Here is a 57,671-nt window from a genome sequence, read left to right as displayed (position 1 = left end):
CGTCATGCAACAAAAACGCGATCGTAACGAAATGTTGGAAGATTTCATTGCTGCCTATGATTATTTAAGCAAACATGAAAACTGCAACGGAAAAATAGGTGTCGTAGGCTTCTGTTTTGGAGGTTGGATTGCTAATATGATGGCGGTTAGACTTCCTGAACTATCTGGATCAGTACCTTTTTACGGAGGACAACCCACTGCCGAAGAAGCAGCAAAAATTAAAGCACCCTTATTACTGCAATATGCAGGATTGGATACCAGAGTAAACGAAGGATTGCCGGCATACGAAGCTGTTTTAAAAGCAAATAACGTAGAGTATACTGCTTACATCTACCCAAATGTAAATCACGGATTTCACAACAACTCGACTCCTCGATTTGATAAACCCGCCGCTGATCTAGCCTGGGAACGAACAATTACTTTTTTTAAATCGCATTTAAAATAAGATCTAAAAACAAAAACGGTAGCAAGTGTACACTTGCTACCGTTTTTTTTATGTTTGCTCTTTACAATCTTACCCAATCAGGAATTGATTCTGGCACTTATAGTTTACCCATATTCCCAGCCAATGTTTCGATAAATTTCCCAATAGGTCCTTTGATCATCATAGCCATCATTGGGTTAAAATCACCTTCGAAGTCTAATTTCACTGCACTAGACGCATCTGATACCGCCTCAATATTAGCAATTAATGTAAAAGGAAGTTTATCGCTAGCCGCTCCTAAAACTACTTTAGAGGGAGCTACTTTTTCTTTCATTTTAAGTTTGATTTCTGGCATACCCTTTAAACCAAAAATAAAGGCGTCATCACCAATAACCTCGAATTTTGCAATATTCTCAGGCATTAATTTTTCAAAACTATTTACATCGCTCAATAAATCAAATAATTCTTGTGCTGATTTTTCAACAGTAACTTTAGGACTTTCTAAGTTCATTTTTTTTTATTTTTCAATATTAACTCCCCAAGTCGATGGACTTTTACTCCATTCTCTCAAAGTTTCTTCTTCTTTCTCTGTTATATAACTTTTTGCTACTGCTAAGTTCAATAAGTTTTGGTAGTTACTTAATGTGTACAAATCTAATTTAGCAGCTTTAAAATTATCTTCAGCAACTGCAAAGCCATAGGTAAATATTGCAGCCATACCTTTAATGTTGGCACCTGCAGCACGCAAGGCTTCCACAGCCATCAAGCTGCTGTTTCCTGTGCTAATTAAATCTTCAACTACAACAACATTTTGTCCTTTTTGCAAAAAACCTTCTACTTGGTTCTGGCGACCATGTTTTTTAGGCTCTGGACGAACGTAAACGAAAGGTAATCCCAAGCTTTCGGCCACAAGAATACCTATTCCTATCGCTCCAGTCGCAACTCCAGCAATAACATCTGGCTTCCCAAATTGTTTTTCGATATTTTTTGCAAATTCATCTCTAACATAATTTCTTATGGCTGGAAATGAGAGAATTAACCTATTATCACAGTAAATAGGCGATTTCCATCCGGAAGCCCATGTAAAAGGATTTCCTGGATTCAATTTAATTGCATTTATTTGTAAAAGCAATTCGGCTGTTTTTTCGGCAGTATCTTTATTAAAAATCATAGTACAAATGTATAAAGTTTTTGTGAACGACAAACCACTTTTTTTGACAAATAAAATATCAAAAGAAACGGACTTTCAACTATTCTTATTAGAGAGTATTGATATCGAACAACTTATTATTAAAATTTTTCAAAATAAAATTCAGAAAGCTTATCTCTACCATCCGGACGAAAAAGAGATTATGAAAACCCTGAAGGCCAAAATTCCTGTTAACAAAGCGGGAGGCGGTCTTGTTTACAATAAAAAAGGAGAGGTTTTATTCATTTTTAGAAACGGAAAATGGGATTTACCCAAGGGCGGAACCGAAAAAGGCGAAGATATCGAAGGGACTTCTATGCGTGAAGTAGAGGAAGAAACAGGTGTCAACCAACTCCGCATAATTAAAAAACTACAAAAAACCTACCACATCTTTAAACGCAACGGCGTCTACAAACTAAAAATTACGCACTGGTTCGAAATGCATTCAGATTTTGAGGGAACACCGCAAGGACAATTAGAGGAAGGAATCGAGAAAGTTGCTTGGGTACATCCTAACGACATTCCAGAGCTGCTCAAAAACTCCTACGAGAACATCAAATTACTTTTCGAAGAAGAGCCAGTCACACAGTCTTAAAAAGATCATTTGGGCGTGCCACCCTACGCAATAGAGGCTACTAATTATCATAAATAGTAGCCTCTATCACGTAAGCTGTCGGGCTATCCGTGCTACTTCGGTAGCTTACTTCTATCCCTCACGCGAAAAAATCACGAGCAGCATCACAAACGGTAGCCAAAAAAGTGAAAACTTTTTAATTACCTTTGCGCCATGAATAGTAAACACCTCCCACAAAACATACTTAAGAACTTAGGTATAGCTCAGCTAAACGAAATGCAAGACAGGGCGCAAGATGCCATCTTACATGATAATAATATTTTACTGCTGTCGCCTACCGGTTCAGGGAAAACATTAGCCTTTTTATTACCCATTTTAGAATTATTACAACCCGAAATTTTATCGGTGCAATGTTTAATTTTGGTTCCCTCACGCGAGCTAGGACTTCAGATTGAGCAAGTTTGGAAAAAAATGGGAACCGATTATAAAGTTAATGTATGTTATGGTGGTCACGCTATTGACACTGAAATTAAAAACCTAAGCAATCCTCCCGCAGTTCTTATTGGAACTCCTGGACGTATTGCGGACCATATCGATCGTGGTACTTTTAGATTGGACAAAATCCAAACAATGGTGCTAGACGAATTTGATAAATCATTGCAATTGGGTTTCCACGAGCAAATGTCTTTTATCATTGGTAAATTATCAAAGCTAAACAAGCGTATTCTCGTTTCGGCAACCTCTGATATTGAGATTCCAAAATACACGAGAGTAGTCAATCCTACCATTCTTGATTTCATCCCGGAAAACGAGGAAGAATCGAACCTAGCCATGAAACTAGTCGTGTCTAAGGAAAAAGACAAAATAGGAAGTTTGTTTCAGTTGATTTGTTCTCTAAAATCAGAAGCCGCAATTGTATTCTGTAACCATAGAGATGCTGCAGAACGCATCAGCGATACTTTGAACGAAAAAGGAATTTATGCCACCTACTACCACGGAGGAATGGATCAAGACGAGCGCGAACGTGCCCTTATCCAATTCCGTAACGGAAGTGTAAGCTACTTAATCACTACTGATTTAGCAGCTCGTGGTTTAGATATACCCGAGATGAATCACGTAATTCATTACCATTTACCACTAAAGGAAGACGAATTCACGCACAGGAATGGTCGTACTGCACGTATGACAGCCTCGGGAACGGCTTACGTTATAGCTCATGACAGTGAGAAAAAAATGGAATACCTGGATTACGGCATGGATGTGTACCAACTTCCTACTAGCGTTGCTTTACCAAAACCTCCTCTATACCAAACCATTTATATTAGTGGTGGAAAGAAAAATAAACTAAACAAAATTGATATTGTTGGTTTCTTTTCTCAAAAAGGAAAATTAGAAAAAGGCGATCTAGGCCTAATCGAAGTAAAAGATTTCATTTCCTTCGCTGCGGTGAAATTCAATAAAGTAAAAGACCTATTGCACAACATTAGAGACGAAAAAATGAAAGGCAAAAAGTTTAAAATTGAAGTAGCGAGAAAGGTTATTAAGAAGGAAGAGGAGTGATTAGTGTTTAGTGAATAGTGATTAGTGATTAGTGAATAGTAATTAGTGAATAGTGATTGGTAATTAGTGTAGAGTAACTAGTGAATAGTGATTAGTGATTAGTGATTGGTAATTAGTTTAGATTAACTAGTGAATAGTGATTAGTAATTAGTGATTGGTAATTAGTGTAGAGTAACTAGTGAATAGTGATTAGTGAAAAGTGATTGGTAATTAGTGTAGAGTAACTAGTGAATAGTGATTAGTGAATAGTGATTGGTAATTAGTGTATAGTAACTAGTGATTCGATCAAAGTGAAGTAAAAGTAAAACCTAGAAATAAACAAAAAACGTTAGTAAGAACTCGATTCCTACTAACGTTTTTTTTTAGTTATCAAAATAAAACCACAATTAATAACTTCAAAGCTCTAAAACTCAAACTCAGCAACTTTGAAACTTTGCAGCTCTGAAACTTTGCAGCTCTGAAACTCTGAAGCTACGTCTTCTTAACATACTGCGTAATAATCACAATCATTTGACCATCTACTTTTCCTTCGATGTATTCAGCATTTTCATGATCCAAACGAATGTTACGCACAGCTGTTCCTTGTTTTGCGACCATGCTCGATCCTTTTACTTTTAAGTCTTTTATTAGTACTACGCTATCACCATGTTCTAAGATCACGCCGTTACTGTCTCTATGAATAATTTTGTTTTCATCCTCTTCACCCTCACCTGTTGCTTGCGCATAGGCAAGTAAATCCTCATCGAGATACATCATGTCTAATAATTCCTTTGGCCAACCAGCAGAACGCAAGCGACTAAGCATTCTCCAAGCAACCACTTGAACTGCACTGTTCTCATTCCACATACTATCGTTCAAGCATCTCCAGTGGTTCAAATCTTCGTTTCCGGGATTTTCAATTTGGTCTTTACAAATAGCACAAGTCATGACTGCTTCGTCTAAACCTCCTTTTTTAGTTGGTAGTACTTCGTATACTTTCAGGTTTTCTGTAGACCCACATAATTCACATTTTGACCCTGCACGTTTGCTCAACTCTCTTTCTATGCTCATTGTTTGTTTTGTTTGTGGTTGCTGGCTTAATTGCGCTGGCAACACCTTTATTTTTAATCTAGTGTAATTTTTTATCTAAGCTGTAAAACGCTACCAATACTTTTATTTTACTCGAACAGCTTTAGGAACTAATTTTTCATATTCGCCACCATTGCGAAGCACGTCTCTTACGATGCTGGAGCTAATGTAGGACGTTCGCGCTGCTGTCAATAAAAAGACGGTTTCTATTTGAGACAAATGCCTGTTCGTATGCGCAATGGCCTTCTCGAACTCAAAGTCGGCAGGGTTACGCAAACCACGCAAAATAAAATCGGCTTTTATTTTTTTGCACAAGTCAATCGTAAGTCCTTCATAGGTAATTACGGTTACTTTTGGTTCGTTTTTGAACGTCTCTTCGATAAAGCGCTTTCGTTCTTCAAGAGGAAACATGTATTTTTTATCGGCATTGATTCCTATAGCAATTACAATTTCATCAAATAAAGAAATCCCTCTTTTGATAATGTCTTCATGACCGAGTGTAATAGGATCAAATGACCCTGGAAAGATGGCTTTTCTCATTTAGTGTGGTTTTTTGACTTTGTGCATTTACCGTTTTGATAAGAGCAGAAAGTGCTATTTAATTTCTTAAAATGACAATTCGATAGCGTTGGTGAACAAATCCTCCAAAGATATTCCGGCTGCAGCTGCTTGTTGCGGAATCAAACTTTCGGTGGTTAATCCCGGAATTGTATTCATCTCTAACATATGTGGCTCACCATTTACCAAAATAAATTCAGATCGTGAGAATCCTTTCATTTTTAAAACCTCATAAGCACGCTTAGCAATAGCTGCAACTTTAGCAGTCATTTCATCAGAGATGCGTGCAGGCGTAATTTCTTGTGACTTTCCTTGGTATTTTGCTTCGTAGTCGAAGAAATCATTTTCGGAAACAATTTCGGTAATTGGTAATACAACTACCTCTCCTTTGTATTCAATAACTCCTACTGAAACCTCGGTACCATCAAGGAAACTTTCAATAATAATTTCGTCGTCTTCTTTATACGCCATTGCAATTGCGATTGGCAATTCATCTTCGGTTTTTACTTTCGAAATTCCGAAGCTTGATCCTGCTTTATTCGGCTTTACGAAACAAGGCATTCCAACTTTGGCAGCAATTTCAGCAGTATCGATAGCATCTCCTTTGTTCAAGTAATAGGATATGGCCGTTTTAATTCCGTATGGTTTTAAAACAGATAGTAAGTCTCGTTTATTGAAAGTCAAAGCCGCTTGGTAATAACCGCAAGAGGTATGCGGAATTTTAAGCAGTTCAAAATAGGCTTGCATGAGTCCGTCTTCGCCTGGAGTTCCATGAATCGCATTGAAAACGCAGTCAAAATTAATTTTAGTACCATTAACTGTAACTGAAAAATCATTTTTATCAATGGGAAATTCGGTTTCATTATCATCTACATACACCCATTTTTCCTCGAAAATATGAATACGAAAACCCTTGTATTTACTTTTATCAAGATTGTTGTAGACTACGTTTCCGCTGATGAGAGAGATCTTGTATTCGCTAGAATAACCGCCCATGATAATGGCAATATTTTTCATTTGTTTAAGTTATATGTTCTGAAAACAGTTCGTTTTTAGCCCCGATAGCAGCGGTATCGCCCACCATTTTTTTGGTGGGAATAAAGCGGATAGCGGGAATAGCTTCGAATAAAAACTAGTATTCTAAGCTTAAACAAAATTATCATTTTTTTTGAAACGAATAAGCTATATCTTTGCCCTATTATAAAAATAAATTTATGAGTTTACGTAAATACCTTACTAGCCGTGTGTTTTTTACACAAGTTTTTCTTGCTGCCTTAATAATTGCTGTGTTAGGCTACCTGTTTATGCACTGGTTGACCTTTACTACTAATCACGGAAATGAAATTACGGTTCCTGATTTGAGCAAATTGACTGAGGAGCAAGTGGAAGAGAAATTAGACGGTATCGATTTAGATTATGTCCTGCTAGATAGTTTAGATTACCGCAGCGATTATCCTAAATACAGTGTGGTTCAGCAAGATCCATTACCGGGAGCGAAGGTAAAAGAAGGACGTAAGGTTTATATTAAAATTAATAGCAGCGGATTTTCATCAGTGAAAGTGCCTGATTTAATTGAAAAAACATACCGAGAAGCTGTTCCAACACTGAGAGCGCTAGGTTTAGAAGAAGGTACGATTACCTATATTCCTAATCTAGGAAAAGACATGGTTCTTGACATGCGTTACAAAGGTAGAAGCATCAAAGCGGGAGATAAAGTTTTGAAATCGTCTAAAATTGATTTGGTTTTAGGAGACGGAAAAGCGAGTTATGAAGAAGATATTGCTAACGATAGCATCAGAAATACATCAGAAGAATTACCAAATGAACAATAATATAGAGCCGGTTGAATTAGAAGAAGAAGAATTATTTGAACATTTTAAATTTGAAGTTCCTAAAGGGCAAGCTCCTTTGCGAATTGACAAATATTTAATGGGACTGATTCAAAATGCGACCCGAAACAAAATCCAAAATGCCGCTACCGAAGGTAATATTTTTGTAAATGATGCGATTGTAAAATCGAATTATAAAGTAAAAGCATTTGATATTGTACGTGTAATGTTAACACATCCTCCGTATGAGAATCATATTATCGCTGAGAATATTCCGTTGAATATTGTTTACGAAGACGATGCCTTGTTGTTAATTAATAAGGAACCCGGTATGGTGGTTCACCCAGGACACGGAAATTATACTGGAACCTTAGTGCATGCCTTGGCATACCACTTTGACAACTTGCCTATGAACAGCAGCGAGCGTCCAGGATTAGTACACCGTATTGATAAGGACACCTCAGGCTTACTGGTTATTGCTAAAACAGAGGCGGCGATGACGCACCTAGCCAAGCAATTTGAAGCAAAAACATCCGAAAGGGAATACATTGCTTTAGTGTGGGGAAATGTCGAAGAAGAAAAAGGAACGATCGAAGGAAACTTAGCACGCCACTTGAAAGACCGCATGCAAATGGCCGTTTTTGCTGATCCTGAAATTGGGAAACCAGCGATTACCCATTACCAAGTTCTAGAGCGCTTTGGTTACGTTACTTTGATTTCGTGCCAGTTAGAAACCGGACGTACGCACCAAATTAGAGCGCATCTCAAACACATAGGACATCCTTTATTTAATGACGAGCGTTATGGTGGTCATTTGATTTTAAAGGGAACTACATTTACTAAATACAAGCAATTTATTGATAACTGCTTTAAAGCGTTGCCAAGACAAGCGCTGCATGCGAAAACATTAGGCTTCGTTCATCCTACCACTGGAGAAATGATGCGTTTTGATACCGAATTACCGCAAGATTTTCAAGATTGTATCGAGAAATGGAGGGGTTACTCAAAATCACACATGACGGAGGAGGAATAAAAAAGATGTACGATGCTATGCAAATTATAGTTAAAAAAATGCCTCTTGTAATCGCAAGAGGTATTTTTTTTGATTTTTAGTCCCGTCCTGATTACACGATTTAAAATCGTGTAATCCTTCCTACAGGGAAGAGTTGTTCTGAGTTGAACGCTAGTAATCTTATTTGCAACTTTATAAAAGATACACCTTTGCTTGACAAAGAAAAACAACAGAAAAGGTATTTAATTGCAACCCAATTGTTGTTTTTTTGACCTTTGTAACATTAGTCACTGTACAACCGCAATACAAGAATTATCTTTGTATCAAATATTTAAAATAAAACTACACTCATGCAAATCGAACAAATATATACCGGATGTTTAGCTCAAGGAGCTTATTATATTACTTCTAATGGTGAAGCCGCAATTATCGATCCCCTTCGTGAGGTACAACCTTACTTGGACCGCTTGGAAAGAGATGGGGTACAATTAAAATATATTTTTGAAACTCATTTCCATGCTGACTTCGTATCAGGACATATCGATTTGAGTAAAGCAACAGATGCGCCCATCGTTTACGGTCCTACGGCTAAACCGGAGTTTGAATCTATTATTGCGACAGACAATCAAGAGTTCCAAATTGGAAACATAAAAATAAAAGCGTTACATACTCCTGGGCATACTATGGAGAGTACAACGTACCTATTGTTAGATGAAGCAGGTAAGGAACACGCAATCTTTTCAGGAGACACCTTATTTATTGGTGACGTGGGAAGACCTGATTTAGCTCAAAAAGCAGCTGATATGACGCAAGATCAATTAGCCGCTACTTTGTACAAATCGTTACGTACTAAAATCATGACGCTTCCTGACGAGGTGATCGTTTATCCTGCGCATGGTGCGGGTAGTGCTTGTGGTAAAAACATGAGCAAAGAGACCGTATCGACTATAGGAAACCAAAAGAAAGAAAATTACGCGCTACGTGCTAACATGACTGAAGCGGAATTTATTAAAGAAGTGACCGATGGGTTACTACCTCCTCCTGCTTATTTTGGGATGAATGTAGCAATGAATAAAAAAGGGTACGAAAGCTTTGAATCGGTTTTAAATAATGGAATGCAAGCGATAAAAGTAGCCGACTTTGAAGCAGTGGTGGAAGAAACTGGAGCTTTGATTTTAGACACCCGTAAAAATGGTGTTTTTGCTGCAGGATTTATTCCGCAATCGATCAGTATTGGTATCGATGGAGATTTTGCTCCATGGGTTGGTGCCTTAATCGCTGATGTGAAACAACCTATTATATTGGTTACAGAACTAGGTCAAGAAGAAGAAACGGTTACAAGACTAAGCCGCGTAGGTTTTGATAATTTAGTAGGTCACTTAGAAGGTGGATTTGAAGCTTGGGAAAAAGCAGGTAAGGAAACTGATACTGTTAACAGAATTACTGCCGAAACATTCGCAAAAGAAATAAAAATAGGAGAAAGCAAAGTAATTGACGTTCGTAAAGAAAGTGAATACTCAGCAGAACACGTGGATGAAGCGTATAGCAGACCCTTATCTAACATCAACGACTGGATTAAAGATATTGATCCAAAAGAACCTTTCTTTTTGCATTGCCAAGGAGGGTACCGTAGCATGATGGCGGCATCGATCTTGCAAGCGCGTGGGTTTAGAAATTTCAAAGAAGTAGCCGGTGGTTTTAACGCCATTGCTCAAACAACAATACCTAAAACAGATTTTGTTTGTCAAAGTAAAGTGCTTTAGTACTGCTTATTTAAAATAAAAAGAAAAAAATTATGAGTACGGATCAATGTTGTGCAGTTTCATGTGACAAGCCTTTAGATGGCAACTATTGGGACACACAATACCAACATAATACCACAGGCTGGGATTTAGGGCAGGTTTCTCCTCCCCTAAAATCCTGTGTCGATACGCTATCCAATAAAGATAGTGCCATTTTAATTCCTGGTTGTGGCAATACGTACGAAGCAGCCTACTTATTAGAACAAGGTTTTACAAATATCACCGTAATAGATATCGCACCTACCTTAGTGGCTGCTTTACAAAATAAATTTGGTAACAATCCCAATATCAAAGTGATTTGCGGTGATTTTTTCGAACACCAAGGACAGTATGATATAATTATTGAGCAAACCTTTTTTTGTGCCTTACCTCCTCGCCTACGCCAAAAGTATGTTTGGAAAATGCATGAACTGTTAGCTCAAAACGGAATTTTAGCAGGTCTTTTATTCAATCGTTCTTTTGAAGTGAGTCCGCCTTTTGGAGGAAGCAAAGACGAATACGAAAAATTATTTCAGCAGGCATTTCATTTGCAACACATAGCAGTTGCCACCAATTCAATTGCGCCAAGAGCAGAATCTGAATTGTTTATCGAATTTAGAAAAAACAGTGATGTATTAGTTTCTCTTTATGAATTCGAAGGCATTACCTGCAGCGGTTGCATGGATACGGTTAGCGCTGCATTTATGAACATCCAAGAAGTTAAAAATGTGAGTATGAGTACTGATTTTTCTGAAGTATTGATAGTGAGTACAACCGAAATTCCCTTAACGCAACTGCAAGCCATCGTATCTTACGATGAAAAATATAAAATAAAAAAGTACTAACATGAAACAACTTCTTTTTACCAATTGGCACAGCATGCGCTGGATCCGACTCGTAATCGGTCTTTTTTTCATGCAACAAGCCATTCAGCATCGTGAAATAGTAGCTGCTATAATAGCGGTATTTTTTATCTTCCAATCTGTTTTTAACACCGGATGCGGTTTGAACGGATGCGAAGTACCAACCCTTAAAAAAAGCAAAAATGAATAGTTCCTTCGATACTTTAATACAATCTGACAAACCCGTTTTAATCGATTTTTTCGCTACTTGGTGCGGACCTTGCAAAATGCTAGGCCCAATCTTGAAAGACGTAAAAGACCAAATGGGTGATGGTGTTTCTATCATTAAAATTGATGTCGATAAAAACCAACAAATCGCTGCACAATACCAAGTGCGTGGTGTGCCAACCATGATTTTATTCCAAAACGGAAAACAATTGTGGCGACAATCAGGCGTTTTGGACAAAGGCGAAATCATTAAAACCATCCTAGAGAAAAGCAATAAATAATACCACTTTTACAATACCACAGTACTAAAAGGAAAAACCCTCGTTTATCACTAAACGAGGGTTTTATTATTTACAGCGCTACTACTGCTTATTCCTTTTCAGGAATGTTAGCTAAAATTTCGACTAAAAATTTCCAAAATTTCTGAGACGAACTAATACTCGCTCTTTCATCTGGAGAGTGTGCTCCGTGAATCGTAGGTCCAAAAGAAATCATATCCATATCCGGATAATTCGTTCCTAGGATTCCACATTCCAAACCAGCGTGGCAAGCCACAACTCTTGGTTTGTCTCCGTTTTGTTTTTCGTATATTGGTACCAACACATCTAAAATTTCTGACTGTGCATTAGGCGTCCATCCCGGATAAGCTCCTGAAAATTCAACCTCACAACCCATCAGTTCAAAAGCCGAACGCAAGGCGTTAGCCAAATCAAACTTAGACGTCTCTACTGACGAGCGTGTCAAACACTGCACGACTAGTTTACCTTCTTCCAAAATCACTTTGGCGATATTGTTAGACGTTTCCACCAAGTTATCAAAGTCGGCACTCATGCGGTACACCCCATTGTGCGCCGTGTACATCGCACGAACAAAATAAAACTGAGCAATCGATGGCATTACCTTAGCAGGCGCTTTCTCTAATTTTTCAAAAACCACTTCCAGTTTCGGCTCTGTCGTTTTAAACTCCGTTTTGATTTCGTTTACAATTTGCTGCATGTCAAAAACAAAAGCTTCATCGTAAACCGAAGCAATAATGACCTGTGCTACACTTTCTCTCGGAATCGCATTGCGCAAGCTACCTCCATGAATCGAAGCTATTTGCAATCCAAAATTATCAAAACCGTCAAACAATAGGCGGTTCATGATTTTGTTAGCATTCCCAAGACCTTTATGAATATCCATTCCAGAGTGTCCACCACTCAATCCTTTAACCGTAATTTTATATCCTACTGATCCATCAGGTGTATCCTCTTCATCAAACTCAGCCTGAGCCGTCACGTCAATTCCACCCGCACAACCAATGTCTATTTCATCATCCTCCTCCGTGTCTAAATTCAACAGAATCTCTCCTTTTAGGATTCCGCCTTTTAGGTTTAAAGCACCCGTCATTCCGGTTTCTTCGTCAATCGTAAACAAAGCCTCAATCGCGGGATGTGCAATCGTTTTGCTTTCTAAAACCGCCATAATTGCTGCTACACCTAAACCATTATCAGCACCAAGCGTCGTACCACGAGCACGCACCCAGTCCGCATCAACATACATATCAATCCCTTGTGCATCAAAATCAAAAGTGGTGTCTCCGTTTTTTTGATGCACCATATCCAGGTGACCTTGCATAACGATTGGCTTGCGGTTTTCCATTCCTGCCGTCGCCGGCTTGCGAATGATTACATTGCGAATTTCATCTTCAAACGTTTCTAAACCCAGGCTTTCCCCAAAGTTTTTCATAAAAGCAATCACGCGCTCTTCCTTTTTAGACGGACGCGGAACGGCATTTAAATCAGCAAATTTATTCCAAAGTTCTTTTGGTTCTAGATTTCTTACTTCTTGACTCATATATCGGTTTTTGACTTAAAATGTATTAAAATCCAAAGTTACAAAGTTTAAACAGCTTATAGCCCCAAGAAACTAATAAATCCGCAAAAAACGATAATTTTTAGGGCGTGCCAGCAATCTAAAAAGGGCTAACCAATAGTTGTAAATAAAAAGCCCTTTCTAGATTGCTGTCGGGCTATTCGCGCTACTTCGGTAGCTAGCTGCTATCCCTCACGCTAGCCACTGCCTACAACCACAGGTACAAAAGAAAGAAAAAACTGAGTTCAAACGGTGCATTTGTGGGAAAGATGTGTATATTTGGTGTTATTGATGAGTTATGTGTCAGGCTATAACGACACAAATAGAATAAAACAGACATAAATAATATAATCAAAATATAATGGCACTACAAGACGAAATTGAAATCAAGAAAAAAGACATAAGCACTGATGGTTATCCGATGTCAATTGGAGAACTTATAAACTTATATAAGGATGGAGAACTTGATATTCATCCTGAGTTTCAAAGATTTTTTAGATGGACACCGACTCAAAGGACGAAACTTATAGAAAGTATTTTACTAGGTATACCTATTCCATCAATTTTTGTTTCCCAAAGAAAGGACGGTGTTTGGGATGTTGTTGACGGACTGCAAAGACTTTCCACAATTTTTGAATTCATTGGCATACTTAAAGATGAAAACAAAGCAGCATTACCTGCAAGTACACTTGTAAAAACAGATTATCTTCCATCGTTAGAAGGAAAAGTTTGGGAGAATGATGCGGACTCCGCAAATTCTTTAGATCCTGCAATGCGAATTGCATTTAAGAGGGAAAAAATTGATGTGAAAATTGTAAAAAAAGAGAGTGATGATTCTATAAAATTTGAATTGTTTCAAAGATTAAATACTCTTGGTTCAAAATTGTCTGACCAGGAAGTAAGAAACTGCCTATTGGTTATGCTTGACAAATCCTTCTACGAATGGCTGAAAGCACTTGCTGATGATGAACATTTTCTAAATACAATTTCAATAACAGATAGACTCGTTAGAGAAAAATATAATATGGAGCTTGCACTTCGTTTTATAATTTTAAATATAATAGACCCAAATGAAGTAAAAAGCGTTACCGATTTTAGCGAGTTTGTTACAAATAAGATGGTTACTATTGCTGCTGACCCTCAATTTAATCGGGACGAAATGGAAATAAAATTCCGTCAGACATTTTTGTTACTTGACAATGTATTTGCTGACTCAACATTTCAAAAATACAGTGAAGCTAAAGGTAGGTTTGAAGGTAAATTTTTAGTTGCTGCATTTGAGGCAATTGCAATTGGACTTGGCAAGAACATCGAACAGTGGACAGCGATTGAATATAATGAAAATGTTAAGGCTTCATTGATTTCTAAAGTAAAGGAAATATGGGCAGATGGTAGTTTTCAGGCGCGATATGGTTCTGGTGTAAATGTTACATCAAGAGTTCCAACCCTTCTTCCATTGGGAGAAAATATTTTGCGTCCATGAAAGTACGAAGTAAGGAGGAATTAATTGATTATTTAACAGCAGACTTGGCTTGGAGAAAAAAGGAACTGACGACATTATACAACAATGTTAAAACAGCAAATTCAAAAAATCTACCAACTGCATTACGTTGTGCATCTGTATTGTTATATGCTCATTGGGAAGGCTTTGTGAAAAATTCAGCAGAGAGTTATTTAACTTATATTAAATTTCAAAAACTAAATCTCAATCAAGTTAATTCAAATATTTTGGCATTATCTCTTAAACAAAAAATAACCGAATTTTCAATGACAAATAAAGCAACAACACATGTTCAATTTGTTGACTTTTTTCAAAACAATCTTAATGAAAGAGCTTCGTTTTCAGAAACCGAATCTATTAAGACACAATCAAACTTAAACTCAATAATTTTAAAAGAAATATTTGCAACAATTGGGTTGGACATTACTAATTATGACCTTAAGTCAAATCTAATTGACAAACAATTATTAAAATATAGAAATGATATAGCACACGGAAATCAACCACCTTTAAACAAACAAGAATATGAAGTTTTGCATGTTGAAATAATATGTATGTTAGACAATATTTATACAGACATAAGTAATGCAGCAGTTCTCGATAAATACAAAAAGGCAATATAGAATATCAATGCAATTATCTGACATTCAAAAAGCCCGAAAGCATAACAGCAGTTTCATGAAATGGCGAGAAATGTGCATGCATGACAAATTTATTTCCCAATGATATTCTATCTTAGTGGAAAGAAATCGGTTACGAAGTTCGCCACTTCATGAAGCCGCAAAACGTCAGTCCGTGAAAAAACTAAGTCAAAAAAGAGAAGGTATTCGGATACCTCTCGGAGAAAAATTTCATACAACCGATTCTCAGGAGGTTTTTTTGAGTTTATTCACAGTCTGACGTTGGCAGACATTTTGAAAAACCGCATAAATTTAACAACTAAATGAAATACATAATATTTTTATTTATTATATCTACTACTCCTTCTTTTTCTCAAGATATAGTTCAAATGAGTAGCGAAAATGGAATTTACACAATGCCTTGTGAAGTAAACGGATTGCAATTAAGATTTATTTTTGACACTGGAGCAAGTGATGTTTCAATTTCATTAACCGAAGCAATATTTATGTTAAAGAACAATTACTTATCACAAACCGACATAAAAGGTTCAACTTACTATCAAATTGCAAACGGAGATATTGTAGAGGGTACTACAATTAATTTAAGAAAAATAAAAATTGGAAATAAATATTTATATAATGTTAATGCTTCCATTGTACATTCAACATCATCTCCATTACTATTGGGACAATCGGCTTTAAGTAAAATAGGAAAATTTTCATTTGATTATTCCAACAATACTTTAATTTTTGGAGGTGAACATAATATAAATAAAGAAAATTATGATTATGGTTCCAGTACTAACCGAGAAAGTTCTAATGACTATACAACTACTATGAAAGTAGACGGTAAATTAAGAAGCAGTGATAACCCTATGTCAAGTATTATTAAACATATTCCTGCTAATGCAACAATTAAAGTAATTGAACACAAAAATGACTATTGGAAAGTTTTTTACGATGGTGAAACTGGATATTTAAATGGAATGTATTTAAACATTACATTTAATATGTCCACAATGCAAAATGGAAATATCCAGTCAAATTCAAATTCAAAAAATTATGAAATTACCACAATGAAAATTGAAGGAAAATTGAGGAGTAGTGATAGTCCTATATCTGATTTTATTATAACCATTCCCGCTAATGCAACTATTAGGGTATTTGGAAACAAAAATGGATATTGGAAAGTTTTTTATAATGGTGAAACTGGATATTTAAATGAAATGTATCTGAATGTTACCTACAATATGTCATTAAAGAAAGAGTAAAAACGATCTGCCAACACCGGTGCTTGTTGCATAACTGGCTTTTTGATTAATTTTGATTAGTTTTAATAAATAGTGAATTTACAAAGTATTATAAATCAATTGAATATCATTTTTTTTAATTTTACACTTTTTGACTAGCATTACTGTTTTTTGGGTTGTGCAACAAGCACAGCGGTTTGCATAAATGGCGAGATATGTGGTAAATTCACGTTTACCTTTCGCATCAAGTTCCAGCCATAATTAAAACCATAAATATGAAAACACTCTTTCTACTTCTACTTGCTTTTGTTTCAATCGAATCCTTTTCTCAATCGATTACAGAGCAGTTATTAAAAGTAAATACGATTGAAGAGGCTCAGAATTTAGCGATAGAAAATCCACTTTTTGAAGCTGAACTATTAAGCATTCACCCGGAAATTGAAAATGATGCTTTCGCAAATAAAGTAGCTGAAGCAAAAGCAGGTGAAGTATTTTCAGATTTAAATTTTACTTACAAAATACTTTTTGAGAAAAACACAATGGCATTTCGAGTTAGTTATATTTTTCTAGACGCGAATAAAACACCATTAGCAAAAATTGAAGAATTAAGAACTACAATCTTGAAGGAATACAGCAATGGTATTCCGTTTTCGGATTTAGCGAATAAATATACAATGGACAGTAATAAAAATGGCGATTTAGGTTGGTTTACTGAAGGAATGATGGTTCCCGAGTTTGAAACAGCAGTAAAAAACCACAAACAAAATGCAGTATTTAAGGTAGATGTTACCAATGAAAAATGGTATTACATTGTCCTAAAAACAGATAATGACAAACCCATACGGGAACTCACAATATTGAAATTAAAGAGCAGCAGCTAGTACTGAACTAGATAGCGATGAAGCGCATTTTAATTAGCGTACAGGAACAAATTATCTTTAATCGTTAAATTAATAGATTACAAACTCACAACTAAATCACTGCAGCGAAGAGTAAATTATTCAAACCAAACACAAACACAGTTACCTATGAAAAAATTGATAATCCTAGTTCTAGTGCTTTTAGCAGGACAAAATTTCGTTAATGCACATACTTGTGAAAATGAAACCGTAAAATGTCCAATAGATAATCAAGAAGTTTCGTTTTGTGTAACAATGAGTATGTCTACTTTTGGTACAACTAAAGATTTTCAAAGTCAAGGTGCCATTGGAAGCCATTATGAAGAATTAATAAATAGCTGTCCTAAATGTCATTTTTCCGGATATATAGACGACTTTAAAGTAACATTAAATGAAGACGAAAAATCGATAATTAAAGATTATTTGGCAAAATTGGAAAAAATCAAAATTGATGATGCAAGAGAATGTTTAATTGCAGCAGAAATCAAGGAATTGCAAAAAAAGCCAAATAGAGAGATTGCTTTTTGTTATGTGACAGGATCTTACCTACTGCGCGAAAAAACCAAACAAGATGCATTTCGAAAAGAGCTTCAAACTAAAGCTTCTGAGAATTTAATTACTGCTTTAACAAAAAACGAATACGAGGACAAAACTGTCATAGCTAATATCAACTACTTGATCGCTGAAATGGCAAGAAGAAGTGGGAATTTTGATAAGGCAATCCAATTTTACGATTTAGCTATCAATGACCCAAATAAAAAAGAGTGGGTAGAAAAAGTAGCAAAAGAACAAAAGGAATTAGCTTCTAAAAAAGATGAAAACAATACGATCTAAAAAGCAATTAAAAATCTTAAAATGATACAGTTCATTAAAAATCTATTTAACCAATCTAAGCATACACAAAAAATGAAAACAGGTATTTTGCAGTCGATTTTGCAAAAATCGAAAGACAACAAGGAAATAATTTCGATTTGGCAATACAACAACGATAAAGGATCTATTGTTGGTTATATCACAGAGATCAATGACGAGTACATTGGATTTAGACATTTCACTAGATTTGGTAAACAAGATGGTATCATTTTTATAAGGGTTTCAAACATTAAAAACATCGACTTTAATGATGATTACACTAAAGTAATGGAATGCCTAATTCAATATTCTGACATAATTGACAAACCCTCTACCTTTCATATAGACTTAAATCAATCCGGATATTGGCAGTATAACGCATTACTGCAACTCTACAACGCTAAAACTGAAATGGCAAGCATTGAAATTAATGGAAATGAATTTTTTAGTGGTTTTGTAAAAGACATATCTGAGGACGATTTTATACTGAATTGTGTAGCGAAAAATGGCGAGGATTTAGGAACATCTATATTTAAAATCGAAGACGTAACCGAAATTAGAGTGAATGATATTGACGATCGAAGAAGATTACTACTTTACAAATGGAGAAAATCAAGTCTGTAAGTCTACTATGGAGCTATTAATTAGCATTTCGAATCATGTTATTATTCCGCTAAAAATTAAGCGGAGAAAAGCTTTTAGCCTTACTCAAACAGCAAAACATTATTATCAAAGACTTAAAACAAATAAAAAAATATACCTAACTTACTATAATAAAAGATGAAAAAAAACATTTTAGGATTAATCGTAGTACTAACTATGCTTACCTCTTGCAAAGAAAATCAAAACAAGGTCAATGATGAAGCAGCTGCAGTTGATAAAGTAATTGTTAAAGAAACTGACGATAAGCAGATACAATCTCCTGACAGTAAATTTGATATTAATAAAATTAAATTATCAGAAAATTTAGAAGGAACTTTTCCTTTTTTTAAACTGCCAGAAGGCTATGTTTTTAATGACCCAAGAAAATACCACGGACAAGGGGAAACCAAAGAAGTCGACAGAGAATATTTTTGTAACCGAGGTATCTATTTCCCAATGGATGGCAAAACTTATAAAGCAACAATAAGGGTTGATGACGAAAATTTTAAAGATAAAAAATTTTCAATATTAGAATTGCAAAAGAGTTTTGATGACCTTATTTTAAAAATGGGAGGTGAAAAAATCAATAACGCGGAACGATTACAACCTGGAGAAAATAACCGCCTAGACAGTATTGACAAGAATGCACTTGCAAATGAATATACGCACTCGAGCGTAAATATAGAAAATGTACATACCTATGTAATACGTACAAGAGATAAAAGCATTTTTATACAATGCAATATAGGCTCCGAAAGTGCGGCTATAACTATTTTGGAAGTTAAAGAATTTAAAAATCAAATGACTATTATTCCTGCTGCTGAAATTCAAAAACAGTTAGATCAAAAAGGGAAAGCTATCCTTTACATCAATTTCGATACCGATAAAGCAACTTTAAAAGCAGACGGTAAACAACTCGTGGAGCAAATTACAAAACTATTGGAGAACAATAAATTATTAAAACTTTCTATTGAAGGACACACGGATAATACTGGAGAAATCCAACATAACAAAGAACTTTCAAAGCAAAGAGCAACTACTGTATTTAATGTATTGACTACCGCTGGAATTCTATCTTCACGTTTACAAGTGAAAGGCTATGGAAGTGAAAAGCCATTGGTTTCTAACGATTCTGAAACCGACAAGGCAAAAAACAGAAGAGTAGAGCTAGTCAAAATATAAGGTGTATAGAAAAATAAGTCGTGAAAGCACGTTTTATTTTTAATGCAAATAAGTTAAAAACGTATAGTCTTAACGCAGCAAAACATTACAACCATTTATGAAAAACACGGTATTAATGATTGTACTATTTTTTTCTTGCAACTCAAATGCACAAAATATTTATGGGTACGAAAAGGAAATAAGTACTGTCGAAAATTACGACACGACAGAAATCAACACGATAAACCAAGATAACAATATCACCATTTCAGGTACGTTAATTGAACCAAAGTCAGATTATGGTAAAATTATTATCATTGTTCCAGGTAGCGGAAAAGATACACGACATTCTCATTATTATTTAGCGGAAGAAATCCTCAAAAACAATAGTGCTGTTTTTAGATTTGATGAACGCGGAATAGGTAAATCCGATGGAAAATATTCAGAACTGGCAGGAGATTTATCTAGTGATTTAAGTTTTGTTTTTCGAAAATTACAGAAAACGTATCCGGAGAAAAAAATTGGGATTATTGGACACAGTTTAGGAGGAATTGCCACTCTGGAAATGATTCAAAATAAAATAAACCCTGATTTTATCGTTTTAATAGAAACTCCAGTACTAAAAAATGGTTCATTCATCATTAATCAATTTAAAGCAGATTATGAAAACAGCTTACCAGCAGTTATGCGAAAAGGAAAGACCAAAGAAGAGGTTTTATTTTTTATCGATGGTTACATTGCCATAGCTAACAAGTTCAAGAACGAATTTTTAAAAAGTGAACTAAAAAAGTACATCAAACAAAGTAGCTTTGACAAAAGATTTATTGCCTTACTATACGATACGTTTTTTATTGAATCGATAACAACTAATCTTGAAGAGACTTTGAAGCAAACTTCTGTAAAAACTTTGTATTTAACGGGCACAAAAAATACTATTATCAACTATAAAGAGGAAACCAATCTGATAGAATCTTTTAGAAATCCAAATATTAAAATTGAAATATTTGAAGGTTTAAATCATTATTTGACAGATAGAAACGGAAAAGCTGGCTCTTCTTTATATAATATGGATAAACAACCACTTAATTTAGTAATTAATTGGATTAAAGAACAATAACAAATAGTTTCAGCAGTAGAGCTAAACGAAAAGAAATTAGCTACTTTCGCAATAATCCTTCACCAGCAATAAGATTTCAGAGGAAAATCAGCCTTTTTAGAACTACCAGCCAGCTCAAATGTGATACGACCTTGCTTCGAATCCAAAAAAAGCTCCAACGATAGACACCACAAACTAAAAAAATGAATAGAATAAAAATTATCTTTCTACTACTTTTAAGTATTAATACAGTTTTTGCACAAGAACTAATTTCATATGATGAAACTATTGAAATAGCTGAAGATTTTTTAGAATCAAGTAATTACAACGAAGCAAATCAATACTATAAAAAAGCTTTTAAAATAGTAAACGAAAATGTAATAACTCCAGACATACGTTTTGATGCAGCAATTGCATTCTCACTTTCCAATGATAAAAAATCTACTTACAAACAGTTATTAAAAATTTCTAAGAAAGGAATATTTGATACTTACACAAACTATAAAAACATAGCAGAGGAAGAAGGATTTAAAAATTTGCACGACGAGAAAAAATGGAGTAAACTTCTTGAAAAAATCAAGATTAGTGAAGATCTAGCAAACAATACAATTAATGAGAACTTAGTTTTATTACTAAAAGAAATAAGCAAAAAAGACCAAGAAGTGAGACAAGAATTTGCAGAAACGATGCAAAAATATGGAGATCAATCAGATGAATTTAGAAAATATGGAATCAAAGTAAGAGAAGTTGATTCAATAAATTTTATCGAATTTGAACATGTCATCAATAAATACGGATGGCTAGGACCTGAGGTAATTGGAGAAGATGGGGTAAACACCTTATTTACAATAGTCCAGCATAATAATTTAGAGATTCAGAAAAAATATTTACCCTTTATAAAAAAGGCAGTTGATGATGGTAAACAATACCCAAATGATTTGGCTTATTTAGAAGATCGAATTGCAGTGAACAGTAATAAAATGCAAACCTATGGCACTCAATTAAAAATTGATGAAAATAAAAAGTATTATGTTTGGCCAATCAAAAATCCAAAATCTATAAATAAAAGAAGACTCAAAATAGGGTTAGATACATTAGAAGCCTATATAGATAAGTATGGTATCATTTGGAATGCTACAAAGCACGAAGAAGATACATTAAGGATATTTCATGGGAGGAGGCAATAATATGTAGCAGCAGCCGCTTGAAAAGCTGGAAATTTAATAGAATGTTCTTTTAGTACCAAATTTTTTCAAGTAGTATCCGGACTAGTATTAGACTTTAAATCAGCTTCATACCCTTATTTAAACGTAAATAGTTTTTAAAAAAAAAGCAGTAATCAAAATAAAAAATCTATGATACACTGGACAAAAGAGTTAGCGGTTACGCTACAATCTAAAACAGCTAATTATACTGATCAGGAAAAACGAAATTTTCACACCGACTATTTGAAAAATCTACTTTCCAAGATAGAGCAAGATAATTTGATTATCGAACCTAGTCTTCAAACCACGATGGAAGCTATCATAAATGATATGCCCATCAAAATTAAAGACAGCAAATTAAACTATAAATCACAGCAGCTAAACAAAATAACTAATTTACAAACTACCATACAGCAGCAATTTAATTTGGTTAAAAAAAAGCATTTTTCCAACCAATACTTAGCTTTAGGAATTGGTCTAGGAATGTGTTTTGGATTGCCAATTGCAACCGCTTTAGGAAATATCGCTTTAGGTCCCGCACTTGGTTTACCATTCGGGTTGTGTGCCGGTTTATTAATTGGTCAACGATTAGATAACAAGGCTGCAGCGGAGAATAGAGTCTTGTAAGATATAATCTATATCTTTGAAATTTTAAAATCATTACTATTTAAGGCTGTTATTGTACTGTCGTAATTGTACAAGAAGAAAAAAATTTTACCATTTAAAAAGCATAACAATAATTCGACTGAACGAAACAATAAAAAAGACTAACTCAAAATTAAAATAAAACCAAATGACTTGTACAAATTGCAGCACAGAATTAAATACTAAATTCTGCCCTAATTGTGGACAACCCGCACAACTAAAAAGAATTGACGGTCATTACATCATGCATGAAATAGAACATGTTTTACATTTTGAACGTGGTATTTTATATACCATCAGAGAATTGCTTACAAGGCCTGGACAAAATATTCGTAAGTACTTAAGTGAAAATAGAAGCCGTCTCATAAAGCCTATTATTTTTATCATTCTGACTTCCCTAATTTATACCTTGATTAGTCATTTTTTTCATATCGAAGAAGAATTAATATCCGTTCATGATATAGGAGCTTCCTACGTAGGTAAAATGATCACCTGGATGCAAAACAATTACGGATATACCAGTATTTTAACGGCCGCATTCATTGCTCCTTGGCTAAAATTGTTTTTTAAAAAGTATGGATATAATTTTTATGAACTCATAATTATGTTGTGCTTCGTGCAAGGAATATCAATGCTAATCTTCGCTATTTTTGCTTTATTACAAGGCCTATTTCACATAAAACTAATAAGTGCAGCTGGTATTCTCGGATTTATTTACATGACTTGGGCGACAGGTAACTTTTTTGAAAAAAGAAAAATAGCAAATTATGCAAAAGCAATACTTGCAATTCTACTAGGGACAATATCCTTTTATGTAATCATTATTGCATTAGGCCTATCAATTGACGTACTAACACAATAAGAAAGAAAAACACATGGCGCTACTTGACTTAAAAGAAAAAGAACGACTATACGAAAACAATAAAGTGTATCTACAACATACGCAACTTGGCTCACTTTTGAACGAACTCGCTGAAAAGGATTTAACTCCTGAAATGATTGCATCTATTAATCAAGATATTGTAGCTGTAAACGAACATGATGTTACTGTTAATGGCTTATCAAAATTGATTAAAACCAAGCAAACTACAATTTTAAAACTAGTAGAAAAAGAGCTTAAAATTGTTCCAAAAGATTACTACCAAAAACTATGGCAAGTTACTGGAATGTCAGCCATTGGATTGCCTATTGGAGCTGCAATTGGGGCAATTGCTAAAAATATGGGATTACTAGCAATCGGTTTACCTATAGGAATGGGTATTGGCGTTCTAATTGGCGCTCGAATGGATAAAAAAGCAGTAGCAGAAGGCCGACAATTACAAACCGAAATAAAAGCTTAACACCTTAAAAGCAGTCCGTAATTTTGATTTCTACATTAATTTGAATCCGCAGGATTTCGTGCTAATGAACCTCCTCAGCAAAATTCAATATTGATTTTTCGTAAAACAGTTGCAACAAAATCAGCGTCTTTTACCATTTCACTCACTGCTTTTTGTACTTAATAATCTTAAAAAAACAGCAAACAGCTTAACTGCAGCACTTCAATTGAGTTCCATTAAAAAGTAGTGTTAAATTTGGTTAAAAGTAAGTTAAATTGTATAAACGGAAAGTTTTGGTATCGCAAAAAAGCATTCATTTGTACAAAATAACTTAAATTTTAACTTTATGAAAAAAATTTTATTGGTAGCTGTACTTACAGTTTTAGGATTTGCTAGCGGTCATGCGCAAGAGATTAAATTTGGTGCTAAGGCAGGATTGAACTTTGCTAACGTTAGGGGAGAAAATTCAGATGCTTACGATACCGTAACTTCTTTTAATTTTGGTGGTTTAGCTGAAATTCCGCTTTCCGAAAAAATTTCATTCCAACCTGAGGTGTTGTTTTCAGGTCAGGGATATAGTTTTGGTAACGATATAGCAGCGCTAAATTATCTTAACGTTCCACTAATGGGAAAATATTACGTAACAAAAGGACTGAGCCTTGAGGCAGGTCCACAAGTAGGATTCTTACTTTCTGCAAAAACGGACAATGCCGATGTAAAAAATTTATTTAAAAAAGTTGATTTTGGAGTTAATGCGGGCCTAGGCTACAAACTTGAGAACGGCCTTAATTTCAGTGCGAGATATAATTTCGGATTATCTAATATTAGTAGCGTTGCAAATACCACCAATAAAAACGGTGTTGTACAAGTATCAGTAGGGTATTTCTTTTTATAAAATAAACAGATTCTTGTTTTTAAGTCCCAAGTTAATGCTTGGGACTTTTTATTTTTATACCAATAGCAAGAACTAAAAGCTTCACAAATTTAGGAATCAAGGATCTAATTCGAGAAATAGATACTACTAAAATCAGGGCCATTATCAACTTAAGTAGCAATTTAATAAATAAAAAACACCTTAATTCTAGCTCCACTACAAGCACAAATTTTAAAGTAAAACAGTTATTTTGGTTCGTAATTTACTCTTAAGAAAACGATAAAAAACAGAATACATCACATTATCAGCTAGTTATTTAGGTTATTTTTTGTAACTTATTGGTCTAATTACAATCCTAAACCACTCTAAACACTGATAAATATGAAAACACAATCTAAAGAAACTCAAGAAAATCTTAGTCCAGAGGAAGTCCTACAAATGCTTAAAGAAGGAAATAAAAGGTTTGCTAAAAACTTAAAAGCAAATCGCAATTTACAACAACAAGTATTAGAAACTAGCGAAGGTCAGTTTCCTATAGCCACCATACTAAGTTGTATGGACTCCCGAACTTCAGCAGAACTTATTTTTGATAAAGGTTTAGGTGATATATTTAGTATTCGTATTGCTGGTAATGTTTTAAATGATGATATTTTGGGGAGTATGGAATTTGGCACCAAAGTAGTAGGTACTAAAATTATTTTAGTGCTAGGCCATACTAAATGCGGAGCAATAGTAGGTGCCTGCGATGCTGTAAAAATGGGTAATCTTACACAACTTTTAGATAAAATAAAACCAGCCATCGATGCCGAAAAAGTAATAGTAACAAATAGAACAGGAAGTAACGAACCATTTGTAAACAATGTAACAATAAACAACATACAAATTGTTATGGATCAAATACGGAAAGAAAGTAGCATTATAGCACAATTGGAAAGTAAAGGTAACGTACAAATTGTTGGAGGACTGTACGATGTAACCAGCGGCGAAGTGACTTTTTACTAAGCGCTACAACAAATCAACTAACCTTAATACATACTATATGACTAACAAATTTTACGACTTTAAAAACTTAAAAGGTGACTTATACGGAGGTATTGTAGCAGGGGTAGTCGCCTTACCACTTGCGCTTGCCTTTGGTGTACAATCAGGGCTTGGTGCTATTGCAGGACTGTATGGTGCAATTATATTGGGAATACTTGCTGCGCTATTAGGCGGAACAGCTACACAAGCCAGTGGTCCTACAGGACCAATGACTGTAGTATCTGCTTCAGTAGTCGCTCTTGCAATTAGTAAATTTGGCGATATCGACAGTGCGCTGCCCATTATTTTGCTTACCTTTTTTCTGAGTGGAATCTTTCAAATACTTTTTGGGGTTTTAAGGATTGGTACCTACATCAAATATTTTCCCTATCCCGTTATATCTGGCTTTATGACCGGAGTTGGACTCATTATAATCTTATTTCAGTTGTTTCCGTTTTTTGGGCTGTCTTCGCCTAAATCTACAGTGGCGGTGATAGAAAATTTACCCGATATTTTCATTAACACCAATGTAGCCGCGATTGGAATCGCCGCACTTACAATCTTAATTTATTACAGTTTCCCTAAAATCACTAAAAAGATCCCGAGTACATTGGTAGCTCTTGTAGTCGCTACGCTGGTTGCCTATTTATTTAAAATTGATGTACCACTTATTGGAGAAATACCTTCGGGTATGCCTGAACTTAAGATAAATGGTTTTTTCAGTATTCCAACTGAAGCCTATGCTATAATTGTCGAATATGCTATTGTTTTAGCTGCCTTAGGTTCAATAGACTCTTTATTAACTTCAGTCATCGCTGATAATATTACTAAAACCCGACACAATAGCAATAGAGAATTGATAGGACAAGGAATTGGAAATGCCATAGCAGCTTTGTTTGGAGGAATTCCTGGAGCTGGTGCAACTAAAGGGACCGTTATTAATATTAATTCAGGGGGTACCACACGTATTTCTGGTGCAATACACGGCTTTTTCCTTCTTGTGATATTACTTGGTGCGGGATCTTTAGCTGCTTACATTCCTATTCCGGTATTAGCAGGGATTCTGATTCCCGTAGGACTTAACATTATAGACTACAAAGCGTTAAAACACTTGCTAAAAGTACCCCGATCAGATTCGTTTGTACTGATTTTAGTTTTGCTTATTACCACATTTGGTAATTTAATCTATGCGGTTGGTATCGGAATCGTTCTTGCTTCTGTACTTTTTATGAAAAAAAGTGGCGATTTGGCCGAAAAATATTCCAGTATAAAATCTTTAGAAGATTCGCTTGGAGAAGAAATATGGGAAGATGAAAAAGCGCTTTATACCGAATTTAAAAATAGTGTGTATATAAAACATCTATATGGACCCTTATTTTTTGGTTTTGCCTCAGAGTTCTTATCCATGGCCGATAAACGCGATGCCAATACCAAAGCTTTAGTGATCAGAATGGATCGCGTTCCCTATATTGATCAATCGGGATTGTATGCACTAGAAAATGTCTTATTTGATTTAAAAAATAAAGAAATTCTAGTCATTTTAGTGGGGCTACAAGAGCAACCCAAAGACAAAATGAATGCCATAGGCATTATTCCTAATTTAGTTCAAGAAGACTATATTTGCATGAATATCAACATGGCTTACGATCTTTTGAAAAACAAATTAAAAAAGTAAGAAAGTGCCAAATGTCAAATATTATAGCTACTTTGGAACTTCTAAAAATTCACTTTAATGAATGCAGAAGAGCTAAGATATCCCATTGGTAAATTTGAGCTACCTTCGACCATTACCGCTACGCAAATAGCGGAATGGATTGAAGCAATAGCTACTTTTCCATCACGATTAGCACACGAAGTAAAGCAATTAACTGAGGAGCAACTAGATACGACATACCGCCCCGATGGCTGGACCATTAGGCAAGTCGTACATCATTGTGCCGATAGTCATATGAATAGTTTCATACGTTTAAAACTGACTTTAACAGAAAATGAACCCACAATCAAACCCTATGATGAAGCCAATTGGGCTACCCTATCCGACTCGATACATATGCCCATTTCCCCTTCTTTAAAAATGATTGAAGGGATACATGAGCGATGGACGGTTGTATTAAAAGGATTAACAGAAGCACAATATGATTTGCAATTTATTCACCCCGATCATACTCCTAAAATTAGAATAGCTGAATACATAGCGATGTATGCATGGCATTCTAATCATCATTTAGCACATATAACAACGACTATGGAAAGACATCAGTGGAAATAAACTATTTTTTAAATTCCCATTCAAATCAAAAGAAATTATCTTTACCGCTTTCGACAAGTACCTTCAACTTTAATCATCGATAAGTGAAATCAAAATATGTCTTACCGCTTTTTCTAGTACTTCAAATTATCTTTTTACAGATTATCGCAAATTTTCCTGAAACTGTAGAGCGCTATTACAGCACGGGTTTGTTTCCGCATGTTTCGCGATTATCAAGACTGGTTTTAGGACCTATTCCGTTTTCAGTGGGTGATTGTTTGTATTTTATTTTGATTGGACTACTCTTGCGCTGGTTTTGGACTACGAGAAAAACTTGGAAAGTTAATTGGAAAAATAATGGTTTACAGTTAGTTAGTTTTGTTTCCGTTTTTTATTTTTTCTTTCATTTTTTTTGGGCGCTCAATTATTACCGCCAACCCTTATTTGAGAAATTAAAAATCGAAAGAGAATACAGCGATCCTGATTTATTAGTATTCACTCAACGACTGATTCTAAAAACCAATGCAGTTCAACTGAAGCTTACAAATAATGATAGCTTAGCAGTCGTGTTTCCATATACTCCAGAAAAAGAATGGGATATCAATCTAAAAGGCTATCAAAATCTAGCAAAACAACATCCTTTTTTTGAGTACAAAGACCTAAGTGTTAAGAACTCCTTATTTAGTGTACCACTCACCTATATGGGTTTTGGAGGTTATTTAAATCCGTTTACGAATGAAGCTCAAGTGAATTACTTATTACCTCGCTACAGTTCACCTATGACCACCTCACATGAAATGGCACACCAAATAGGATTTGCAAGTGAAAGTGAATGCAATTTTATTGGTTTTTTAGCTACTATAAAAAATGATGATTTGTACATGAAATATTCCGGTTACAGTTTTGCGTTGCGCTATTGCTTGTACAACTGGCAAGGAAGAGATGAAGTAGTTTTTAATAGATTACTAAAAACAATTCATCCTGGTATTATAAAAAACTATAAAGAAACAGATGATTTTTGGAATCAATACGAAAGCTTTATCGACAAAGGGTTTCATGTATTTTACGATAATTTCTTGAAAATAAACCAACAAAAGGACGGCATCAATAGCTATAGCAAATTTGTTGACTTAATGGTGAATTATTACAAAACAGAGGAACTTTAACGTTTACAATCGCAATTTAGTATACAGGCCTAACTTATCTAACAATTAGATTTTCCTACGGAATAAAAATCTCAACTAAGCTTTTTTCTAGCCTTCTATATAATCCGCTTTTATCCAAAGTTTCGATTTGTATTTTCAATTATTTTTTCCATAAGATCTCGAAAAGTTTTCAGATCGGTAAGGACTAATTCTTGTTGTTCCATTTTAAAAGATTTCCAAAATCCCTTATTTGTTATTTCATTTTTTGTTTTCGTTTTGCTTATTTCTATTCCCTTCGCTCCCGTCAAAGTAATTTCCTCTAAGACAGGTGAAAAATATTTATTTAGGAACTCTGCTAAATTTGAAGATGGTTTTAGTTCTGAAACATCAACACCTTTTCTTTCTAAGTTTCTTTTTATTGTCAAAAACAGGCCTGCTTTAATACACGGAGTTCCAAAAAGTTTTTTTGCTTCGTAACTATCTTTAACAGCATAATTGCTAATTAGCGTGCAAACACCACTAAGCTTTTTAGCTTTAGCTGGTTCTAAAGCTTCAAACCATTTATTATCTGGTATATTAATGCGGAATTCCTGATTAAGAAATTCACTTAGATTTTTCCATTCTAATAAGTCGTTAGCCCATCTCCATTCTCTTATTGACATTTCGGCTGTTATTTCTGCCCACCGGTCTGCTTCTGGATCAAGTGGACTGCAAAGTCTATGTTGCTCTATGAAAATCTCAAGAACTTCTTCAGCCGAATATGTTTGTATTTTTTTAGTCATTTTCTACTTAAAGGTTTATCCCTTAAATTTCATCACTCGTAAAAGTGGTAAAACTACGTTTTCTAAAAGGCCTGATAATTAATCGACCTTCGCGGTCAAAACGAATGTAGTTGTATACCCAATTCAGAAAAACTACGGCTTTATTCTTGAATCCTATAAGCGAAAATAAGTGGACGAACATCCAAACAAACCAGGCAAAAACACCACTAAAATGATAGTTAGGCAAGTCGACTACTGCTTTATTACGACCAATGGTTGCCATAGATCCTTTATCGTTATAGGTAAACGGCTCTAGCTGTTTACCAGCGATTAAACGAATAATGTTTTTACCTAATAACGCTCCTTGTTGTAGTGCCGGTTGCGCCATCATAGGATGGCCTTGTGGGAAATCAGCAGTTTCCATTGAAGCGATGTCGCCAATTGCAAAAATATCAGTATATCCTTTTACTTGACTAAATTCATTCACCCGAATACGCTCCACACGTTCTACTAAGGCATCCCCATTTAAACCTGCAACAACGGCTCCTTGCACTCCTGCAGTCCAAATTACGGTTGCAGTATCAAAAACCAAATCAGAGTTGGTGGTGATCGTGCGCCCGTTGTAATTGGTAACCCGTACATTTTTCCAAACTTTGACTCCTAGATTTACTAAAAATTGTTCAGCTGCTGCTGATGATTTTTCAGTCATGGTATTGAGGATGCGATCACCACTTTGAATTAAATTAATTTGCATCTTCGATATATCGAGGTCGGGATAATCTTTTTGAAGGATCGCTTTTTTCATTTCGGCCAAAGCACCTGCCAGTTCTACACCTGTTGGTCCGCCACCTACGAGTACAAAATTGATCAAGCTATTTTGCTCTACTTTATCAGTAGTTAACACTGCTTGCTCAAAGTTTTCTAAAATAAAACTACGAATATTAAGCGCTTGCGGTATGGTTTTCATAGACATACTATTGCGCATGATTTCCTTGTTACCAAAGAAATTAGTTTTTGAACCCGTTGCAATAACAAGATAATCATAATAGAGTTCGCCAATTTCGGCAATTATTTTTTTGTTAGCAGTGTCAATTTCTTGAACAGTGGTTAACCTAAAATAAAAATCATCGTATTCCTGAATCACCTTACGAATAGGATATGCAATTGAACCCGCTTCTAAACCGCCTGTTGCCACTTGATACAATAAAGGCTGAAAATTATGGTAATTATGCTGGTCTAGCAATACAACTTGTACGTTTTTATTTTTGAGTTGTTTCGCTAAAGCGATACCGGCGAAACCGCCACCTATAATTACGATTCGGGGATTTTTAGACTGAGGAATATTCATAGTAGTTTCAATTGATCGTTCTGCGAACTCAAATATACAAGTTATACCGACTTTAACACAGGAAAAAATAGGAATTTGAATGGGATTAAATAGCGCCATTTTAAACAAATGGTCCATTCTCCATTAGTGAGGAACAAAACTCGTTCTATTCTAGCCCCGATCGCAATGAAAATCCTCCCGGTGGATTAGCGAGGAACGAAGCAATCCAGCGGGAGATTGCAATGTAGAGCGGGACCAATAGTGATTGAAATGCCTCTGTTGTGCTCCAAAAAAACATCTTACATTGTAACAAAAACTACTATCATGACACTAACGTATATATGAGTGAGAATTTAGAGCAATCGTTTGTACAGCAACTAAAGGACAATCAGAATATTATCCACAAGATTTGTAGATTATATACTGATGGTGAGGATGCGCACAAGGATTTGTTTCAGGAAATTACGATTCAGTTATGGAAGGCCTTTCCGAAATTTAGAGGTGACAGCAAGTTTTCGACTTGGGCGTATCGCGTTGCCTTGAACACTGCTATTACTTTGTATCGAAAGAGCAAACGCTCTATAGCAACCGTGGAATACGAAGGGGGACAACACTTTATTAAAGATGTTGATTACAATTATGAAGAAGAGGAACAAATTAAATTAATGTATAAAGCCGTTTATCAGCTGAATGATATTGAGAAAGCGCTGGTTTTTATGTACTTGGAAGACAAGGATTACCATGAAATATCAGAAACACTAGGAATTAGTGAAGTTAATGCGAGGGTGAAGATGAATAGAATTAAAGGGAAATTAAAAAAAATACTAAATCCTTAAGGAATATGGAAGAGCTGGATTTATTAAAAAAAGACTGGAAGAAGCGAACGGATTCTTTTGAACAGATATCAGAGATAGAACTATATAAAATGATTCATAAAAAATCGTCTTCGATTGTGAAGTGGATTTTAATCATCAGTATATTGGAGATTTTGGTTTGGAGTACGATTGGTTTGGTATTCAACAGCGATGATTATTTGGACAAAATAAGTAAATCAGGTTTGAGTACTGTTTTTCAAATAATGAACATTGCTGGCTATGGGATAACGCTCGTGTTTATTTATTTATTTTACCGCAATTATGTAAAAATATCCACTATTGCTTCGACTAAGCAACTGATGAAAGATATTTTAAGAACAAGAAAAACAGTGCAATACTATGTGTACTACAACCTAATCATGATTGCGTACAGTATGGTTGTTGGTTTTATTATTGCTTTTAGCTTTAGTCCTGAAATTGATGCACTAAAAGAAAAAGTAAGCAGTAACACAAGCGCAATGGCGATTACGATATGTTTATTGTCCTTAGTTACCTTGTTTATATTTGGAGCATTTTGGCTGTTTTACAGACTCCTTTACGGAAGACTGTTACGAAAATTACTAGCCAATTATAAAGAATTGAAGAAGATAGACTTGTAGTGTTTACCTTCAATTAGTGTTGAAAAAAGCCCGATAACTTTGTATAGTTATCGGGCTTTTTGATTTACTATGTGGTTCCTATAAAACTTAGTAATCCCACTTACGCAATTTATTTAATTTTTCTTGTTCTTCGATTTCCTCAACCGGAATGACTTTTAAAAAGGAAGCATGTTGCTCAATGGCGTATTCTACTTTCTCTACGATTGCCTCAATACTATCGTTTTCATAATCAATATCAAGAGGTTCTTTCACGATGAAGGATTGTAGTATCCCTTTCTTTTTCACTCGCAATCCTTTTTTATCAAAAGAACGTCTGAAGCCATCAATCACAATAGGAACAACGATGGGTTTATGCTCCATGATAATATGTGCTGTACCTTTACGAACTGGCTTAAATGATTTGGTTGTTCCTTGCGGAAACGTAATCACCCAACCGTCTTTTAATGCCGTTTTTATATTCTCAGTATCATTAGGATTAACATCTCTTTTCTCTGTGACATCAACTCCTTTAGAACGCCAGGTTCTTTCTACGGTTATCGCACCGGCATAAGCCATAATTCGCGGTAACAATCCCGCTGTCATTGTTTCTTTGGCCGCAACATAGTAGATATTTAATTTGGGTTGCCAAAGGTAACATACATTTTTAATGGTATCGTCACGACCATTTAAACTAGCGTTAAAGACATGAAACATAGCCACTACGTCAGCAAAATAGGTTTGATGATTGGATATAAAAAGAACATTGGTATCAGGTAAATTCCTAAGAATATCTGACCCTTCGATTTGTAATTCATTAAAACCACGGTAACGCCTGTGTGTAATAGCGCCAAATATTCGGATTAACCATTTCTTTAGAAAAAGAATATGACCAAAAGGATTTCTTTTTAACAAACCCATAAAATTATTCAATTTATCATTTTTGGAACGCAAACATACAAAATATTTTTAAAGTGAATCCTTTGAACCAAGCAAAACAAATTAGGGAAAAAATGCTTGTAAAAAAAACATTTACTATCTTTTAACTTCAAAGACCGCTTTTAACACTTCCTTGAGCTCACTTAACATCATAGCGGTGGCTCCCCACACTATCGTATCTTCGATATTGAAAGCGGGAACACTTATTTCTTGTGAATAAGAAGTAGCCAAACGCGTTTCAATAACAATAGATTCGTCTAAAAACAAAGTCAAAGGGAGCTCGATAATGCGAGCGACCTCAGATGGATCGGGAATAAACTGCAATTCCTCCTTAGCAACTGCTAAAAAGGGATGTACCATAAAGTTACTAGGCGGAATGTACATGGGAGTAAATGGCTTGAGCAGCTCTACATCTTGCGGATCTACCCCAACCTCTTCATAGGTTTCTCTCAAAGCTGTGTGAGACAAGTCATCGTCTGTGTATTCATACTTACCTCCTGGAAATGCAACTTGAGCCGAATGTACTCCTTCGTACGTATTGCGAACAATCAATACCAAATGAGTTTGGTCCTTTTTGGGATAAAAAAGCATTAAAACAGCTGCTTTTTTAGGTGGTGTTGCTGATTTTTCAGGACCGTCTATCGTTTCTAACCTTTCTACAGGAGCCATGATAGCATGCGCCTTCCTTGCGGGCAGAACCGTTGTAGCTATTAAAGGAACATGTTGTAAAAAATATTGGAAATCCATAATCAAAGTCTATTTTTGCACAAAGAGTTACTGTAAATATAGTTTAGAAATACGTTTGAAGCTGTTTATAAAATCCAAATTTAAAAAAAATGTATAGTAGAGAAGAAACTCAAAAATTAAAAAGAGAATTCTGGGTCACATTCGCTGAGAAATATCCTCGCAAATGGGTTTTGTACGACACCAAAATCAAGGATTTTTCTTTTAAATTTTATGTAGATAATAAAAAAGCACAAGTTTTAATTGACATCGAACACCGCAGTGATGAAAAGCGCATGGCCTATTTCGAAAAAATTGAAGCCCTAAAAAACATACTAGAAGAGGAATTTATAAAAGATCTGGTTTACGAACAGAATTATATTTTAGAAAACGGAAAAGCCATTTCGCGTATATGGGTCGAACGACTAGGTGTCGGTTTTAGCAATCGAAACTATTGGGATGAAATATTTGATTTTTACTTTGAAAAAATGGATGCTTTAGAGCGTTTCTATTTGGAATATGACGAATTCATCAAGGATATAGACTAACAATTCCTCGTAATTCCACTGTGACTACATATTAAATATATTGTACAAAATAATGTGATCGTCGTAGGTGATATAAAGTTGCTTTCGGTTTTCTTGCTTTTTTCTGGTTATAATTGAAATGGTGCAATCCAAACCATTGTTGTCTCTACAAGCAAAAGAATAAACAATATCAGTGTCGTTCTCTTGAACAGGAACGTAGTCTACAATCTCGAATAATTGGATGATTTGGGAATAAACCACAAACCTATTTTTGTTTGTATCTAATGTCACTAAAAGATTGACTAAGTTGAGCTCAGACCATTTACCCCATTTGGCCTTACTATTTTTTTCTAAAACACTAACACCCGAGGTTTTAAATTTATACGTTTGGCTATGGCCTTGTTGCATCCCAAAAGCGACAAAAAGTACTACCAAAAACAGTTTTAATTTATTCATTATTCATTAGTTAAAAAAGGATAGAATTTACTTCATTTTGAGCGGACCTCATTTCTGCTATCATTTCAATTACAATAGCTTCAGCCGATTTGATTTCGTTAATTAAACCAGCGATTTGACCAATCTCCAGCTCACCGTCTACCAAATTCCCTTCAAACATACCTCTTTTTGCTCTAGCACGACCTAAAAAAGCCACTAAATCTTCCTTAGACGGGCACTTACCATAGAGCTCTTGCAAATCGTCAAAGAATTTATTTTTGATTAAACGCACTGGCGCTAATTCTTTTAATGTTAGTTGTGTGCCTCCTTCTTTTACCGCAAGGATCGTTTCTTTAAAACTACTATGGGCCGAAGATTCGATTGATGCTGCAAAGCGACTACCCACTTGAACACCATCTGCACCCAAAACCATCGCAGCAAGCATACCGCGACCTGTAGCGATTCCTCCAGCAGCAATCACCGGAATTGTTAGTTGTTCTTTCACCATTGGTATTAAGGTAAGAGTTGTAGTTTCTTCCCTTCCATTGTGACCACCTGCTTCAAAGCCCTCAGCAACTATTGCGTCAACACCAGCAGCTTCCGCTTTTAAAGCAAAAGTACTACTACTCACCACATGCACTACGGTAATACCATTCTCTTTTAAATAGGCGGTCCATGTTTTAGGATTTCCAGCCGAAGTGAAAACAATTTTAACGCCTTCCTCAACAATGATTTTCATGATTTCTTCAATATTGGGATACAACATAGGAACATTCACTCCAAAGGGTTTTGTTGTGGCTTTTTTACATTTTTGAATGTGCTCCCTAAGTACTTCGGGGTACATCGAACCAGCACCTATAAGACCTAGACCACCAGCATTACTCACAGCACTAGCCAATTTATATCCACTAACCCAAATCATACCCCCTTGAATGATGGGATATTTTATATTAAAAAGAGAACAAATTTTATTCATTTGAAAAGTAACTGTTATTGTTTTATAATTTTTCCGGTTTTAACAAACGCATCTGATTGTATTTGATAAATATACAAACCTTTAGTTAGTGACTGTAGAGAAAAAGTTTCTTCTGCTTCATTTAGTTGTTTTTCGAATACTTTTTCGCCTCTGAGCGAATAAAAGATTACGGATCCTGTAGAAACACTTTCTGGAAAACTAACCCTCACTATATCAGTAACGGGATTAGGATAAATGCCAAAAAAAGGAGAATCGAATGCTACTACATTAAGTGTTTTAGCTGTACTGAAATTAGGAATTCCGTATCCGTACTGCGGTGTCGGACTGTTAAAACGATCTGCTGATTGAATGACTAAATCTCTTATTTCACGATTCGTTTTATTAGGAAGCGCTTGCCACAAACAAGCGATCATACCGGCCAATATGGGACTAGAAAACGAAGTACCGTTTGCTGTAATAATGTTCCCCTTTTCGTCAGATAGTACACTCGCTGCTCCTTGCGCCATAACCTCTGGTTTTACCCTATTGTCAAAACTAGGTCCAATAGAACTAAAACTAGCTTTTACTTTAGTTGCTGTCACTGCACCCACTGAGATTACATTGAATGCATCTGCAGGTGCTGCAATATGAGGTTCAGATGACCCGCCGGAGTTACCCGCTGAAGTCACCACAATCATTCCTCTGCTAAAAGCAATATCTGCTCCCCTAGAAATGAAAGTAGTATTTCCATTCATCTGACTGTAGGTATGGTTGTAAGCGCTGTTATCAAAATCAAAATAACCAAGAGAGGTATTGATAATATCCACACCTAGCCTATCTGCCTCCTCAGCCGCTTCAACCCACAATGATTCTTCTATTGGATTTTCATTGGCGCCGTCTTCGGTAATAAATAAATAATAAGACGCATCAGGAGCAGTTCCTACCAATTCGCCTTCCTTATACCCTCCCATAGTCGAAAGTACGTACGAGCCATGCGTGTCTCCTGTATAAAAATTAGGATCTCGACCTACATAGTTATAACCACCTAAAATTTGATTGTTGTTTCTTAGTCTTGCAAATGGTAAAACCGTATTGACACCTGGAAATCCACCATCTAGAACAGCAATTATTTTTCCCGATCCTGTAAAATTTTGCTGGTGCAAAACCGTCCCTTTTAGCATCTCGATTTGATTTTGAGAGGTACCATAGGCAAAGGTAATCTTGGCATCTTTGGTTTTATTAGCTACCTTAGTTTTAGATTGTTTAACTAGTTTATTTGCTTGGTTTAATGCCTTATTGGCAAAATCAATTTTATCGACAAACGACTTGGACTTCAATGCATTGATATCAGCGGCTGATCCACGAATGTGCAGTGCGTTAAGCCATTTAGATTGCGCTTTCACTTGTATGCCCAGCGAAGCTTTGACTTGATTTACATAATCGGACTCGATCGGTACATCTTTACTATCTAGTGCTATATTTTGGTTAGCTCTCCTGTCCAAAGCTCTTTGGGTCAACATTTCCAATGGCGCGTTTAGGTAGTAAGAAGCGCTAGGCTTGTCCTTAAAATAGACCCATGCATCTTCTTGAGCGAATGCTCCTGTTGCAACTAAAAAAATAAGAAATACATACAATTGCTTCATGGGATGGGTGGGATGTATTACACCATTTAGAATCGGTGGAGTAAAAAACTACCACCAATTCTCTTTTTAAGACACTAAGCTAAGAAATTACTCCCGAACCAACTAATTCTTCATCTAAATACCAAGCAGCAAACTGCCCTTCTGTAATGGCTGATTGTGGTTCTTCAAATGAAATGTACATTCCATGCTCAAATTGATGGAGCGTTGCTTTTTGTAAAGGCTGTCTATATCTAGTTCGAACACTATATTCCTTAGACTCGCCGACAGCAAGCTGCATATCAGTACGAACCCAATGTACTTCGGATTTTTCAATAAATAAAGCGGATCTAAACAAACCAGGATGCTGGCTAGTTAAACCCGTATAAATGGTATTGGTATCTACGTTTGTGCCAATGATAAACAAAGGATCAGTGGTTCCGCCAACATTTAAGCCTTTGCGTTGTCCCACAGTAAAATAATGCGCCCCTTGATGTTTACCTACTACTTTACCCATTGTTGGAGTGTACGCCAACTTGCGGGCTGCCAAGGCTAGCAACTCTTGTTCATCTAAACCTGCTGTACTTGGAACATTATAGATGGCGTCATTTTTATCAATTTGAATGATAATCCCCTCTTTGGGTTGTAATTTTTGTTGTAAAAATTCTGGTAAACGGACTTTTCCGATAAAGCATAAACCCTGAGAATCTTTTTTCTCAGCCGTTACCAATTCCATTTCAGCAGCAATTTCGCGAACTTGAGGTTTGGTTAATTCGCCTATAGGAAATAAAGATTTAGCCAATTGCTCTTGAGACAACTGACATAGAAAATACGATTGATCTTTATTGTTATCAGCACCAGCTAACAACTGATACATTTTTTCACCGTTAACTTCTGTTTCTGATTTTCGGCAATAATGTCCTGTAGCAACATAATCAGCACCTAAGCTCAAAGCAATCTTCATGAAAACATCAAACTTAATTTCACGGTTACAAAGCACATCAGGATTAGGAGTTCGTCCCATTTCATATTCTTTGAACATATAGTCTACAATTTTTTCTTTGTATTCTTCGCTCAAATCAACTGTTTGAAAAGGTATCCCTAATTTCTCTGCTACTAGCAAAGCATCATTACTATCTTCTAACCATGGGCAATCATTCGATATGGTAACCGAATCGTCATGCCAATTTTTCATAAAAAGACCTATCACCTCATACCCTTGTTGCTGCAATAAATAAGCTGCAACACTTGAATCAACACCGCCAGAAAGTCCTACTACAACACGTTTCATTCTAAAAACTTTAAAATTTTATAAGACGGCAAAGTTACAAAGATTATCGCACTAATTATCCCACCATAAAGTTAAATCCTATTAGCCTTAGAAGCCTCTTGGGGATTACTCATATTAAACTCATTTACTAATTTACCCTTTTTATAAAATTGCCAAATTCCCGACTTTTTACCATTCGAAAACTTCCCTTTTGAAACGATGCTGTCATCAGGATCTTTGAAAACAGCTAGACCATCGTATACGTTGTTTTTATAATTAGCTTCTTCCAGAACGACACCGTTTTCAGCATATTTTTTATAAAAACCATTTTTTAGGTTGTTCTTATACATTTGCTCCTCTGCAATTTTACCATTTGGATAATAAACAGAACGCAAACCTTCTAATTTACCTTTAGCGTAATTCTCTTTGGTCATAATAACGGTGGATCCTCGGTGGTAATATTTCCACTCTCCTTCAAATTGGCGATTAATAACTTTACCTTCGCTTACTTTGTTTTTAGATTGATCATAAAAAGTAGTATACGCCACCTCATCAGCAGGATTGAATTCTCGAGTCGCAATTAACGAACCAGCCTTCGTATCATCAAAAAATTTAAACAACCCCACCTCTTTACCGTGATTGAAGGTTCCTTCATAACGCGGTCTTTTCGATTCCGGATACGATCCTTTCCACAATCCGTCTTTTTTACCATTAGAATCTAATCCATTTACACCCGTTTGAGCGTGACTAGTTACTCCTAATAAAAAAAGAAGCACCACCAATGCAAAACTATAACATACTTTCATAACCTATTTATTGTACTAACGTATTAAGAATATTAAAATTACGATTTAAAACAAAAAAATCTCGAATTAACGAGATTTTTTTGTTTTGCTTATTTCTTTTTTTGTTGCTCTTTTAAAGCTTCTTGCTGCTCCATTACTTCCTGTAACTTCTTTTGAAATTTACCTTGTTTCTTAGGCTCTTTCAATTTGTTTTCTTGGATTTGAGCATGAATTTTATCCGAATCAATAATGTAGTTTTTAATCACTAACATAATTCCGATTGTAATTGTATTAGAAATAAAGTAATATAAACTCAATCCTGAAGCGTAACTATTAAAGAAAAGCAACATCATCAAAGGAGAAATATAAACCATTATTTTCATCATCTTAGCCATATCAGGCATTCCTTCTTGCTGTGGCGCCTGCATTTGCTGATCACCAGTTGTCATTTTCATATAGAAGAAAATTGCAATCGAAGCTAATATTGGAAATAAACTAATATGATTACCGTAAGCTGGGATATGAAATGGTAACTCATAAATCGAGTCAAAAGAAGATAAATCATCTGCCCATAAAAATCCTTTTTGTCTCAAACTCAATTCCGATGGAAAGAATTGGAATAAAGCATAAAACACAGGCATTTGCAGTAAACCCGGTACACATCCAGCCATTGGATTTACACCCGCTTTGCTGTATAACTTCATGGTTTCCTGCTGTTTTTTCATAGGCTCTTTTTTGAACTTTTCACCTAATTCAGCAATTTCAGGACGCAATACTTTCATTTTTGCTTGAGACAAGAATGACTTATACGTTATCGGAGACATCACTAGCTTAACTAAAATAGTAAACAATACAATCGCCCAACCTTGTTGAATAAACAAAGTCAAAAATCCAAACATAGGAATAAACGCGTGACGGTTGATCCAACCAAAGATTCCCCAACCTAAAGCCACAATATCCTCAAGATTTCTATCGTAAGTTTTTAATAACTTATAATCTGTTGGACCATAATACCAATTCATTTTTTCATCAATCTCTCCGTTTTTAAATGCTAATGGAACGATCGCTTTAAATTGTTTCGTGTATGTTGTGTCAATATTATCACCACCAACTAGGTTGTTGGTATACAATTCAGCCTTTGCAAAAGGTACATCAGTTAATAAAATACTTGAAAAGAAATGCTGCTTGTAGGCGATATAAGAAACCTTCTCTGCATTCTCCGTTTTATCTTTTGACTGTCCTAAATAATCACTTTTACCATCTTCATACTCATAATACATTTCAGAGTAACGGTTTTCAGTCGTTAAACTTTTTTCATTTGAATAGGCTTTCAAGTCCCATTCTAAGTTTAATGGCTTAGCAGCGTTCAGTACTTTATTTAAACCTTGTGATTGGATATCAAAATCCAACATGTAATCATTTGCTTTAAGCACATATCTATATTCTAAATAGGCATCAGCTCCAGCTTTCAAACGCATCGACAAAATTTGATCTTCACCATTTTTTGTTAATGTAGGCTCAAAAAACAAGTCTTTAGTGTTTAAAGTACGATTATCATTAGTGATCAATTGTACATTTAAATTAGCATTGTTGTCTTTAATTAAAGCCACTAACTCCCCTGATCCTTTCTTGAAACGCTCGTAGTTTTTTAATGTAGCTTCAACAATATAACCCCCTTTATTGGCAATTTTTAACGTTATCAGCTTGTTTTCAATAGTAGTATAAGCTTCTTTGGCAGAAGGTAAAGTAGCTGAATAAGCAAAATCTCCTAATGATTTTTTTAAGTTCGCAAGTTGTACAGTATCACCTGCTACAGCTGAAGCCACCACTTCTTTAGTAGTATTTGCGTTCTCTTTTGCTTTGGTTTCATTTGCAACGACCAATTCTTTTTTAGCTTTCTCAGCAGCAACTTCGGCTTCTGAAGGTTGATTTTGGTACATTATCCAAATAAAAATTCCAAAAATCAATACAAAACCAATTAACGAATTGGGGTCAAACTTTTTTTCTTCCATTATAACTTAAATTATTGTTTTTCTTTATTTGCTTATTGTATTTCAATAAACCTTTTCATTATGTAGTATGCTTCTTTTGCAGCGTACTATTTACTTCTTTTTGCTTTAACCGCTGCCGCCACAAAATTCACAAAAATTGGATGTGGGTTTGCAACTGTACTCTTATATTCAGGATGGTATTGTACACCTATAAAAAACGGATGCTCTTCAATTTCCACAATTTCTACTAAACCAGTATCCGGATTTACTCCTGATGCTTTTAATCCTGCTTTTTGCAACGCATCTACATAAGCACTGTTGTACTCATAGCGATGACGGTGACGCTCCGAAATCATAGTTTGACCGTAAATTTGGTGTGCCAATGATCCTTCTTTGATTTCACATTTCCAAGCACCTAAACGCATGGTTCCTCCTTTTTCAGTAACATTTTTTTGCTCTTCCATCAAATTGACAACAGGATGAGGAGTTCCCTCGTTCATTTCTGTTGAGTTGGCTTCACTATATCCTAAAACAGTTCTTGAATATTCGATTACCGCCATTTGCATCCCTAAACAAATTCCGAAAAACGGCATTTTGTTTTCACGAGCATAGCGAACTGCTTCAATTTTACCTTCGATACCACGTTCTCCAAATCCAGGAGCAACAAGTATAGCATCTAGTCCTACTAATTTTTCTTTTATAGTTGCCGCTGTGATAAATTCAGAATGAATTGAAACTACGTTTACCTTCGTTTCATTCGCTGCACCAGCATGTATAAATGCCTCTAAAATTGATTTATAGCAATCCTGCATTTCCACATACTTACCAATTAAACCAATGTTTACGGTATGTTTTGGATTTTTAATGCGTCGTAAAAAAGTATTCCAATTCTTTAAATCAGGAGCCGCTTTCTTAGGCAAATCTAATTTTTTCAAAGCAACAATATCAAGCCCTTCTTCTAACATTAAATTAGGCACTTCATAGATTGTTGAAGCATCGATAGACTGAATTACTGCTTCTTTTTTCACATTACAAAACAAGGCTAGCTTGTTGCGTATTTCTTGTGAAAGTTCGTGCTCCGTTCTACAAACAAGAATATCGGCTTTGATTCCGCTTTCCATTAATGTTTTAACCGAGTGCTGCGTTGGTTTTGTTTTCAATTCTCCTGCTGCAGCTAAATAAGGAACAAGTGTTAAATGAATAACAATTGCATTGCTTTCCCCTAAATCCCAAACTAACTGACGAACAGACTCAATATAAGGTAACGATTCAATATCTCCAACCGTACCACCAATTTCTGTAATCACTATATCATAATCACCAGAGTTACCCAGTAATTGCATTCTTTCTTTAATCTCATTTGTAATATGAGGAACAACCTGAACCGTTTTTCCTAAAAACTCTCCTCTTCTTTCCTTTTCAATTACCGACAAATAAATTCTACCAGTGGTAACATTATTGGCTTGTGAAGTAGGTACATTCAAAAAGCGTTCGTAGTGCCCTAAATCTAAATCCGTTTCTGCACCGTCATCTGTTACATAACATTCCCCATGTTCATAAGGATTTAAAGTTCCCGGATCTACGTTTAGATACGGATCAAATTTTTGAATTGTAGTTCGATACCCTCTTGCTTGTAACAATTTTGCTAAAGATGCTGCTATAATTCCTTTACCTAAGGAAGAAGTCACACCGCCTGTAACAAAAATATATTTCGTTTGATTCATTCTGTTGTTGTTTGTGTTGTAGTTGTGTAAAAAACTTGGCAAAAATACGATTATAAATTGAGAATATGCTAATTTGAAAATGAGATAATTGATAAAATTACTTTTTACAAAACCTGCCTACAATAAAGCAAAAACCTCACTGTGTAGCTACATCAATGAGGTTTTGGATATTTTTTTTTAATGTTCCGAATTAAATCTTCTAGACCATTCAATTTTAGTTCATAAACTAGTTTTAATTGATCGCCTAAAACTCCATTGGGGAAGCCTTTGTTATGATACCAAACTACATAGTACTCTGGTAAATCTATTAAAAAGCGTCCTTCGTATTTACCAAAAGGCATTTTAGTATGCGCTAATTTAACTAGTAATTCTTGATTTTTATCCATTTTTATTTTTGGCTTGACCAGCTAAATTTAGTTTTAGTTTCAAACCCAATTACTGGCAATTCCCTTCCTTAATTTTGTATACTTTTAATCTGATTACTAAGCTAGTACTACAAGGTTAATCGATTTTAAAAAACGATTGCAAGATAATTACTTAGCTTCCTTTATTGTTAAGTCTTCATCATAATACATAATAAACACCCCTTTATTGGTGTAACCACCATCTGGTTTTTTGTAATATTCAAATTTACTTTCCACCTGCTCTGTTGCCACAGCGTTTACAGTTTGTTCAAATTTAACTTCTTGAGCCATACGCATCATGGTATCAAAAGTGACATCAAAACCGCGTGTAGCATAATTGGATGGAAAAATCGCATTTGCTTTTTTGAACTTATTCTCAAAAACCACAGCCTCAGGCAAGATATTATCTCTAGAAACCGATGGATACATTAATTTCAATTTCGTAAGATTCAAGAATTTAATTTCATCTGAGTCTAGGGTATCATTTGATTCTAGAATGACCAACTGCACTTGATAATCAGCCATCGCACTTAGCATTGCTGCTATAGTGGATTTTATCATCATGGTATTTGCCGTTTCCATTACTACATAATTCATTCTTCCTTTAACCAACATACCCTTTAAACTTGCTGCCGAAATACTGCTACTACCGCTCAAGGCTACCAACGGAACAGTAGGCTGAAACTCCTTCAAATAGTTCAAGATCGATTCTTTTTTCTTGTCCACAACAGCCATTATATTTCCGTTTTTAGAGCGCATAAACTCAAACATTTTATTCTTTACCACCTCAGGAGCTGGAATTGTTTGAAACAAATTACCGTAAGGATTACCAACATCCTTAGATAAAGGCGAAATTACAGGCACATTGTTGGCACTTACTAATTGGGCAGTTGACTCTGCATTGCTTTGGTAAAAAGGGCCAACAATTGCATTAGCAGTTTTTAATTTATGTGCAGCAATTAACGATGCAATTGCCGATGAATTTTTAGTTTCTTGCGAATCATAAATCTCAACATCTATCGGTAAGCCTAGTGTTTTCGCAGAGTCTATTGCTATTAATGCACCCGCATAAAAATCCAATGTCATATTTAAAAACTTGTCCTTTTTTATACGTTCTACGGTGGTATTGGTAGAATCGTTTTCAATCCTTGCGATATTAAACGGCAACAATAACACCAATCGTTTGCGAGTATCAAAATTAACATTTGGAGTCAAAGCAGTATATTCTTTTTTAACTTGGTCCGCACTTATAACTTTGCCTGGTACTTTTAAAATCATCCCTATTTCGACTCCTTCTTTCAGGATTGGATTTAGAGCAATCAATTCCTCTTGCGTCAAACCAAAAGTCTTTGACAAACTGTATAAAGTTTCTTTAGGCTGCACTTCGTAGTTGGTATAATTCACTGCTGCTACTTTATTATTTTGAACCGTTGTCTCTTTTTTAGGTTGTGCATCAGTAGCAATCGATTTTGCTTTAGGAGCAGTTCCTTTGATAAGCAACTGATACCCTATAGGTAAATTCGCTACTACATCCGGATTCTTTTTTTCTAATTCTTCTATTGTGATTCCATATTGCTTAGCAATAGAATATTTAGTTTCCTTTGGCATAACCTCATGAAAAATTACTTTTTGAGTTGTAGGCGTACTTGTTGCGACAGCTTTTGAACCCTTTTGAGACGGAATTACTAAGGTTTGACCTATTTGTAAGCCGTCTTTCTCTAAAAATGGATTTGCTTTTTTTAATTCGACCTCCGTCACATCATACATTTTTTGGATGCCATACAGTGTTTCTTTTGCAGTAACAATATGAGAACGATCTGATGTATTTGATTTGTTCCCTACATTTGAAACAGCCGTTTTTAAAGAGGATTGCTTCGCAATAAGCAAAATACTATTTGGTTTTAAACCTGATTGCGCATCCGGGTTTAATTGATAGATATCGTAAGGAGTTACTTGATACTTTTGAGCAATTTGACTTATCGTCTCTCCTTTTTCTACTTTGTGAGTAACTGGTTTTGATTGAGAAAAAATAGAACTATTCCCAATTAGAAGTGTAATAAATAGGGTGAAAAAATATTTCATTGTTTTGTTTATGTAGATGTTTGCTCCAAAGATAACAAAAACGGTACCAAATTTTAGAGTTAAAATTAGGTACCGTCCTTAAAATATCTAGTTCTTTTCTAGTTTCATGATCAATTTAAAAAACGATCACTCTTATTCCCATTCGATAGTTGCTGGTGGTTTTGAGCTGATGTCATAAACAACTCTATTCACACCTTTTACTTTATTGATTATATCATTTGATACTTTCATCAAGAAATCATAAGGCAAATGTACCCAGTCAGCGGTCATTCCATCAGTTGATTCCACAGCTCTAAGCGCCACTACTTTTTCATAGGTTCTCTCGTCACCCATGACTCCAACGCTGTTCACAGGAAGCAAAATCGCTCCAGCTTGCCAAACTTTGTCGTATAATCCCCAAGATTTCAATCCGTCGATAAATACTTTGTCTACATCTTGTAAAATTTGTACTTTTTCTAAAGTGATATCACCTAAAATACGAATGGACAATCCTGGTCCAGGAAAAGGATGTCTTCCTAATAATTCAGGATCAATTCCTAATGAAGCTCCTACACGACGCACTTCATCTTTGAAAAGCATGCGCAAAGGTTCTACAATTTTTAATTTCATATAATCTGGTAATCCACCCACATTATGGTGTGATTTAATAGTAGCCGAAGGTCCTTTCACAGAAACCGATTCAATTACATCAGGATAAATTGTTCCTTGTGCCAACCAAGTTACATCTTCAATTAAATGAGACTCAGCATCAAAAACTTCTATAAAAGCATTTCCTATGGCTTTTCGTTTTAATTCGGGATCCGTTACTCCAGCCAAAGCATCATAAAAACGTTGCGAAGCATCAACTCCCTTAACATTTAAGCCCATTCCTTCGTATTGATCTAATACACTTTGAAATTCATTTTTACGTAGCAAACCGTTGTTTACAAAAATACAATACAGGTTTTTTCCGATAGCTTGGTGCAATAAAACAGCTGCTACAGTAGAATCTACACCTCCAGATAGTCCTAAAACTACTTTGTCATTTCCTACTTTTTCTTTCAACTCAGCCACCATTTCTTCAACAAAAGCAGTTGGAGTAAATGTTTGCGGAACTTCAGCAATTTTTACAAGAAAATTTTCCAGCATTTTTGATCCATCCGTAGAGTGAAAAACTTCGGGATGGTATTGAATAGCATAGGTCGTCTCTCCTTCAATTTTGTAGGCAGCAAATTCCACATCATGGGTACTTGCAAGCTTTACACCGTTAGTAGGCAACGCTTTAATACTATCACTATGGCTCATCCAAACTTGACTGTTTAGATCTACACCTTCAAAGAATATTTCGTCTTTTTTGATAAACGATAAATTGGCTCTACCGTATTCTCTCGTGTTCGACGCAGCTACTTCTCCTCCACTAAAGTGTGCCAAGTACTGAGCGCCATAACAAACAGCGAGTAAAGGCAATTTACCTCTTATTTGAGATAAATCAGGATGAGGAGCATCCTCTCCTCTAACAGAGAAAGGGCTACCACCTAAAATTACGGCTTTATAACTTGATAAATCACTCGGAAAATGATTGTATGGGAAAATTTCGCAGAATATATTTAATTCGCGAACTCTACGCGCAATAAGCTGTGTGTATTGCGATCCGAAATCTAAAATAAGTACGTTGTGTTGCATGCGCAAAAATACTTTTTATATTTTGAATTGAAAAATTGATTTTTGAAAAATATTAATTTTATTTCGGCACTGTATAGCAGCCATCCCACACACGCTAAAAAACCACAATAATTAAATTTACGTATCTTTAACCAAATCTCATTTTGTAAAAACAAAAAATTAATACTTACATGAAAACAAAAATTTATTTGCCTTTAATCCTTTTAACACTTTTTTTAAGCTCTTGTAATGTGATAGACGATCTACTGACCTTCTCTGTAGACAACCAAACCACTTTTAAAATCGCAAGTGGTTTTCCACTTGGGACTGCTTTTAGTGTAGTTACTCCCGAAGTAACAACTAACTCCAGTTCTACTTTTGAAAATAACAACACCAAAGCCGATTTAGTTAAAGACGTTGCCTTAACCTCTCTAAAACTGACAATCACCAATCCAACAGATAAGTCTTTCAGTTTTTTAAAATCGGTTACTTTATATATTTCAACTGATGCCAATGACGAAATCGAATTAGCCTATCTGGAAGACATCAATGCAACAACTAGCTCGATTGATTTAATCCCTAGTAAAGCTAAATTAGACAAGTACATCAAAGCATCTTCTTATAAAATCAGGACCAAAGCAGTAATAAAAGAAACCTTAGCCCAAGATATTAGCATAAAGGCTGACATGAAATTTAAAGTAACAGCCAATCCTTTTTAATTCATTGGCTGAAGGAAAAAAATGTACCGCAACTTTCCTTTTTGTGAAGTTGTACAGTAGAAAATACTAATCCACAAACAAATCTCCTGTTTTAGCCATCAAATCCCTATTGAAAAGGTTTACAAAAAGTAGATTTTATAGCATAAATTACTAGATTGAATCTGAAAAAAACCCGTTTTTTTTCAGATTCATCTATTTTCACTATTTTTACGATTCAAATACCACAAACCTATAATACAACCACTACTACTAAGCCCTTAGGCTAGCGTGGCGGTAATTCATGTAGGAAACCAAAACAAATAAATTCGTACTATGAAACTAGAAGAAATGAAACGAATAAGGATTTATCCTAACGAAGAATTTAGAGAAATTATAGTGGAGGACAAATTGAGACTGCGTTACGCGGTTTCGAATAAAGGACGACTCATGAGTTTTGTAGATGATATTACTTTTGGTCGAATACTTAGGGGAGGAAACAGCGACGGATATAAAATGTTTCGCTATACCCTAAACGTAGATGGCAAAATTAAAACGAAACACCGTTTCGTATCGAAACTTGTTGCAGAATTTTTTGTTCCAAAAACGAGCGAAGACCAAACTTACGTTTTACATTTAGATAGGGTTCGCGATAATGACGATTATAGAAATTTGAAATGGGCTACAAGAGCCGAAATGATTGAACACAGTAAAGCTAGTCCTTTTGTAAAACAAGCGAAATTAAATTTAATCGAACACAACCGTAAGGCAGATGGTCGTAAATTGACTGTTACTAAGGTAATGCTAATTAAAAAAATGTTAGCAAGACCCGGTCAAAAAACCAGAATGAAAATGATTGCGAAACAATTTGGCGTAAGCGAAATGCAAATCAGCAGAATAAAATCAGGTGAAAACTGGAGTCAAGTCAAAATCTAGACCCGGTTTACTCTTTTATAAATTTGAATTTAGATTTAACGCCGGTATCAAAATTATTCCATAAATCAGACAGTAATAAATTACCCTCTGCATCATATATGTAGAATGCACCTGTATTTCCTCCTAGCGTACCGCGATTTAAGGCTTGTAGTTCTAAATCATTGATTCCCTTTTGCAGTTCGACCTTTATTTCTTTAAAAGTACTATCTAAATATAAACTATGTGCTAAAACAGTGCTTTTGTAATTGTGGATCATGGTTGCCTTAATTAAGTCGCCATCTATAGCGCCATAATCACGCACTCTAATCACTAATCCTGCAGATTTAGTGGTAATTACGCCAAAATCCAAATCTTTTAAGTTTAAATAGGAAGTATCTTCTTTGAGGCCTTCTTTAACTAAAGCTTTATCAATACTTTTATTCATCTTGTCTCTAACGGCATCACCAGGATTTATGAAATCATTGGTACGTGTCATCGAAATAGGATCAGGATCTCCTATTTTAAAATCAGTACTTGGTAACTTTAATTCTGGTTTTTTAAACAAATCAGGTGCTAAAATATCGGGTTTGGTTGCCGGTAAGGGAGCTACTTTCTTAGTTTTAATCCCGATATCAACAGGAGGAATGGACTTGAATTTTTTGCCAAACTCCATTTGAGAATAGCCACTAGCTGCAACGCACATCATAAAAAGCAAAAAAACCTGTTTCATATACTAAATCTTTCTTCCTAAACTATATGCAACAAATATACCAAGCTTTAGTTTTAGAAACTAAAAGCACTCCAAACATTAAAAAAATTTTAACCTTATGCGCCCTATTGATTTATGGTAAATTAAAAATAGCTATTTTACATCTAATTATTATTATTTTTTTTTTAAAATGATGTAAAATAGCTATTATTCCAATTGAAATGTTCCGCTACTTAGGGCTTTTCAATAATTATAGTCGCGATATATCCTGTACCAATATTCCATTGATTAGACGAAATCAGCGCTCCTTTGTCGTCAAAAACTTGAAATTCGGCTGTATTAGGTGGTGCAAAGCCTTCATTTAGAGCTTCAAAAACAATTCTATTTACACCTTTTACCAATTTAACTTCAAATTCTTTATAGGTTCCATCTAATAGTGCATCATAGTCCACCACAATATCATTAAAAGTAACTCTTATTTTATCACCGTCTAAATAAGCTCCATCTCTAAATCGAACTTTAGCGGTGGATGAAGCCGACTTATAAATTCCTAAATCTTGATCTCTTCTGTACACTTCAGTGGCTACAATTGCTTCACTTTTGGGTATTTTAAAATCATTCTCCGGAATTGGATCAGCTACGTATTTTTTAATTTTTGGCGGATCCGGAATTGGTTTCCCCACCACTCTTGGTTTTACAGGTTTTTCTTTAGCAGGTACTACTTTCGATTTAGAATTAAATTCTTCCTGAGCATATCCACTTGACATAGCCCCAAGTAACAATCCACAAAGCAAAATTCGGTTTAGCGCTATCGTTGATCTGTACTTCATTGTATTTATTTTTAAAGTTATTAAAAGCAAACTATCTACTAGTTCGGACTAAAGTCCTTGCATTATTAACTGCGAAAGTTAAAAAAAAGTATCGTTAAGCGCAAAAATAATAGCTAATAGAGGCTACTTTTAGCAAATTTGTACCCTTTTTTCCCTCATGAATAGTATAATTTGCAAAATTCAATAGCAAACAATTTCAATTTTGATACATTTACTTTTTCTTAGCCGAACAAGCTTTTAATAACAATGAATTTAAAACTATTTAAAAAAACACTTTTGGTCTCGTTCAAATGGCTTCTAATTTGTACAGTAGTAGGAGTGCTTTCTGGCTCTGCATCAGCGCTTTTATTAGTCGCACTTGAATGGGCAGCTCATCTTAGGGAGGGAAATCCGTGGGTTCTAGGATTATTGCCTTTAGGCGGTTTACTTATTGGATTGGGATATTACTATTATGGTAAAGAAGTTGAAAAAGGAAATAATTTATTATTAGAAGAATATGCAAATCCCACGCAAATTATTCCACTAAAAATGGCTCCTCTGGTTTTGGCAGGAACTATAATTACACATCTTTTTGGCGGATCAGCCGGTCGTGAAGGCACTGCAGTACAAATGGGAGGCGCAATTTCGGATCAATTTACTAGGTTGTTCCACCTTGAGCCTTCTGATAGAAAAACGCTACTAATCATGGGAATTAGTGCAGGATTTGCCTCCGTTTTTGGTACACCTCTAGCGGGCGCTCTTTTTGCACTTGAACTTCTGTATTTTAGTAAATTTAATTTTAAAAGTATCATCTGCTCTTTTATCGTGGCTTATATTGCCTATTTTACTGTAGAAATATGGCAGGTACATCATACTCATTATAGTATCCCAACTGTCCCTTCCTTTCTCAGCCTAACTTCACTTTGGATACTACCGGTTAGTATACTTTTTGGTTTAGCCGCCTTAGTTTTTGCAAGAAGCACACACCTTTGGTCCACACTTTTTAAAAAACACATTACGTATCCACCTGCTAGGCCGTTCGTGGGGGGAGTAATTTTGGCCATTGCTCTATTTTTAATCGGTACTACCAAATTCATGGGATTAGGAGTGCCGGTAATTGTTGATGCTTTTTCAAATCCTAGTGATAGCGCTGACTTTTTACTTAAAATACTTTTTACGGGATTTACGTTAGGAGCTGGATTTAAAGGTGGCGAAGTAACTCCTTTATTTTTTGTGGGCGCGACATTAGGTAGTGCTCTGTCCCTTGTCGTACCGCTTCCCATTGGGCTACTGGCGGGAATGGGATTTGTGGCGGTTTTTTCAGGAGCTACGCATACCCCCATTGCCTGTACCGTTATGGGAATTGAATTGTTTGGTTTGGAAAGTGGTTTATTTATCGCGATTGCCTGTTTTATTGCCTATTTTGCTTCCGGACCCACCGGTATTTACCAATCACAAATAGTTAAAGGCCCCAAACATCTTTTCTATAAAAAACTTAAAATCCGAAAACTAGATCATTTTTAGTATTGTTTCTTCAAATAAATGTAATAGTATTGTAATACAATTCATTCTTAATATTTGAATCTATGTCATTTGGTCTACCTGCTTCTTTTTCACAGTACATTCCTCTAAATAATTTATCGAAAGCAGCGTTTCAGTATGCGGCCATTCGAACATTTGAAAAATTAAATTGGACAGTAATTGTAATGAATGAAGACTTACTCATTGCTGAGACAAATCAAATGAATTCTACTTGGAATGAAAAAATTACTGTTGATTTTAGTTTAGATGATCCCTTATTGATTAGTAGCAGTAATGGAAACCAAATCTATGACCGAGGTAGAAATAAAAAAAATACGGAAATTTTTTTTGATGAGTTCAATGAAGCCCGCAAGGAAGTTACTCAAACTGATGAAGGGAAGGATGCAATAGAAAAACTGCTAGCTCATACGAAAGAAAACTGTAAATCAAACAAAATAGAAGAGCGATCAGTAACCGAATTTTATTCTGTTTTTTCCATTTTCATTCCCACTTCCCAATATCTAATTACCCCGCTGTTGCTACTTGCAAACATTCTTGTGTTTTTTAGTATGTTTTTTTCAGGAGTACACTTTTTCTCACCTGCTATTCTAGATCTTATCCACTGGGGAGCAAACTATGGCCCTTTAACTACCGATGGAGATTGGTGGCGTTTAATCACTAGCGTTTTCGTGCATATTGGTTTTGTTCACCTAGTTGCCAATTGCTATGCTCTAGCCTATGTTGGTTTATTTTTAGAATCTCATTTAAAGAGAATTGGTTTTTTATCACTTTATCTATTTTGTGGAATTCTAGCGAGTCTATGTAGTTTATATTGGAATGAAGACTTAGTATGTGCGGGTGCCTCGGGTGCTATTTTTGGAATGTATGGCATCTTGTTAGTATTACTTATTACCAAAGAAATTCGTCAAAAACTAAGTACCAATACCAAATTTTTTATAGTTTTCTTTATCGCCATTAACTTATTGTATAGCTTCGAAGAAGGAACAGATGGTGCAGCACATTTTGGTGGTTTTTTTACCGGAATTGTTTTTGGAAATTTGTATGCTTTTTTCAAAACAAAAAGAAATAACGCCTTAGTTTTTGCTACACTATTGACTTTTATTCTGGCGCCCGCGATTAGTATTTACTGTAAATCTAAAAAAATCTACATCTACCAAATAATAGAATATGAAACTAAAATGCAAGAATTTGTTGATATGGAAAAAATGGCACTAGAAGCATACAGTATCGATTACAACTCTACGAAGGAAGATGTATTGTACATGATTAAGGAACGAGGAATTTATTATTGGGAAGAAGATATCAAACTAATAAAAGAGCTAGATAAATTGTATCTCCCTAAAAAAATCCATGATATAAATAAACAGCTTGCTCTATACTGCGAATTAAGGAAACAAGTTTACGAGTTAGCATATAAAAAAATAAATGAAAACACCTCTATGTATGACGGTCCAATCGGATCATTAAACAATAAGATAACCGACTTACTTGAAGAAATAGCAAAAAGTCAAAAAGAATAAAATCCTGTTAATCACCTACTATTTTACAGTAAAAAAATGTATTTTCGCAACCTATGAAAATACAAGATATTCAATCGATACAAGCATTATTGGCTACGCCAAAAAAAATTGCAATAATCCCACACCGCAGTCCTGATGGAGACGCTATGGGCTCAACACTAGGACTATATCACTTTTTGTTAAAACACAATCACCAAGCAGTTGTGATTGCACCAAATGAGTTTCCTGACTTTTTGAGTTGGTTACCCGGTTCAGAAACAGTGCAAATATTTGAAAAAAATAAAGAGAAGTGCACAAAAATATTAGAAGAAGCTGAAATTATTTTCACTCTTGATTTTAATGCTTTTCACCGAGTAGGAGAAATGGAAAAAGTACTTGAAGTACTCAACACAACCTATATAATGATTGATCATCATCAAAAACCTGATGATTACGCGACTTACATGTACTCGGATACTTCTTTTGGTTCAACCTGTGAAATGCTTTATAATTTTATTGGATTTTTAGGAGAAAAAGAAGCTATTGATAAAACTATTGGGACTTGTATTTACACCGGAATCTTAACTGATTCAGGTTCCTTTAAATTCCCTGGAACAACTGGTAACACGCACCGAATTGTAGCAGACTTAATTGATTTAGGTGTCGAAAATACTACCATACCTACCTTACTTTTTGAAAACAGCTCGTACAACAGATTACAGTTGTTAGGTAGAGCGTTACAAAACATGAAGGTCATTCCTGAATTTAAAACTTCTTACATTACGTTGACTCAGGAGGAATTAAATTCATTCGATTATGTAAAAGGAGATACCGAAGGAATCGTAAATTATGGTTTAAGCATCAAAGGAATCCATTTTACTGCTATCTTTATCGAAAATAGAGAAGAAAACATAATCAAAATATCGTTCCGCTCACAAGGTGGTTTTGACGTAAATCAATTTGCTAGAGACCATTTTAATGGTGGAGGACATCGCAATGCTGCCGGAGGGAAATCAACCGTTTCGATGGCTGAAACGATTCAAAAATTTGAAGATCTGGTAACGAAAATAACACTATAACTCAGATGAAATTAATTCACATCGCATTACCCCTACTCCTCGTTACACTCTTCGCAAGTTGTAAGCAACCACAAGAGGCACGCCGACCTATATCGCAAACCTCGGGTAGTTTCATGAAAAAATCAGTGGCTAGAAATAAAAAACTAGTAGCTTCTGAAGAAGATCAAATCAAAGCAGTTATCAAAAAGAATCCAACTGAAAATTATATTGCTTCGACCAAAGGCTATTGGTATACCTATATCACTAAAAATGACATAGACACATTGAATCCTAAAAAAGGAGACGTCGCTTTTTTTGATTATGAAATAAAAGACTTGGACGAAAACATAATATACTCTGAATTGGAACTTAGACCACAACTATATCGTGTAGACAAACAAGAGATTATGATGGGACTTCGAGACGGAATCAAATTAATGCACCGAAACGAGAAAGTAACCTTTCTTTTCCCATCACACATGGGATTTGGCTATCACGGCGACAATAAAAAAATAGGTATCAACCAACCTCTATGGTGTACGGTGACCTTACGGGACTTTATGCCTGAAACAGAATATAAAAAACAGTTAGCTGCTAAAGCTTCCGTAGCTACATCAGCAGTTAGCTTGCCGCTTTCGACGGATAAACCTGTAAAAGCAACACCTAAGAAACCCACTATAGTACCAAAAAAATCAAAAGACAGTTTAAATTAAATTAATTATTCTAATGAAAAAAAGATTCTTATTACTATGCCTTGTTATTGCCTCTCTATACTCATGTAAAGAGGAAAATAGTGATTTAGCAGATGGATTATATGCGAAAATTGAAACCAATCAAGGAGACATAATTGTAGCACTTGATTACACTAAATCGCCAATAACTGTGGCCAACTTTGTTTCTCTTGCCGAGGGTCAAAATGATTTTGTTACTAATAAAAACCTAAAAAGCCGACCTTTTTTTGACGGATTAAAATTCCACCGCGTAATCAAAGATTTTATGATCCAAACTGGTGACCCAATGGGAACAGGATCTGGAGATGCTGGTTATAAGTTCAAAGATGAATTTAGTGACTTGCGTTTTGATAATGGTGGTGTTTTAGCAATGGCTAATAATGGACCGTCAACTAATAGTAGTCAATTTTTTATTACTCACGTAGCAACTCCATGGTTAGATGGTAAGCACACTATTTTTGGACATGTGGTGGGCAAAGGTATGGAAGTGGTTAATTTAATTGACCAAAATGATACCATGAAAAAAGTGACAATCATCCGAAAAGGAGAAGCTGCTAAAAAATTCGACGCCGTTAAGGTATTTTACGATTATTTTTCAGTAGAAGCTGAAAAACAATTGAAACAAGCCGAAATGGAAGAACGTGGTAAAAAAGAGTATGAAGCTAAATACGGTCAAGTGATCCAAGATAAAGTGAATTATTTTGAAGCTTTAAAATCTAAAGCTACCAAAACAACCACTGGACTAAAATACGTAATCACTACCAAAGGAAACGGAAAAAAACCAACCGCTGGAACACCGCTACGCATAGCATACGCTGGATTTCTAAAAGATGGAACATTATTTGATACTAGTATCGAAAATGTAGCAACAACATTTGGAAAATACGACCAACAAAGAGCTGTGCAAGGTGGTTATGAACCAATCCCTTTTACAGCAGGTAAAAAAGATGGAATGATTCCTGGATTCATAGAAGGAATTGAGCAAATGTCTTTTGGCGATAAAGCCATCTTATTTATCCCTTCGCATTTGGCTTATGGAGCTGGAGGTGCAGGAAATGTAATCCCTCCCTATGCTGATATCATTTTTGAGGTAGAGTTGCTACAAAGTAAATAAACGATAATAAAACAATACTTTAATTAACTGAAGAAATGAAAATTAAACTTTTATGCATTGCCCTTTTGACTTTTTTGAGCAGTCAGGCTCAAGAGACATCTAAAAAACCAGTAAAAAAACCGGCTCCCACTGTAGCTAAAGCAGCGGCGACTGAAGAAGGTATTTTTGCTACCATAACTACTACTAAAGGAGACATTACACTTAAACTAGAATATGTAAAAGCGCCAGTAACAGTAGCTAATTTCATTTCGATTGCCGAAGGAAAAAATACTTTCGTTACAGATCCTAAACTAAAAGGGAAACCATTTTATGATGGACTAAAATTTCATCGCGTAATCGATAATTTTATGATTCAAACAGGTGACCCAACGGGCACTGGTGCAGGAGGAACAGGATATGCGTTTAAAGATGAGTTCGTTCCTGATCTAAAGTTTGATCAAGGTGGAATTCTAGCAATGGCTAACTCTGGACCTGCAACAAATGCGAGTCAGTTTTTTATAACACATAAAGACACACCTTGGTTAAATGGTAAACATACTATTTTTGGTCATGTGACTTCAGGAATGAATG

59 protein-coding genes (2 of these 59 running past the window's edge) are annotated in these 57,671 nt (G+C 35.2%); 37 read left to right on the top strand and 22 right to left on the bottom strand.

From position 1 onward, the window contains the following. A protein-coding gene (locus ACZ2G0_RS08745; protein ID WP_470307292.1) for a dienelactone hydrolase family protein crosses the window boundary here: on the top strand, positions 1 to 445 show its 3' portion. Its footprint begins 443 nt before the window's first position; only the last 445 of its 888 coding nucleotides appear in the window; the start codon falls outside the window, past its left edge; the stop codon is at positions 443 to 445. Positions 446 to 542: 97 nt separating this feature from the next. Here the strand turns inward: ACZ2G0_RS08745 and ACZ2G0_RS08740 are convergent, their stop codons facing one another. Next, positions 543 to 935 carry an SRPBCC family protein gene (locus ACZ2G0_RS08740; protein ID WP_470307291.1) on the bottom strand — a complete coding sequence of 131 codons (393 nt, stop codon included), beginning with the start codon at positions 933 to 935 and terminating at the stop codon, positions 543 to 545. Between the two features lie 6 nt (positions 936 to 941). Further along, positions 942 to 1,595, bottom strand: a complete 654-nt coding sequence (pyrE, locus tag ACZ2G0_RS08735; RefSeq protein WP_470307290.1) for an orotate phosphoribosyltransferase — start codon at positions 1,593 to 1,595, stop codon at positions 942 to 944. Positions 1,596 to 1,602: 7 nt separating this feature from the next. Between pyrE and ACZ2G0_RS08730 the strand changes: the two genes are divergently transcribed. Together ACZ2G0_RS08730 and ACZ2G0_RS08725 are read left to right on the top strand one after the other, a co-directional pair. Then, the gene (locus tag ACZ2G0_RS08730; RefSeq protein WP_470307288.1) at positions 1,603 to 2,208 is read left to right on the top strand and encodes an NUDIX hydrolase; all 606 of its coding nucleotides are present in this window, start codon (positions 1,603 to 1,605) and stop codon (positions 2,206 to 2,208) included. A 192-nt stretch (positions 2,209 to 2,400) separates the two neighbouring features. Then, positions 2,401 to 3,747, top strand: coding sequence for a DEAD/DEAH box helicase (locus tag ACZ2G0_RS08725; RefSeq protein ID WP_470307287.1), 1,347 nt, complete (start codon positions 2,401 to 2,403; stop codon positions 3,745 to 3,747). A 471-nt stretch (positions 3,748 to 4,218) separates the two neighbouring features. Here ACZ2G0_RS08725 and ACZ2G0_RS08720 read toward each other — a convergent pair whose 3' ends face one another. The 3 genes from ACZ2G0_RS08720 to ACZ2G0_RS08710 all read right to left on the bottom strand — a co-directional run bounded on the left by ACZ2G0_RS08720 (position 4,219) and on the right by ACZ2G0_RS08710 (position 6,390). Then, positions 4,219 to 4,797 (bottom strand): PhnA domain-containing protein, encoded by a 579-nt coding sequence (locus ACZ2G0_RS08720; RefSeq protein ID WP_470307286.1) that lies wholly within the window; start codon positions 4,795 to 4,797, stop codon positions 4,219 to 4,221. A gap of 102 nt (positions 4,798 to 4,899) precedes the next feature. Further along, a complete protein-coding gene (gene coaD / locus ACZ2G0_RS08715; protein ID WP_470307284.1) occupies positions 4,900 to 5,355 on the bottom strand; it encodes a pantetheine-phosphate adenylyltransferase in 456 nt (151 codons plus the stop codon). A gap of 66 nt (positions 5,356 to 5,421) precedes the next feature. After that, positions 5,422 to 6,390 (bottom strand): D-alanine--D-alanine ligase, encoded by a 969-nt coding sequence (locus ACZ2G0_RS08710; RefSeq protein ID WP_470307283.1) that lies wholly within the window; start codon positions 6,388 to 6,390, stop codon positions 5,422 to 5,424. Between the two features lie 197 nt (positions 6,391 to 6,587). Between ACZ2G0_RS08710 and ACZ2G0_RS08705 the strand changes: the two genes are divergently transcribed. From ACZ2G0_RS08705 to trxA, 6 genes are all read left to right on the top strand, one after another. Next, on the top strand, positions 6,588 to 7,205 hold the full coding sequence (locus tag ACZ2G0_RS08705; protein WP_470307282.1) for a PASTA domain-containing protein: 618 nt from the start codon (positions 6,588 to 6,590) through the stop codon (positions 7,203 to 7,205). Further along, positions 7,195 to 8,235: an RluA family pseudouridine synthase gene (locus tag ACZ2G0_RS08700; protein ID WP_470307281.1), complete on the top strand. Its 1,041-nt coding sequence runs from the start codon at positions 7,195 to 7,197 to the stop codon at positions 8,233 to 8,235. Before ACZ2G0_RS08705 ends, ACZ2G0_RS08700 begins: the two co-directional genes overlap by 11 nt. A 329-nt stretch (positions 8,236 to 8,564) precedes the next feature. After that, a complete protein-coding gene (locus ACZ2G0_RS08695) occupies positions 8,565 to 9,977 on the top strand; it encodes an MBL fold metallo-hydrolase (RefSeq protein WP_470307279.1) in 1,413 nt (470 codons plus the stop codon). Positions 9,978 to 10,009: 32 nt separating this feature from the next. After that, positions 10,010 to 10,840, top strand: coding sequence for a methyltransferase domain-containing protein (locus ACZ2G0_RS08690; protein WP_470307278.1), 831 nt, complete (start codon positions 10,010 to 10,012; stop codon positions 10,838 to 10,840). A 1-nt stretch (position 10,841) separates the two neighbouring features. Continuing rightward, the gene (locus ACZ2G0_RS08685) at positions 10,842 to 11,048 is read left to right on the top strand and encodes a hypothetical protein (RefSeq protein ID WP_470307277.1); all 207 of its coding nucleotides are present in this window, start codon (positions 10,842 to 10,844) and stop codon (positions 11,046 to 11,048) included. Beyond that, a complete protein-coding gene (gene trxA, locus ACZ2G0_RS08680; RefSeq protein WP_470307276.1) occupies positions 11,041 to 11,346 on the top strand; it encodes a thioredoxin in 306 nt (101 codons plus the stop codon). Before ACZ2G0_RS08685 ends, trxA begins: the two co-directional genes overlap by 8 nt. An 88-nt stretch (positions 11,347 to 11,434) precedes the next feature. Here trxA and ACZ2G0_RS08675 read toward each other — a convergent pair whose 3' ends face one another. Next, positions 11,435 to 12,901 (bottom strand): aminoacyl-histidine dipeptidase, encoded by a 1,467-nt coding sequence (locus ACZ2G0_RS08675; RefSeq protein ID WP_470307275.1) that lies wholly within the window; start codon positions 12,899 to 12,901, stop codon positions 11,435 to 11,437. Between the two features lie 379 nt (positions 12,902 to 13,280). Between ACZ2G0_RS08675 and ACZ2G0_RS08670 the strand changes: the two genes are divergently transcribed. From ACZ2G0_RS08670 to ACZ2G0_RS08590, 17 genes are all read left to right on the top strand, one after another. After that, a complete protein-coding gene (locus ACZ2G0_RS08670) occupies positions 13,281 to 14,402 on the top strand; it encodes a GmrSD restriction endonuclease domain-containing protein (protein WP_470307274.1) in 1,122 nt (373 codons plus the stop codon). Beyond that, entirely contained in the window at positions 14,399 to 15,043 is a 645-nt protein-coding gene (locus tag ACZ2G0_RS08665) for an MAE_28990/MAE_18760 family HEPN-like nuclease (protein WP_470307273.1), read from the top strand. The genes ACZ2G0_RS08670 and ACZ2G0_RS08665 overlap by 4 nt, the downstream gene beginning before the upstream one ends. Positions 15,044 to 15,429: 386 nt before the next feature. Continuing rightward, positions 15,430 to 16,311, top strand: coding sequence for an SH3 domain-containing protein (locus ACZ2G0_RS08660; RefSeq protein WP_470307272.1), 882 nt, complete (start codon positions 15,430 to 15,432; stop codon positions 16,309 to 16,311). 254 nt (positions 16,312 to 16,565) lie between these two features. Then, positions 16,566 to 17,171: a peptidylprolyl isomerase gene (locus ACZ2G0_RS08655; protein WP_470307271.1), complete on the top strand. Its 606-nt coding sequence runs from the start codon at positions 16,566 to 16,568 to the stop codon at positions 17,169 to 17,171. 147 nt (positions 17,172 to 17,318) lie between these two features. Beyond that, entirely contained in the window at positions 17,319 to 18,023 is a 705-nt protein-coding gene (locus ACZ2G0_RS08650; protein WP_470307270.1) for a DUF2225 domain-containing protein, read from the top strand. A 72-nt stretch (positions 18,024 to 18,095) separates the two neighbouring features. Next, complete coding sequence (locus ACZ2G0_RS08645; protein WP_470307269.1) at positions 18,096 to 18,665, top strand: hypothetical protein; 570 nt, start codon at positions 18,096 to 18,098, stop codon at positions 18,663 to 18,665. Between the two features lie 156 nt (positions 18,666 to 18,821). Then, on the top strand, positions 18,822 to 19,865 hold the full coding sequence (locus ACZ2G0_RS08640) for an OmpA family protein (protein ID WP_470307268.1): 1,044 nt from the start codon (positions 18,822 to 18,824) through the stop codon (positions 19,863 to 19,865). A gap of 115 nt (positions 19,866 to 19,980) precedes the next feature. Further along, positions 19,981 to 20,961 carry an alpha/beta hydrolase gene (locus ACZ2G0_RS08635; RefSeq protein ID WP_470307267.1) on the top strand — a complete coding sequence of 327 codons (981 nt, stop codon included), beginning with the start codon at positions 19,981 to 19,983 and terminating at the stop codon, positions 20,959 to 20,961. A gap of 182 nt (positions 20,962 to 21,143) precedes the next feature. Next, on the top strand, positions 21,144 to 22,127 hold the full coding sequence (locus ACZ2G0_RS08630; protein WP_470307266.1) for a DUF6624 domain-containing protein: 984 nt from the start codon (positions 21,144 to 21,146) through the stop codon (positions 22,125 to 22,127). 168 nt (positions 22,128 to 22,295) lie between these two features. After that, a complete protein-coding gene (locus ACZ2G0_RS08625; RefSeq protein ID WP_470307265.1) occupies positions 22,296 to 22,772 on the top strand; it encodes a hypothetical protein in 477 nt (158 codons plus the stop codon). 166 nt (positions 22,773 to 22,938) lie between these two features. Further along, positions 22,939 to 23,652 (top strand): DUF3667 domain-containing protein, encoded by a 714-nt coding sequence (locus ACZ2G0_RS08620; RefSeq protein WP_470307264.1) that lies wholly within the window; start codon positions 22,939 to 22,941, stop codon positions 23,650 to 23,652. Positions 23,653 to 23,665: 13 nt separating this feature from the next. Next, on the top strand, positions 23,666 to 24,130 hold the full coding sequence (locus tag ACZ2G0_RS08615; RefSeq protein WP_470307263.1) for a hypothetical protein: 465 nt from the start codon (positions 23,666 to 23,668) through the stop codon (positions 24,128 to 24,130). Between the two features lie 325 nt (positions 24,131 to 24,455). Further along, on the top strand, positions 24,456 to 25,004 hold the full coding sequence (locus ACZ2G0_RS08610) for a porin family protein (protein ID WP_470307262.1): 549 nt from the start codon (positions 24,456 to 24,458) through the stop codon (positions 25,002 to 25,004). A gap of 360 nt (positions 25,005 to 25,364) precedes the next feature. Then, a complete protein-coding gene (locus tag ACZ2G0_RS08605; RefSeq protein ID WP_470307261.1) occupies positions 25,365 to 25,985 on the top strand; it encodes a carbonic anhydrase family protein in 621 nt (206 codons plus the stop codon). A 37-nt stretch (positions 25,986 to 26,022) separates the two neighbouring features. After that, positions 26,023 to 27,678, top strand: a complete 1,656-nt coding sequence (locus ACZ2G0_RS08600) for a SulP family inorganic anion transporter (RefSeq protein ID WP_470307260.1) — start codon at positions 26,023 to 26,025, stop codon at positions 27,676 to 27,678. A 57-nt stretch (positions 27,679 to 27,735) separates the two neighbouring features. After that, positions 27,736 to 28,272, top strand: a complete 537-nt coding sequence (locus ACZ2G0_RS08595; RefSeq protein ID WP_470307259.1) for a YfiT family bacillithiol transferase — start codon at positions 27,736 to 27,738, stop codon at positions 28,270 to 28,272. Between the two features lie 83 nt (positions 28,273 to 28,355). Continuing rightward, complete coding sequence (locus ACZ2G0_RS08590; RefSeq protein ID WP_470307258.1) at positions 28,356 to 29,417, top strand: DUF3810 domain-containing protein; 1,062 nt, start codon at positions 28,356 to 28,358, stop codon at positions 29,415 to 29,417. A 110-nt stretch (positions 29,418 to 29,527) separates the two neighbouring features. Here the strand turns inward: ACZ2G0_RS08590 and ACZ2G0_RS08585 are convergent, their stop codons facing one another. Both ACZ2G0_RS08585 and ACZ2G0_RS08580 read right to left on the bottom strand, forming a co-directional pair. Further along, positions 29,528 to 30,178, bottom strand: coding sequence for a hypothetical protein (locus tag ACZ2G0_RS08585; protein WP_470307257.1), 651 nt, complete (start codon positions 30,176 to 30,178; stop codon positions 29,528 to 29,530). 22 nt (positions 30,179 to 30,200) lie between these two features. Then, entirely contained in the window at positions 30,201 to 31,505 is a 1,305-nt protein-coding gene (locus ACZ2G0_RS08580; protein ID WP_470309838.1) for an NAD(P)/FAD-dependent oxidoreductase, read from the bottom strand. 320 nt (positions 31,506 to 31,825) lie between these two features. Between ACZ2G0_RS08580 and ACZ2G0_RS08575 the strand changes: the two genes are divergently transcribed. Continuing rightward, positions 31,826 to 32,320, top strand: coding sequence for an RNA polymerase sigma factor (locus ACZ2G0_RS08575; RefSeq protein ID WP_300288866.1), 495 nt, complete (start codon positions 31,826 to 31,828; stop codon positions 32,318 to 32,320). A 5-nt stretch (positions 32,321 to 32,325) separates the two neighbouring features. Further along, positions 32,326 to 32,958 carry a hypothetical protein gene (locus ACZ2G0_RS08570; RefSeq protein ID WP_470307256.1) on the top strand — a complete coding sequence of 211 codons (633 nt, stop codon included), beginning with the start codon at positions 32,326 to 32,328 and terminating at the stop codon, positions 32,956 to 32,958. A gap of 87 nt (positions 32,959 to 33,045) precedes the next feature. Here the strand turns inward: ACZ2G0_RS08570 and ACZ2G0_RS08565 are convergent, their stop codons facing one another. Together ACZ2G0_RS08565 and ACZ2G0_RS08560 are read right to left on the bottom strand one after the other, a co-directional pair. Then, positions 33,046 to 33,855 carry a lysophospholipid acyltransferase family protein gene (locus tag ACZ2G0_RS08565; RefSeq protein ID WP_470309837.1) on the bottom strand — a complete coding sequence of 270 codons (810 nt, stop codon included), beginning with the start codon at positions 33,853 to 33,855 and terminating at the stop codon, positions 33,046 to 33,048. A gap of 114 nt (positions 33,856 to 33,969) precedes the next feature. Further along, positions 33,970 to 34,620 (bottom strand): NUDIX hydrolase, encoded by a 651-nt coding sequence (locus ACZ2G0_RS08560; protein WP_470307255.1) that lies wholly within the window; start codon positions 34,618 to 34,620, stop codon positions 33,970 to 33,972. A gap of 89 nt (positions 34,621 to 34,709) precedes the next feature. Between ACZ2G0_RS08560 and ACZ2G0_RS08555 the strand changes: the two genes are divergently transcribed. Beyond that, positions 34,710 to 35,144 carry a DUF4268 domain-containing protein gene (locus ACZ2G0_RS08555; protein ID WP_470307254.1) on the top strand — a complete coding sequence of 145 codons (435 nt, stop codon included), beginning with the start codon at positions 34,710 to 34,712 and terminating at the stop codon, positions 35,142 to 35,144. A 24-nt stretch (positions 35,145 to 35,168) separates the two neighbouring features. Here the strand turns inward: ACZ2G0_RS08555 and ACZ2G0_RS08550 are convergent, their stop codons facing one another. The 10 genes from ACZ2G0_RS08550 to guaA form a co-directional block, all read right to left on the bottom strand. Continuing rightward, positions 35,169 to 35,579 carry a hypothetical protein gene (locus ACZ2G0_RS08550; RefSeq protein ID WP_470307253.1) on the bottom strand — a complete coding sequence of 137 codons (411 nt, stop codon included), beginning with the start codon at positions 35,577 to 35,579 and terminating at the stop codon, positions 35,169 to 35,171. 10 nt (positions 35,580 to 35,589) lie between these two features. After that, entirely contained in the window at positions 35,590 to 36,534 is a 945-nt protein-coding gene (locus ACZ2G0_RS08545; RefSeq protein WP_470307252.1) for an NAD(P)H-dependent flavin oxidoreductase, read from the bottom strand. A 14-nt stretch (positions 36,535 to 36,548) separates the two neighbouring features. Further along, entirely contained in the window at positions 36,549 to 38,156 is a 1,608-nt protein-coding gene (locus tag ACZ2G0_RS08540) for a S8 family serine peptidase (protein ID WP_470307251.1), read from the bottom strand. A 79-nt stretch (positions 38,157 to 38,235) separates the two neighbouring features. After that, on the bottom strand, positions 38,236 to 39,423 hold the full coding sequence (gene mnmA / locus ACZ2G0_RS08535; RefSeq protein ID WP_470307250.1) for a tRNA 2-thiouridine(34) synthase MnmA: 1,188 nt from the start codon (positions 39,421 to 39,423) through the stop codon (positions 38,236 to 38,238). A 71-nt stretch (positions 39,424 to 39,494) separates the two neighbouring features. Further along, on the bottom strand, positions 39,495 to 40,208 hold the full coding sequence (locus ACZ2G0_RS08530) for a toxin-antitoxin system YwqK family antitoxin (protein WP_470307249.1): 714 nt from the start codon (positions 40,206 to 40,208) through the stop codon (positions 39,495 to 39,497). Positions 40,209 to 40,297: 89 nt separating this feature from the next. Continuing rightward, the gene (gene yidC, locus ACZ2G0_RS08525) at positions 40,298 to 42,199 is read right to left on the bottom strand and encodes a membrane protein insertase YidC (protein WP_470307248.1); all 1,902 of its coding nucleotides are present in this window, start codon (positions 42,197 to 42,199) and stop codon (positions 40,298 to 40,300) included. A gap of 86 nt (positions 42,200 to 42,285) precedes the next feature. Then, a complete protein-coding gene (locus ACZ2G0_RS08520; RefSeq protein WP_470307247.1) occupies positions 42,286 to 43,902 on the bottom strand; it encodes a CTP synthase in 1,617 nt (538 codons plus the stop codon). 152 nt (positions 43,903 to 44,054) lie between these two features. Further along, a complete protein-coding gene (locus ACZ2G0_RS08515) occupies positions 44,055 to 44,288 on the bottom strand; it encodes a DUF3820 family protein (RefSeq protein ID WP_470307246.1) in 234 nt (77 codons plus the stop codon). Positions 44,289 to 44,435: 147 nt separating this feature from the next. Further along, a complete protein-coding gene (locus tag ACZ2G0_RS08510) occupies positions 44,436 to 46,388 on the bottom strand; it encodes an amino acid ABC transporter substrate-binding protein (RefSeq protein ID WP_470307245.1) in 1,953 nt (650 codons plus the stop codon). A 132-nt stretch (positions 46,389 to 46,520) separates the two neighbouring features. After that, positions 46,521 to 48,050 carry a glutamine-hydrolyzing GMP synthase gene (guaA, locus tag ACZ2G0_RS08505; RefSeq protein WP_470307244.1) on the bottom strand — a complete coding sequence of 510 codons (1,530 nt, stop codon included), beginning with the start codon at positions 48,048 to 48,050 and terminating at the stop codon, positions 46,521 to 46,523. A 170-nt stretch (positions 48,051 to 48,220) separates the two neighbouring features. On the opposite strand from guaA, the gene ACZ2G0_RS08500 reads away from it, so the two are divergent. Further along, a complete protein-coding gene (locus tag ACZ2G0_RS08500) occupies positions 48,221 to 48,748 on the top strand; it encodes a hypothetical protein (RefSeq protein WP_470307243.1) in 528 nt (175 codons plus the stop codon). 312 nt (positions 48,749 to 49,060) lie between these two features. After that, complete coding sequence (locus ACZ2G0_RS08495) at positions 49,061 to 49,660, top strand: NUMOD4 domain-containing protein (RefSeq protein ID WP_470307242.1); 600 nt, start codon at positions 49,061 to 49,063, stop codon at positions 49,658 to 49,660. 7 nt (positions 49,661 to 49,667) lie between these two features. Here the strand turns inward: ACZ2G0_RS08495 and ACZ2G0_RS08490 are convergent, their stop codons facing one another. Beyond that, positions 49,668 to 50,369 (bottom strand): hypothetical protein, encoded by a 702-nt coding sequence (locus ACZ2G0_RS08490; RefSeq protein WP_470307241.1) that lies wholly within the window; start codon positions 50,367 to 50,369, stop codon positions 49,668 to 49,670. A gap of 212 nt (positions 50,370 to 50,581) precedes the next feature. Further along, positions 50,582 to 51,178: a hypothetical protein gene (locus tag ACZ2G0_RS08485; protein WP_470307240.1), complete on the bottom strand. Its 597-nt coding sequence runs from the start codon at positions 51,176 to 51,178 to the stop codon at positions 50,582 to 50,584. A 246-nt stretch (positions 51,179 to 51,424) separates the two neighbouring features. Between ACZ2G0_RS08485 and ACZ2G0_RS08480 the strand changes: the two genes are divergently transcribed. The 6 genes from ACZ2G0_RS08480 to ACZ2G0_RS08455 form a co-directional block, all read left to right on the top strand. Further along, a complete protein-coding gene (locus tag ACZ2G0_RS08480; protein WP_470307239.1) occupies positions 51,425 to 52,681 on the top strand; it encodes a chloride channel protein in 1,257 nt (418 codons plus the stop codon). A 62-nt stretch (positions 52,682 to 52,743) separates the two neighbouring features. Further along, positions 52,744 to 54,219 carry a rhomboid family intramembrane serine protease gene (locus ACZ2G0_RS08475; RefSeq protein WP_470307238.1) on the top strand — a complete coding sequence of 492 codons (1,476 nt, stop codon included), beginning with the start codon at positions 52,744 to 52,746 and terminating at the stop codon, positions 54,217 to 54,219. 53 nt (positions 54,220 to 54,272) lie between these two features. Beyond that, positions 54,273 to 55,277: a DHH family phosphoesterase gene (locus tag ACZ2G0_RS08470; protein ID WP_470307237.1), complete on the top strand. Its 1,005-nt coding sequence runs from the start codon at positions 54,273 to 54,275 to the stop codon at positions 55,275 to 55,277. 5 nt (positions 55,278 to 55,282) lie between these two features. Continuing rightward, positions 55,283 to 55,969, top strand: coding sequence for a gliding motility-associated peptidyl-prolyl isomerase GldI (gene gldI / locus ACZ2G0_RS08465; protein WP_470307236.1), 687 nt, complete (start codon positions 55,283 to 55,285; stop codon positions 55,967 to 55,969). Between the two features lie 13 nt (positions 55,970 to 55,982). After that, positions 55,983 to 57,101 (top strand): peptidylprolyl isomerase, encoded by a 1,119-nt coding sequence (locus ACZ2G0_RS08460; protein WP_470307235.1) that lies wholly within the window; start codon positions 55,983 to 55,985, stop codon positions 57,099 to 57,101. A gap of 35 nt (positions 57,102 to 57,136) precedes the next feature. After that, positions 57,137 to 57,671, top strand: partial view of a peptidylprolyl isomerase gene (locus ACZ2G0_RS08455; RefSeq protein ID WP_470307234.1) — the 5' portion only. The gene runs 635 nt beyond the window's last position; the window shows 535 of its 1,170 coding nt (coding positions 1-535); its start codon is at positions 57,137 to 57,139; the stop codon falls past the right edge of the window.

Source organism: Flavobacterium sp. KKT103 (assembly GCF_055640565.1).
This window is presented reverse-complemented; position numbering and strand designations above follow the sequence as displayed.

What these genes read in the sequence shown, in the direction of transcription:
- ACZ2G0_RS08645 (WP_470307269.1), top strand. Translation starts at nt 18,096, where the DNA reads ATGAAAACAGGTATTTTGCAGTCGATTTTGCAAAAATCGAAAGACAAC.
- ACZ2G0_RS08640 (WP_470307268.1), top strand. Translation starts at nt 18,822, where the DNA reads ATGAAAAAAAACATTTTAGGATTAATCGTAGTACTAACTATGCTTACC.
- ACZ2G0_RS08620 (WP_470307264.1), top strand. Translation starts at nt 22,939, where the DNA reads ATGACTTGTACAAATTGCAGCACAGAATTAAATACTAAATTCTGCCCT.
- ACZ2G0_RS08575 (WP_300288866.1), top strand. Translation starts at nt 31,826, where the DNA reads ATGAGTGAGAATTTAGAGCAATCGTTTGTACAGCAACTAAAGGACAAT.
- ACZ2G0_RS08695 (WP_470307279.1), top strand. Translation starts at nt 8,565, where the DNA reads ATGCAAATCGAACAAATATATACCGGATGTTTAGCTCAAGGAGCTTAT.
- pyrE (WP_470307290.1), bottom strand. Translation starts at nt 1,595, where the DNA reads ATGATTTTTAATAAAGATACTGCCGAAAAAACAGCCGAATTGCTTTTA.
- ACZ2G0_RS08730 (WP_470307288.1), top strand. Translation starts at nt 1,603, where the DNA reads ATGTATAAAGTTTTTGTGAACGACAAACCACTTTTTTTGACAAATAAA.
- ACZ2G0_RS08550 (WP_470307253.1), bottom strand. Translation starts at nt 35,579, where the DNA reads ATGAATAAATTAAAACTGTTTTTGGTAGTACTTTTTGTCGCTTTTGGG.
- ACZ2G0_RS08630 (WP_470307266.1), top strand. Translation starts at nt 21,144, where the DNA reads ATGAATAGAATAAAAATTATCTTTCTACTACTTTTAAGTATTAATACA.
- ACZ2G0_RS08700 (WP_470307281.1), top strand. Translation starts at nt 7,195, where the DNA reads ATGAACAATAATATAGAGCCGGTTGAATTAGAAGAAGAAGAATTATTT.
- ACZ2G0_RS08570 (WP_470307256.1), top strand. Translation starts at nt 32,326, where the DNA reads ATGGAAGAGCTGGATTTATTAAAAAAAGACTGGAAGAAGCGAACGGAT.
- ACZ2G0_RS08605 (WP_470307261.1), top strand. Translation starts at nt 25,365, where the DNA reads ATGAAAACACAATCTAAAGAAACTCAAGAAAATCTTAGTCCAGAGGAA.
- ACZ2G0_RS08520 (WP_470307247.1), bottom strand. Translation starts at nt 43,902, where the DNA reads ATGAATCAAACGAAATATATTTTTGTTACAGGCGGTGTGACTTCTTCC.
- ACZ2G0_RS08540 (WP_470307251.1), bottom strand. Translation starts at nt 38,156, where the DNA reads ATGAAGCAATTGTATGTATTTCTTATTTTTTTAGTTGCAACAGGAGCA.
- ACZ2G0_RS08740 (WP_470307291.1), bottom strand. Translation starts at nt 935, where the DNA reads ATGAACTTAGAAAGTCCTAAAGTTACTGTTGAAAAATCAGCACAAGAA.
- ACZ2G0_RS08725 (WP_470307287.1), top strand. Translation starts at nt 2,401, where the DNA reads ATGAATAGTAAACACCTCCCACAAAACATACTTAAGAACTTAGGTATA.
- ACZ2G0_RS08660 (WP_470307272.1), top strand. Translation starts at nt 15,430, where the DNA reads ATGAGTAGCGAAAATGGAATTTACACAATGCCTTGTGAAGTAAACGGA.
- ACZ2G0_RS08710 (WP_470307283.1), bottom strand. Translation starts at nt 6,390, where the DNA reads ATGAAAAATATTGCCATTATCATGGGCGGTTATTCTAGCGAATACAAG.
- trxA (WP_470307276.1), top strand. Translation starts at nt 11,041, where the DNA reads ATGAATAGTTCCTTCGATACTTTAATACAATCTGACAAACCCGTTTTA.
- ACZ2G0_RS08600 (WP_470307260.1), top strand. Translation starts at nt 26,023, where the DNA reads ATGACTAACAAATTTTACGACTTTAAAAACTTAAAAGGTGACTTATAC.
- gldI (WP_470307236.1), top strand. Translation starts at nt 55,283, where the DNA reads ATGAAATTAATTCACATCGCATTACCCCTACTCCTCGTTACACTCTTC.
- ACZ2G0_RS08655 (WP_470307271.1), top strand. Translation starts at nt 16,566, where the DNA reads ATGAAAACACTCTTTCTACTTCTACTTGCTTTTGTTTCAATCGAATCC.
- guaA (WP_470307244.1), bottom strand. Translation starts at nt 48,050, where the DNA reads ATGCAACACAACGTACTTATTTTAGATTTCGGATCGCAATACACACAG.
- ACZ2G0_RS08480 (WP_470307239.1), top strand. Translation starts at nt 51,425, where the DNA reads ATGAATTTAAAACTATTTAAAAAAACACTTTTGGTCTCGTTCAAATGG.
- ACZ2G0_RS08555 (WP_470307254.1), top strand. Translation starts at nt 34,710, where the DNA reads ATGTATAGTAGAGAAGAAACTCAAAAATTAAAAAGAGAATTCTGGGTC.
- ACZ2G0_RS08470 (WP_470307237.1), top strand. Translation starts at nt 54,273, where the DNA reads ATGAAAATACAAGATATTCAATCGATACAAGCATTATTGGCTACGCCA.
- ACZ2G0_RS08490 (WP_470307241.1), bottom strand. Translation starts at nt 50,369, where the DNA reads ATGAAACAGGTTTTTTTGCTTTTTATGATGTGCGTTGCAGCTAGTGGC.
- ACZ2G0_RS08665 (WP_470307273.1), top strand. Translation starts at nt 14,399, where the DNA reads ATGAAAGTACGAAGTAAGGAGGAATTAATTGATTATTTAACAGCAGAC.
- ACZ2G0_RS08530 (WP_470307249.1), bottom strand. Translation starts at nt 40,208, where the DNA reads ATGAAAGTATGTTATAGTTTTGCATTGGTGGTGCTTCTTTTTTTATTA.
- ACZ2G0_RS08670 (WP_470307274.1), top strand. Translation starts at nt 13,281, where the DNA reads ATGGCACTACAAGACGAAATTGAAATCAAGAAAAAAGACATAAGCACT.
- ACZ2G0_RS08545 (WP_470307252.1), bottom strand. Translation starts at nt 36,534, where the DNA reads ATGAATAAAATTTGTTCTCTTTTTAATATAAAATATCCCATCATTCAA.
- ACZ2G0_RS08650 (WP_470307270.1), top strand. Translation starts at nt 17,319, where the DNA reads ATGAAAAAATTGATAATCCTAGTTCTAGTGCTTTTAGCAGGACAAAAT.
- ACZ2G0_RS08625 (WP_470307265.1), top strand. Translation starts at nt 22,296, where the DNA reads ATGATACACTGGACAAAAGAGTTAGCGGTTACGCTACAATCTAAAACA.
- ACZ2G0_RS08460 (WP_470307235.1), top strand. Translation starts at nt 55,983, where the DNA reads ATGAAAAAAAGATTCTTATTACTATGCCTTGTTATTGCCTCTCTATAC.
- ACZ2G0_RS08485 (WP_470307240.1), bottom strand. Translation starts at nt 51,178, where the DNA reads ATGAAGTACAGATCAACGATAGCGCTAAACCGAATTTTGCTTTGTGGA.
- ACZ2G0_RS08610 (WP_470307262.1), top strand. Translation starts at nt 24,456, where the DNA reads ATGAAAAAAATTTTATTGGTAGCTGTACTTACAGTTTTAGGATTTGCT.
- ACZ2G0_RS08580 (WP_470309838.1), bottom strand. Translation starts at nt 31,505, where the DNA reads ATGAATATTCCTCAGTCTAAAAATCCCCGAATCGTAATTATAGGTGGC.
- ACZ2G0_RS08615 (WP_470307263.1), top strand. Translation starts at nt 23,666, where the DNA reads ATGGCGCTACTTGACTTAAAAGAAAAAGAACGACTATACGAAAACAAT.
- ACZ2G0_RS08635 (WP_470307267.1), top strand. Translation starts at nt 19,981, where the DNA reads ATGATTGTACTATTTTTTTCTTGCAACTCAAATGCACAAAATATTTAT.
- ACZ2G0_RS08475 (WP_470307238.1), top strand. Translation starts at nt 52,744, where the DNA reads ATGTCATTTGGTCTACCTGCTTCTTTTTCACAGTACATTCCTCTAAAT.
- mnmA (WP_470307250.1), bottom strand. Translation starts at nt 39,423, where the DNA reads ATGAAACGTGTTGTAGTAGGACTTTCTGGCGGTGTTGATTCAAGTGTT.
- ACZ2G0_RS08705 (WP_470307282.1), top strand. Translation starts at nt 6,588, where the DNA reads ATGAGTTTACGTAAATACCTTACTAGCCGTGTGTTTTTTACACAAGTT.
- ACZ2G0_RS08510 (WP_470307245.1), bottom strand. Translation starts at nt 46,388, where the DNA reads ATGAAATATTTTTTCACCCTATTTATTACACTTCTAATTGGGAATAGT.
- ACZ2G0_RS08560 (WP_470307255.1), bottom strand. Translation starts at nt 34,620, where the DNA reads ATGGATTTCCAATATTTTTTACAACATGTTCCTTTAATAGCTACAACG.
- ACZ2G0_RS08720 (WP_470307286.1), bottom strand. Translation starts at nt 4,797, where the DNA reads ATGAGCATAGAAAGAGAGTTGAGCAAACGTGCAGGGTCAAAATGTGAA.
- ACZ2G0_RS08495 (WP_470307242.1), top strand. Translation starts at nt 49,061, where the DNA reads ATGAAACTAGAAGAAATGAAACGAATAAGGATTTATCCTAACGAAGAA.
- ACZ2G0_RS08685 (WP_470307277.1), top strand. Translation starts at nt 10,842, where the DNA reads ATGAAACAACTTCTTTTTACCAATTGGCACAGCATGCGCTGGATCCGA.
- yidC (WP_470307248.1), bottom strand. Translation starts at nt 42,199, where the DNA reads ATGGAAGAAAAAAAGTTTGACCCCAATTCGTTAATTGGTTTTGTATTG.
- ACZ2G0_RS08675 (WP_470307275.1), bottom strand. Translation starts at nt 12,901, where the DNA reads ATGAGTCAAGAAGTAAGAAATCTAGAACCAAAAGAACTTTGGAATAAA.
- ACZ2G0_RS08595 (WP_470307259.1), top strand. Translation starts at nt 27,736, where the DNA reads ATGAATGCAGAAGAGCTAAGATATCCCATTGGTAAATTTGAGCTACCT.
- ACZ2G0_RS08690 (WP_470307278.1), top strand. Translation starts at nt 10,010, where the DNA reads ATGAGTACGGATCAATGTTGTGCAGTTTCATGTGACAAGCCTTTAGAT.
- ACZ2G0_RS08565 (WP_470309837.1), bottom strand. Translation starts at nt 33,855, where the DNA reads ATGGGTTTGTTAAAAAGAAATCCTTTTGGTCATATTCTTTTTCTAAAG.
- ACZ2G0_RS08500 (WP_470307243.1), top strand. Translation starts at nt 48,221, where the DNA reads ATGAAAACAAAAATTTATTTGCCTTTAATCCTTTTAACACTTTTTTTA.
- ACZ2G0_RS08585 (WP_470307257.1), bottom strand. Translation starts at nt 30,178, where the DNA reads ATGACTAAAAAAATACAAACATATTCGGCTGAAGAAGTTCTTGAGATT.
- ACZ2G0_RS08515 (WP_470307246.1), bottom strand. Translation starts at nt 44,288, where the DNA reads ATGGATAAAAATCAAGAATTACTAGTTAAATTAGCGCATACTAAAATG.
- coaD (WP_470307284.1), bottom strand. Translation starts at nt 5,355, where the DNA reads ATGAGAAAAGCCATCTTTCCAGGGTCATTTGATCCTATTACACTCGGT.